This is a genomic window from Undibacterium sp. Di27W, from assembly GCF_049340345.1.
GTDB lineage: Bacteria > Pseudomonadota > Gammaproteobacteria > Burkholderiales > Burkholderiaceae_D > Undibacterium.
Genome location: NZ_JBMPOS010000003.1, coordinates 1 through 57671, shown reverse-complemented (window position 1 = coordinate 57671; position 57671 = coordinate 1). Strand labels below are relative to the sequence as shown.

The 57671-nt window shown below is 51.1% G+C and carries 59 protein-coding genes (1 of these 59 running past the window's edge); 22 read left to right on the top strand and 37 right to left on the bottom strand.

Going from position 1 to position 57671, the window contains the following annotated elements:
- From hslU to ACO0LF_RS07895, 4 genes are all read left to right on the top strand, one after another.
- On the top strand, positions 1-236 hold the 3' portion of the coding sequence (hslU, locus tag ACO0LF_RS07910) for an ATP-dependent protease ATPase subunit HslU (protein WP_423013579.1). Its footprint begins 1102 nt before the window's first position; only the last 236 of its 1338 coding nucleotides appear in the window; the start codon falls outside the window, past its left edge; it ends in the stop codon at positions 234-236.
- 21 nt (positions 237-257) lie between these two features.
- Positions 258-449, top strand: coding sequence for a hypothetical protein (locus tag ACO0LF_RS07905; RefSeq protein WP_423013578.1), 192 nt, complete (start codon positions 258-260; stop codon positions 447-449).
- A gap of 18 nt (positions 450-467) precedes the next feature.
- Positions 468-980 carry a GAF domain-containing protein gene (locus ACO0LF_RS07900; RefSeq protein ID WP_423004874.1) on the top strand — a complete coding sequence of 171 codons (513 nt, stop codon included), beginning with the start codon at positions 468-470 and terminating at the stop codon, positions 978-980.
- 192 nt (positions 981-1172) lie between these two features.
- Positions 1173-1352, top strand: a complete 180-nt coding sequence (locus ACO0LF_RS07895; protein WP_423013577.1) for a hypothetical protein — start codon at positions 1173-1175, stop codon at positions 1350-1352.
- Between the two features lie 6 nt (positions 1353-1358).
- On the opposite strand, the gene ACO0LF_RS07890 is transcribed toward ACO0LF_RS07895, so the two are convergent.
- The 5 genes from ACO0LF_RS07890 to ACO0LF_RS07870 all read right to left on the bottom strand — a co-directional run bounded on the left by ACO0LF_RS07890 (position 1359) and on the right by ACO0LF_RS07870 (position 4294).
- The gene (locus tag ACO0LF_RS07890; RefSeq protein WP_423013576.1) at positions 1359-2357 is read right to left on the bottom strand and encodes an NAD(P)H-dependent glycerol-3-phosphate dehydrogenase; all 999 of its coding nucleotides are present in this window, start codon (positions 2355-2357) and stop codon (positions 1359-1361) included.
- Positions 2358-2464: 107 nt separating this feature from the next.
- Entirely contained in the window at positions 2465-2914 is a 450-nt protein-coding gene (locus ACO0LF_RS07885; RefSeq protein ID WP_423013575.1) for an SH3 domain-containing protein, read from the bottom strand.
- 57 nt (positions 2915-2971) lie between these two features.
- Positions 2972-3448 (bottom strand): protein-export chaperone SecB, encoded by a 477-nt coding sequence (gene secB, locus ACO0LF_RS07880; protein WP_423004866.1) that lies wholly within the window; start codon positions 3446-3448, stop codon positions 2972-2974.
- A 163-nt stretch (positions 3449-3611) separates the two neighbouring features.
- Entirely contained in the window at positions 3612-3878 is a 267-nt protein-coding gene (gene grxC / locus ACO0LF_RS07875) for a glutaredoxin 3 (RefSeq protein ID WP_423013574.1), read from the bottom strand.
- A 14-nt stretch (positions 3879-3892) separates the two neighbouring features.
- The gene (locus tag ACO0LF_RS07870) at positions 3893-4294 is read right to left on the bottom strand and encodes a rhodanese-like domain-containing protein (RefSeq protein ID WP_423013573.1); all 402 of its coding nucleotides are present in this window, start codon (positions 4292-4294) and stop codon (positions 3893-3895) included.
- Positions 4295-4391: 97 nt separating this feature from the next.
- On the opposite strand from ACO0LF_RS07870, the gene gpmA reads away from it, so the two are divergent.
- The 7 genes from gpmA (at position 4392) to ACO0LF_RS07835 (ending at position 12679) form a co-directional block, all read left to right on the top strand.
- Entirely contained in the window at positions 4392-5138 is a 747-nt protein-coding gene (gene gpmA, locus ACO0LF_RS07865; RefSeq protein ID WP_423013572.1) for a 2,3-diphosphoglycerate-dependent phosphoglycerate mutase, read from the top strand.
- A 10-nt stretch (positions 5139-5148) separates the two neighbouring features.
- Complete coding sequence (locus tag ACO0LF_RS07860; RefSeq protein ID WP_423013571.1) at positions 5149-6495, top strand: murein hydrolase activator EnvC family protein; 1347 nt, start codon at positions 5149-5151, stop codon at positions 6493-6495.
- A 16-nt stretch (positions 6496-6511) separates the two neighbouring features.
- Positions 6512-8014 carry a S41 family peptidase gene (locus ACO0LF_RS07855; RefSeq protein WP_423004856.1) on the top strand — a complete coding sequence of 501 codons (1503 nt, stop codon included), beginning with the start codon at positions 6512-6514 and terminating at the stop codon, positions 8012-8014.
- A 44-nt stretch (positions 8015-8058) separates the two neighbouring features.
- Positions 8059-8817, top strand: a complete 759-nt coding sequence (locus ACO0LF_RS07850) for a HesA/MoeB/ThiF family protein (protein ID WP_423013570.1) — start codon at positions 8059-8061, stop codon at positions 8815-8817.
- Between the two features lie 36 nt (positions 8818-8853).
- Positions 8854-9498 (top strand): glutathione S-transferase family protein, encoded by a 645-nt coding sequence (locus ACO0LF_RS07845; RefSeq protein WP_423013569.1) that lies wholly within the window; start codon positions 8854-8856, stop codon positions 9496-9498.
- A gap of 13 nt (positions 9499-9511) precedes the next feature.
- On the top strand, positions 9512-10306 hold the full coding sequence (locus ACO0LF_RS07840) for a spermidine synthase (protein ID WP_423013568.1): 795 nt from the start codon (positions 9512-9514) through the stop codon (positions 10304-10306).
- An 87-nt stretch (positions 10307-10393) separates the two neighbouring features.
- Positions 10394-12679 carry a S41 family peptidase gene (locus ACO0LF_RS07835; protein WP_423013567.1) on the top strand — a complete coding sequence of 762 codons (2286 nt, stop codon included), beginning with the start codon at positions 10394-10396 and terminating at the stop codon, positions 12677-12679.
- Between the two features lie 3 nt (positions 12680-12682).
- On the opposite strand, the gene ACO0LF_RS07830 is transcribed toward ACO0LF_RS07835, so the two are convergent.
- The 7 genes from ACO0LF_RS07830 to pabB form a co-directional block, all read right to left on the bottom strand.
- On the bottom strand, positions 12683-13075 hold the full coding sequence (locus ACO0LF_RS07830) for a VOC family protein (protein ID WP_423013566.1): 393 nt from the start codon (positions 13073-13075) through the stop codon (positions 12683-12685).
- Between the two features lie 16 nt (positions 13076-13091).
- A complete protein-coding gene (locus ACO0LF_RS07825) occupies positions 13092-13457 on the bottom strand; it encodes an SLOG family protein (protein ID WP_423013565.1) in 366 nt (121 codons plus the stop codon).
- A 23-nt stretch (positions 13458-13480) separates the two neighbouring features.
- A complete protein-coding gene (locus ACO0LF_RS07820; RefSeq protein ID WP_423013564.1) occupies positions 13481-14284 on the bottom strand; it encodes an ABC transporter ATP-binding protein in 804 nt (267 codons plus the stop codon).
- Complete coding sequence (locus tag ACO0LF_RS07815; RefSeq protein ID WP_423013563.1) at positions 14284-16113, bottom strand: ABC transporter permease subunit; 1830 nt, start codon at positions 16111-16113, stop codon at positions 14284-14286. The genes ACO0LF_RS07820 and ACO0LF_RS07815 overlap by 1 nt, the downstream gene beginning before the upstream one ends.
- Entirely contained in the window at positions 16113-17162 is a 1050-nt protein-coding gene (locus ACO0LF_RS07810; RefSeq protein WP_423013561.1) for a branched-chain amino acid ABC transporter permease, read from the bottom strand. Before ACO0LF_RS07810 ends, ACO0LF_RS07815 begins: the two co-directional genes overlap by 1 nt.
- Positions 17163-17260: 98 nt before the next feature.
- Complete coding sequence (locus ACO0LF_RS07805; protein WP_423013559.1) at positions 17261-18424, bottom strand: ABC transporter substrate-binding protein; 1164 nt, start codon at positions 18422-18424, stop codon at positions 17261-17263.
- Between the two features lie 251 nt (positions 18425-18675).
- Positions 18676-20550: an aminodeoxychorismate synthase component I gene (pabB, locus tag ACO0LF_RS07800; protein WP_423013557.1), complete on the bottom strand. Its 1875-nt coding sequence runs from the start codon at positions 20548-20550 to the stop codon at positions 18676-18678.
- Between the two features lie 226 nt (positions 20551-20776).
- On the opposite strand from pabB, the gene ACO0LF_RS07795 reads away from it, so the two are divergent.
- Complete coding sequence (locus ACO0LF_RS07795; protein ID WP_423013555.1) at positions 20777-22060, top strand: diguanylate cyclase domain-containing protein; 1284 nt, start codon at positions 20777-20779, stop codon at positions 22058-22060.
- A 25-nt stretch (positions 22061-22085) separates the two neighbouring features.
- On the opposite strand, the gene ACO0LF_RS07790 is transcribed toward ACO0LF_RS07795, so the two are convergent.
- The 5 genes from ACO0LF_RS07790 to argB all read right to left on the bottom strand — a co-directional run bounded on the left by ACO0LF_RS07790 (position 22086) and on the right by argB (position 25785).
- Positions 22086-22529: a DUF962 domain-containing protein gene (locus tag ACO0LF_RS07790; protein WP_423004830.1), complete on the bottom strand. Its 444-nt coding sequence runs from the start codon at positions 22527-22529 to the stop codon at positions 22086-22088.
- A gap of 40 nt (positions 22530-22569) precedes the next feature.
- Positions 22570-23343, bottom strand: a complete 774-nt coding sequence (locus ACO0LF_RS07785; RefSeq protein ID WP_423013553.1) for a helix-turn-helix transcriptional regulator — start codon at positions 23341-23343, stop codon at positions 22570-22572.
- 82 nt (positions 23344-23425) lie between these two features.
- Complete coding sequence (slmA, locus tag ACO0LF_RS07780) at positions 23426-24001, bottom strand: nucleoid occlusion factor SlmA (RefSeq protein WP_423013551.1); 576 nt, start codon at positions 23999-24001, stop codon at positions 23426-23428.
- A 119-nt stretch (positions 24002-24120) separates the two neighbouring features.
- Positions 24121-24819: a pyrimidine 5'-nucleotidase gene (locus ACO0LF_RS07775; protein WP_423013549.1), complete on the bottom strand. Its 699-nt coding sequence runs from the start codon at positions 24817-24819 to the stop codon at positions 24121-24123.
- Between the two features lie 33 nt (positions 24820-24852).
- The gene (gene argB / locus ACO0LF_RS07770; RefSeq protein ID WP_423013547.1) at positions 24853-25785 is read right to left on the bottom strand and encodes an acetylglutamate kinase; all 933 of its coding nucleotides are present in this window, start codon (positions 25783-25785) and stop codon (positions 24853-24855) included.
- Positions 25786-25885: 100 nt separating this feature from the next.
- Between argB and ACO0LF_RS07765 the strand changes: the two genes are divergently transcribed.
- The 5 genes from ACO0LF_RS07765 to ACO0LF_RS07745 all read left to right on the top strand — a co-directional run bounded on the left by ACO0LF_RS07765 (position 25886) and on the right by ACO0LF_RS07745 (position 28153).
- The gene (locus tag ACO0LF_RS07765; protein ID WP_423004820.1) at positions 25886-26455 is read left to right on the top strand and encodes a sigma-70 family RNA polymerase sigma factor; all 570 of its coding nucleotides are present in this window, start codon (positions 25886-25888) and stop codon (positions 26453-26455) included.
- A gap of 15 nt (positions 26456-26470) precedes the next feature.
- On the top strand, positions 26471-26713 hold the full coding sequence (locus ACO0LF_RS07760) for a zf-HC2 domain-containing protein (RefSeq protein WP_423013545.1): 243 nt from the start codon (positions 26471-26473) through the stop codon (positions 26711-26713).
- Positions 26710-26922 carry a cysteine-rich CWC family protein gene (locus tag ACO0LF_RS07755; RefSeq protein ID WP_423013543.1) on the top strand — a complete coding sequence of 71 codons (213 nt, stop codon included), beginning with the start codon at positions 26710-26712 and terminating at the stop codon, positions 26920-26922. Before ACO0LF_RS07760 ends, ACO0LF_RS07755 begins: the two co-directional genes overlap by 4 nt.
- Positions 26923-27007: 85 nt before the next feature.
- Positions 27008-27715, top strand: a complete 708-nt coding sequence (gene folE, locus ACO0LF_RS07750; protein ID WP_423013541.1) for a GTP cyclohydrolase I — start codon at positions 27008-27010, stop codon at positions 27713-27715.
- A 12-nt stretch (positions 27716-27727) separates the two neighbouring features.
- A complete protein-coding gene (locus ACO0LF_RS07745) occupies positions 27728-28153 on the top strand; it encodes a BLUF domain-containing protein (protein ID WP_423013539.1) in 426 nt (141 codons plus the stop codon).
- A gap of 10 nt (positions 28154-28163) precedes the next feature.
- On the opposite strand, the gene ACO0LF_RS07740 is transcribed toward ACO0LF_RS07745, so the two are convergent.
- From ACO0LF_RS07740 to ACO0LF_RS07720, 5 genes are all read right to left on the bottom strand, one after another.
- Entirely contained in the window at positions 28164-28670 is a 507-nt protein-coding gene (locus ACO0LF_RS07740) for a DinB family protein (RefSeq protein ID WP_423013537.1), read from the bottom strand.
- Between the two features lie 107 nt (positions 28671-28777).
- Positions 28778-29368 carry a LemA family protein gene (locus ACO0LF_RS07735; RefSeq protein WP_423013535.1) on the bottom strand — a complete coding sequence of 197 codons (591 nt, stop codon included), beginning with the start codon at positions 29366-29368 and terminating at the stop codon, positions 28778-28780.
- A gap of 46 nt (positions 29369-29414) precedes the next feature.
- Positions 29415-30077: a BON domain-containing protein gene (locus tag ACO0LF_RS07730; RefSeq protein ID WP_423013533.1), complete on the bottom strand. Its 663-nt coding sequence runs from the start codon at positions 30075-30077 to the stop codon at positions 29415-29417.
- Positions 30064-30660, bottom strand: a complete 597-nt coding sequence (locus ACO0LF_RS07725; protein WP_423013531.1) for a phosphoheptose isomerase — start codon at positions 30658-30660, stop codon at positions 30064-30066. The genes ACO0LF_RS07730 and ACO0LF_RS07725 overlap by 14 nt, the downstream gene beginning before the upstream one ends.
- Before the next feature lie 137 nt (positions 30661-30797).
- Positions 30798-31199, bottom strand: coding sequence for a YraN family protein (locus ACO0LF_RS07720; RefSeq protein WP_423013529.1), 402 nt, complete (start codon positions 31197-31199; stop codon positions 30798-30800).
- A 59-nt stretch (positions 31200-31258) separates the two neighbouring features.
- On the opposite strand from ACO0LF_RS07720, the gene rsmI reads away from it, so the two are divergent.
- Positions 31259-32176 carry a 16S rRNA (cytidine(1402)-2'-O)-methyltransferase gene (gene rsmI / locus ACO0LF_RS07715; RefSeq protein ID WP_423013527.1) on the top strand — a complete coding sequence of 306 codons (918 nt, stop codon included), beginning with the start codon at positions 31259-31261 and terminating at the stop codon, positions 32174-32176.
- A 3-nt stretch (positions 32177-32179) separates the two neighbouring features.
- On the opposite strand, the gene ACO0LF_RS07710 is transcribed toward rsmI, so the two are convergent.
- The 6 genes from ACO0LF_RS07710 to ACO0LF_RS07685 form a co-directional block, all read right to left on the bottom strand.
- Complete coding sequence (locus ACO0LF_RS07710) at positions 32180-33319, bottom strand: septal ring lytic transglycosylase RlpA family protein (RefSeq protein ID WP_423013525.1); 1140 nt, start codon at positions 33317-33319, stop codon at positions 32180-32182.
- On the bottom strand, positions 33316-34425 hold the full coding sequence (rodA, locus tag ACO0LF_RS07705) for a rod shape-determining protein RodA (protein ID WP_423013523.1): 1110 nt from the start codon (positions 34423-34425) through the stop codon (positions 33316-33318). Before rodA ends, ACO0LF_RS07710 begins: the two co-directional genes overlap by 4 nt.
- Before the next feature lie 2 nt (positions 34426-34427).
- A complete protein-coding gene (mrdA, locus tag ACO0LF_RS07700) occupies positions 34428-36428 on the bottom strand; it encodes a penicillin-binding protein 2 (protein WP_423013521.1) in 2001 nt (666 codons plus the stop codon).
- Positions 36429-36470: 42 nt separating this feature from the next.
- Positions 36471-36989: a rod shape-determining protein MreD gene (gene mreD / locus ACO0LF_RS07695; protein WP_423013519.1), complete on the bottom strand. Its 519-nt coding sequence runs from the start codon at positions 36987-36989 to the stop codon at positions 36471-36473.
- Entirely contained in the window at positions 36986-38035 is a 1050-nt protein-coding gene (gene mreC, locus ACO0LF_RS07690) for a rod shape-determining protein MreC (protein ID WP_423013517.1), read from the bottom strand. Before mreC ends, mreD begins: the two co-directional genes overlap by 4 nt.
- 151 nt (positions 38036-38186) lie before the next feature.
- Positions 38187-39230, bottom strand: a complete 1044-nt coding sequence (locus tag ACO0LF_RS07685; protein WP_162061166.1) for a rod shape-determining protein — start codon at positions 39228-39230, stop codon at positions 38187-38189.
- Positions 39231-39514: 284 nt separating this feature from the next.
- Here ACO0LF_RS07685 and gatC point away from each other — a divergent pair, with 284 nt between their 5' ends.
- Genes gatC through gatB form a run of 4 tightly spaced genes read left to right on the top strand, consistent with a single transcriptional unit; the run spans position 39515 to position 43293 of the window.
- Complete coding sequence (gatC, locus tag ACO0LF_RS07680) at positions 39515-39817, top strand: Asp-tRNA(Asn)/Glu-tRNA(Gln) amidotransferase subunit GatC (protein WP_423013515.1); 303 nt, start codon at positions 39515-39517, stop codon at positions 39815-39817.
- A 14-nt stretch (positions 39818-39831) separates the two neighbouring features.
- The gene (gene gatA / locus ACO0LF_RS07675) at positions 39832-41286 is read left to right on the top strand and encodes an Asp-tRNA(Asn)/Glu-tRNA(Gln) amidotransferase subunit GatA (RefSeq protein ID WP_423013513.1); all 1455 of its coding nucleotides are present in this window, start codon (positions 39832-39834) and stop codon (positions 41284-41286) included.
- Positions 41283-41759 (top strand): hypothetical protein, encoded by a 477-nt coding sequence (locus ACO0LF_RS07670; RefSeq protein WP_423013511.1) that lies wholly within the window; start codon positions 41283-41285, stop codon positions 41757-41759. Before gatA ends, ACO0LF_RS07670 begins: the two co-directional genes overlap by 4 nt.
- A 55-nt stretch (positions 41760-41814) precedes the next feature.
- Positions 41815-43293 carry an Asp-tRNA(Asn)/Glu-tRNA(Gln) amidotransferase subunit GatB gene (gatB, locus tag ACO0LF_RS07665; protein WP_423013884.1) on the top strand — a complete coding sequence of 493 codons (1479 nt, stop codon included), beginning with the start codon at positions 41815-41817 and terminating at the stop codon, positions 43291-43293.
- A 92-nt stretch (positions 43294-43385) separates the two neighbouring features.
- Here the strand turns inward: gatB and ACO0LF_RS07660 are convergent, their stop codons facing one another.
- From ACO0LF_RS07660 to ACO0LF_RS07620, 9 genes are all read right to left on the bottom strand, one after another.
- Entirely contained in the window at positions 43386-44747 is a 1362-nt protein-coding gene (locus tag ACO0LF_RS07660) for a TolC family outer membrane protein (RefSeq protein ID WP_423013509.1), read from the bottom strand.
- A gap of 2 nt (positions 44748-44749) precedes the next feature.
- On the bottom strand, positions 44750-46105 hold the full coding sequence (locus tag ACO0LF_RS07655; RefSeq protein WP_423013507.1) for an HlyD family type I secretion periplasmic adaptor subunit: 1356 nt from the start codon (positions 46103-46105) through the stop codon (positions 44750-44752).
- 2 nt (positions 46106-46107) lie between these two features.
- Positions 46108-47967, bottom strand: a complete 1860-nt coding sequence (locus ACO0LF_RS07650; protein WP_423013505.1) for a type I secretion system permease/ATPase — start codon at positions 47965-47967, stop codon at positions 46108-46110.
- A 628-nt stretch (positions 47968-48595) separates the two neighbouring features.
- The gene (locus ACO0LF_RS07645; protein ID WP_423013503.1) at positions 48596-49903 is read right to left on the bottom strand and encodes a glycosyltransferase family 4 protein; all 1308 of its coding nucleotides are present in this window, start codon (positions 49901-49903) and stop codon (positions 48596-48598) included.
- A gap of 88 nt (positions 49904-49991) precedes the next feature.
- Complete coding sequence (locus ACO0LF_RS07640; RefSeq protein WP_423013501.1) at positions 49992-51419, bottom strand: tetratricopeptide repeat protein; 1428 nt, start codon at positions 51417-51419, stop codon at positions 49992-49994.
- Between the two features lie 212 nt (positions 51420-51631).
- Positions 51632-52240 carry a class I SAM-dependent methyltransferase gene (locus ACO0LF_RS07635; protein ID WP_423013499.1) on the bottom strand — a complete coding sequence of 203 codons (609 nt, stop codon included), beginning with the start codon at positions 52238-52240 and terminating at the stop codon, positions 51632-51634.
- Positions 52241-52317: 77 nt separating this feature from the next.
- Entirely contained in the window at positions 52318-53022 is a 705-nt protein-coding gene (locus ACO0LF_RS07630) for a SapC family protein (protein WP_423013497.1), read from the bottom strand.
- Between the two features lie 396 nt (positions 53023-53418).
- Entirely contained in the window at positions 53419-54864 is a 1446-nt protein-coding gene (locus ACO0LF_RS07625; RefSeq protein WP_423013495.1) for a tetratricopeptide repeat protein, read from the bottom strand.
- A 249-nt stretch (positions 54865-55113) separates the two neighbouring features.
- On the bottom strand, positions 55114-57671 hold a 2558-nt coding region (locus ACO0LF_RS07620; RefSeq protein ID WP_423013493.1), incomplete at its 5' end, for a beta strand repeat-containing protein.

Here is a 57671-nt window from a genome sequence, read left to right as displayed (position 1 = left end):
TAGACTTTACACCTGAAGGCGTTGAACGCTTGGCTGGCATCGCTTATTCAGTCAATGAAACGACAGAAAACATAGGCGCGCGCAGACTGTACACCGTCATGGAAAAGCTGCTGGAAGAGATTTCTTTCAATGCCCACCAAAATAGCGGCAAGACGGTTACCATCGATGCCGCCTACGTCAATGACCGTCTGGAAGCCTTGTCGGTGAATGAAGACCTCTCACGCTACGTGCTGTAACTTGTCAATCCGGGGCTAGACATGGCGAACAAGGCACTGGCAACACGACAACGCATGCAGTTTCGCGTTGAGCCTTCACAAGCCCCGACCAAAGGCAGGGGTAATCAGGCCAGGAAAGCCTTACCTGATTACCTGACTGCGAAAAGAAATAACCAGCCTTTACCTCTTCCTGCTACTGTCAGAAAAACCCCAGACAGCCAGGAAGAAACTTAAACCCTACAGGACCCCACCATGTTCAGCACTCCGGCTGCCAGCGACAAACCCGATTACTCCATGCTGGCGCGCCAGTTGGCCAGCGTGCTGGAAGGTGAGCGCAATCTGATTACCAATGCGGCGCAGTTTTCTGCCTTCATCTATAGCAGCATCACCGATTTGAACTGGGCAGGCTTTTACCTGTGCGCGCCAGCCAGCAAACCAGATGCAGAATTCCCGCATGATTTGCTGCTCGGTCCCTTCCAGGGCAAGGTTGCCTGTACCCGCATCCCTTTCAAACGCGGCGTGTGTGGCACGGCGGCGGCAGAAAGACGTACGGTACTGGTAGAAGACGTACACGCCTTCCCTGGTCATATCGCCTGTGACTCGGCATCGAATTCTGAAATCGTCATCCCGCTCATCAAGGATGGTGAAATTTATGGTGTATTTGATATAGACAGCCCGCGCCTGCAACGCTTCAGCGCAGAAGACCAGTCGGGCCTGGAAAACCTGCTTGCCATCTTTATTGCGGCGACAGATTTGCACAAGTAACAATACCAGTCCCTGCTGAGCTGCCAGAATGTGGCAAGCAGCAAACAAAGACCATGGCTCTCATGGTCTTTTTTGTTAAGCTATGTCAAAACTGGCTAAACTCGCGCTTTGTCGCTCTACACTGATTTGCAAGACTCAGCAAAATCAGGAGAGGGCATCATGGCAGGTTGCAGACGCCGGAAAATGCTATACATGCATAAGCAGCCTTTGCGCAGGCGCGATGTGCTGACTCGTTTCATGGTCGACCTGGGCATCCACTATCTTGAAGTCATGGGCCTGGTCAAGGCCATGCACTTTTTGCGCCGGCATCATGTGCCTGATACTGTTATTGCCCGTGTCTTGCATTCCCCCGCTTACCGGCGCCGCTACTAAAACCAATTAATGGGTTTCCTGCTTGGCATCCCTGGCCAGCAAGCGGCTGATCATTTCTTGCAGTGAAATCCCGTCAAACAAGACACCCGCCACGGCATCGGTGATCGGCATCTGTATGCCTAGACTTAGGGCCAGTGTACGCACCGCTTGCGCGCAACGCACCCCCTCCGCAACATGGCCCAGTTCCTGTACGATGACATCCAGTGATTTACCCTGGGCCAGTGCCAGACCTACCTTGCGGTTACGCGACAGATCACCGGTACAGGTCAAAATCAAATCCCCTACCCCAGTCAGGCCCATCAGGGTTTCCGAGCGGCCACCAAGGGCCACACCCAGGCGGCTGATTTCTGCCAGGCCACGGGTAATCAGGGCAGCACGTGCATTCAGGCCCAGGCCCAGACCGTCCGCCACGCCGGTGGCGATTGCCAGGATATTCTTGACTGCACCACCCACTTCGACGCCGACCACGTCATCACTGGAGTACACCCGCATGGCATTCACATGCAGGGCCTGTACCACCAGGCGGCTGAGTTCATGGGATTTGGAGGCGATTGTCAGCGCACAAGGCAGGCCTTTGGCCACTTCCTGTGCGAATGAAGGACCAGACAAGGCACCGAAAGCCACATTCTGGCCGAGCACTTGCTCTGCCACCTGATGCGGCAATAACTGCGTAGCTTCTTCAAAACCCTTGCAAAGCCAGATAATGTTCCTGGGCTGATAAGCGCGGCAAGCTTCCAGCGTGGGGCGCAAACCTGAAACCGAGGTGGCGATCACCAACAAATCCTCGGGGCCAGCCGCGTGGGCCATGGCGGCAGCAAAATCTGCCGTCACCTGCAAGCTGTCAGGAAAGTGAAAACCGCTCAAGTATTCATCATTTTGCCTGTCTGCCTGCATGGCAGACATGGCTGCTTGATTACGCCCCCACAACAAGACTTGATTTTTTGCGGCGAAGGCGATCGCCATGGCCGTGCCCCAGGCACCTGCGCCCAATACGCTGATATTCATGCTTATCCCTGACTATTGCTTATTTTAATAACCGGATAGATGTAAAAAAAGGACAGCAGGCTGTCCTTTTATATACTGTGCTGCCATTTATACATGCAGTCTGGGCACTATAGGCCCCAGACTTCATTGATTTTGACAAAACCTAGCTGGCCGTCACGGTGTTTCACTTTGACCCAACCACCAGCTGCAGGCTCTGCCATTTCCAGCAAGACGTGTTTGTCAGCGCTAAATACCAAAGGGGCGGAGTCATCTGCCGCTGCCCTGATCCTGGCATTCGCTGCCCGCACCACCAGACTGCGGCGAGTGATCAAGTCCTTGGACTCTACCCAGCTCATTTCACCACTGACATCTCTTACCTTACTCCATGCGCCGGAAGTAAACACCACTTCCACTGGCATGCCACGCGGCGCTACCGTTAATTTAGCGCCTTTGGCCGACGGCGCATCATACATGATGACAGCTGTCGCACCGATGGAACGAAATTCCAAAGCCTGTGCCGCACCACTCGCAAGCAGCGTGAACAATAGCAAAGGCAAGGGCTTCAGCAGGCGTCGCATGGATATCCTTCTTCATCAAGCCAGCCCGGTCACCAGACCGGGGCAGACTCAAATTGATTACTGAATAGTTGCTGGAGCTTCAGCAGTCGCGCCTGCTTGCTCAGCAGCAATTGCCAGACGTTGTGTGTAGAAAGCTTCGAAATTGATTTCCGACAAATGGATAGGAGGGAAACCAGCACGTGTGATCGCATCAGCCACGTTGGAACGCAGGTAAGGATAAACGATGTTAGGGCAGCCAATACCCAGCAGAGGATCGAGTTGATCTTCAGGGATATTGCGTGCTTCGAAAATACCAGCTTGTTTGCCTTCAACCAGGAAAGCCACTTTTTCGCCAACTTTTGCAGTAACAGTTACTGTTACTGTGGCTTCGTAGATGCCATCAGCCAGTTTTTCAGAGCCGACATCAACGGAAACTTCGATGCCAGGGGCTTCTTGTTCCAGGAAAATTGCTGGGGAATTAGGCTGTTCAAGCGACAAATCTTTCAGATAAACGCGTTGAATTTGGAATACGGGCTGCAGATTTTCGTCAGACATGTGAAACTTTCTAAAATTCTAAAAGATTAATAATGAACAGCGAGTCTGGCAGATAAGGCCGTTTCCAGCCATTTCAAGATCGCAGCGCGCTATTGTAGCAAGTAGTCTGCAAAAACAGCAATTTACCTCACAAAGCCGTAGAAAATCTGGCAAAGCCCGGTTTTTAATCAGCTGGATTCAGTAAAGGATCGAGTTTACCCGCTCTATCAAGGGCAGACAGGTCATCAAAGCCGCCTACATGGGTGTCATCTACATAGATTTGCGGGACGGTGCGCCGACCGGTTTTCTTCATCATCGCTTCGCGTACCCCGGGCTCAAGATCAACCCGGATTTTTTCTATATCGTCCACACCCTTGGACTTCAACAAGCGTTCAGCCATCGTGCAATATGGGCAAACGGCGGTGGTATACATGACTACATGGGCTTTCATGATGCTCTCCTGCTTTACTTTACTGTTGGCAAGCCTTGCGACTTCCAGGAATCTATACCACCGTCCAGGCTGAACACCTGGGTAAAGCCAGCTTTGCTAAGCAAACCAGCAGCACTGGAAGAACGCACGCCAGATGCACAGACAGTAATGACGACATTGCTTTTTGACTTTTCTATCTCTTTCAGGCGGTCATTGAGCTCAGCCAGCGGGATATGCTTGGCATTTTGCAAATGTCCAGCGGCAAATTCTTCGGCACTGCGCACATCCAATATCAGGGTCTTGGCCTGATTCATGTATTGTGTAGCTTGAAAATGCGAGACCTTGGCACCACGTCTTTGTAGAGCAGGCACCAGTAATGCGCCACCTGAAAGGATGGCGAGACCTATCCAGAATATATTGTCAAGAATGAATTTCACAGGATTCCAGTAGTAAAAATGGTTATCAGAAGCGCGCCATTATAAAATAGATGCCGCAATCGCATACTAAATCACTCATCTCATCTACTCGCACACTATGTATAAAATCGTTTTAATGCGCCACGGCGAATCTACCTGGAATCTGGACAACCGTTTTACCGGCTGGACTGATGTTGATCTGACAGCAAAAGGTGTGGCGGAAGCGACCCAGGCAGGCAAGCTCCTGAAAGATGCTGGTCTGACTTTTGACCTGGCCTATACCTCGGTGCTGAAACGTGCAGTGCGTACCCTGTGGGGCACACTCGATGAAATGGATTTGATGTGGTTGCCAGTGATTCATGACTGGCGTCTGAATGAGCGTCACTACGGCGCCCTGCAAGGCTTGAACAAGGCAGAGACAGCGGCAAAATATGGTGACGAGCAAGTGCTGGTGTGGCGTCGCAGCTACGATACACCGCCTCTGCCGCTGGCAGAAGAGGACGACCGCACCTCCTTCAATGACCCGCGTTATGCTGGCCTGGAGCGCAGCCAGATCCCGCTGACAGAATGCCTGAAAGACACGGTTGCCCGCGTCATGCCAGCCTGGGATGACAGCATTGCCCCGGCCATACGCGCTGGCAAACGCATCCTGATTTCTGCCCATGGCAACAGCCTGCGCGCCCTGATCAAGATGCTCGACGGTATCAGCGATGACGACATCGTCAACCTGAATATCCCGAATGGCCAGCCGCTGGTATATGAACTGGATGCCGACCTGAAACCGATCAAACACTATTATCTGGGTGACCAGGAGGCGATTGCTGCAGCCTTGCAAGCTGTTGCCAGCCAGGGTAAGTCCAAATAATAAGTATTGAATGCAATTTAATAAAACCAAGTCTTCAGGGTTTTTCATCGCGGCCTTGCTGAGCCTGTCCATGGCGGGTACAGCAACGCCCGCCGTGGCCGCCAGCAATGCCCGTTCCCAGCAAAAAACCAAGGCAGAAGCAGACCGGGCAGAGTTGCAAAACCGCCTGAAAGCACTCAAAACCGATATCAATAAAACCGAAACTGCCAAGGACAATGCCAGCGATGCCCTGGCTGATTCAGAAAAATCCATCTCTGAAGCCAACCGTTCTTTACGTGACTTGCAGACCGAGCAAACGCAGACAGAAACCAAAGTCAAGCAACTGACCGAGCAACAGCAGACACTGGCAGAGAAGGTGGAAAAACAAAAAAACCAGTTATCGAATTTTTTACGCCGCCAGTATATGCGCGGTGACAGCGACCGCATCAAATTGCTGTTGTCGGGTGACAATCCCAACCGCATCAACCGCGAATTGCAATACATGAGCTATGTATCGCAAACCCAGGCCAAGATGATCGATGGCTTGCGCATCAGCCTGCTGGCTGTGGAAAAAAATGCCGAAGAAGCCAAAGAAGCCAAAGCGGAACTGGATGAAATCGCTGACGAAGAAAAAAGTCACAAACTGGCGCTGGAAAAAGAGAAAAAACGACATGCCACATTGCTAAGCCAGTTGGCAGAAAAATTATATACACAAAAAAAACAGGCTGACAGCCTTGAAAAAGATGAACAAAGACTCGCAAATCTGGTCTCACAATTAAATAAACTAATTGAAGAACAGGCCAAGGCAGACGCAGCCAGGGCAGCACTGGAAGAAAAACAACGCCAGGAAAGAATTGCAGCAGCACAGAAAGAAAGAGCCAGACAGGCCGCACAGGGTAAAAAACCAGCAAAAATCACCAATCCAAATGCGATTGATGATGATGAACCACCTAAACAGGCTAAAGTGGAAACCCCACCTGCAGGTGAATTTGACAAGCTAAAAGGGCAATTGCGCTTGCCGGTAAAAGGAGAAATCCTGGCCAGATTTGGCAGCAAGCGTACTGACGGGCCCAGCTGGAAAGGCATGTTCATCAAGGCCAATGCCGGTGCCGAGATTAAAACCATCGCTCCTGGCAAAATTATTTTTGCCGACTGGTGGAAAGGTTATGGAAATATGATTATTGTGGATCATGGCGGCAGTTACTGGAGCCTGTATGGCAATAATCAGGCAGTATTAAAGCATGTAGGCGATGTGGTAAAAACGGGTGATGTGATTGCCAGTGCCGGAAACAGCGGCGGTAATGAAGAATCAGGTTTATACTTTGAAGTACGTCATCAGGGGCGTGTATTTGATCCCCTCAACTGGATCGTTAAATAGGTTTTAGGTGAATCACATGGGCAGCAAATTCAAGAATTTCGGCTTAATCGGCCTCGGCATGGTTGCAGGCGTGGCAGTTTCCATGCAATTTTCGGCAGTAGCGCAAAAAACTACCGGCAATTCCCTGCCAGTAGAAGAGTTGCGGCAACTCGCTGATGTCTTCGGCCTCATCAAGTCTGACTATGTAGAGCCAGTGGAAGACAATAAGCTGCTGACGGAAGCGATTTCCGGCATGGTGGCTTCGCTGGACCCGCACTCAGCCTATCTGGACAAGAAATCATTTAAAGAATTAAAAGAAGGCACGCAGGGCAAATTCGTCGGCCTGGGTATAGAAGTCGGCATGGAAGATGGCTATGTCAAGATCGTCTCCCCGATTGAAGATTCGCCAGCTTACCGTGCAGGTTTGAAACCGGGCGATCTGATCACCAAGCTTGATTCACAGCCAGTCAAAGGCTTGACGCTGGATGAAGCCGTCAAGCGCATGCGCGGTGAACCGAATACCAAGATCACCCTGACCATCTTCCGTAAAACCGAAGACAAGCCTATCGTCGTCACGATTACACGTGAATTGATCAAACAGCAAAGCGTCAAGGCCAAGATCGTTGAACCTGGTTATGCCTGGGTCAGGATTGCCCAGTTCCAGGAACCTACGGTCGAAGACATGGCCAAGAAAATCCAGACCCTGTATGCCCAGGACCCGTCCATCAAGGGCCTGGTGCTGGATTTGCGCAATGACCCGGGCGGTGTCCTGCCTGGTGCCATCGGTGTTTCAGCTGCTTTCCTGCCTAAAGACGTACCAGTGGTGTCCACCAATGGTCAGTTGCCAGATTCCAAGGCGACTTTCTATGCCCGCCGTGAATACTATTCTGGCCGTACCCTGAACGACCCGCTGGCTAAATTGCCGGAAGCGATCAAAAACGTGCCTATGGTGGTACTCATCAATACCGGCTCGGCATCTGCCTCTGAAATCGTGGCTGGTGCCTTGCAGGATTACAAACGCGCCACCATCCTGGGTACCCAGAGCTTTGGCAAGGGTTCAGTACAAACCATACGCCAGATTTCTGCTGATACCGCAGTCAAGCTGACGACGGCACGTTATTACACACCAAATGGCCGCTCCATCCAGGCCAAGGGCATCGTCCCTGACCTGAATGTTGAAGAAACCGCAGATGGTGATGGTTTCAATGGCTTGCGTGCCCGCGAAGCTGATTTGCAAAAGCATTTGACGAATGACAAGGAAAAAGAAGTCGCCCGTCCTAAAGTCGATGAAGTCGAAGAAGAGCAGCGTCTGATCGCCCTGGCGAAAAAGAGCAAGCCACTGGAATATGGTGGTGCAGAAGACTTCCAGTTGGCCCAGGCCCTGAATCATTTGAAAGGCTTGCCAGTCAAAGTCACGGAAGCCAAAATTGCTGACAAAGATGGCAAGGATAGCAAAGACGGCGGCAAGGAAGCTGACAAAGGCGACAAAGCCAGTAAAGCAGACAAAGCCGAGCACAAAACCGATAGCAAGAAAAAATAAACCCTGACAAAAAAAGGCCGCATGCAGCGGCCTTTTTTACAACCATGAACGATCAGCAACTCTTACGCTATTCCCGCCATATCCTGCTGGACCAGATCGGTATAGAGGGCCAGCAAAAAATCACTGAGGCACGCGCCCTCATCATCGGTGCTGGTGGCCTGGGCTCACCGGCTGCCCTGTACCTGGCCAGTGCCGGTGTAGGTCATATCACCCTGGTCGACAATGACAGTGTAGACCTGACCAATCTGCAAAGACAGATCATGCATACCACGGCAGCCGTGGGCATGGCCAAGGTCAGTTCAGGCAAGCACACGCTGGAAGCCATCAACCCTGAAATAAATATCATTGCCCTGCAAGAACGGGCTGCCGATGCACGCCTGGAAGAACTGGTCAGCCAGGCCAGCATCGTCCTCGATTGCTGCGACAATTTTGCTACCCGCCATGCCGTCAATGCCGCTTGCGTTAAATTTGGTATCCCGCTGGTATCGGGTGCGGCCATCAGCTTTGATGGCCAGATCAGCGTGTTTGACAGCCGCGATGACAATTCTCCCTGCTATGCCTGCCTGTTCCCACCCGACCAGCCATTTGAAGAAGTGCTGTGCTCGACCATGGGGGTGTTTTCACCCCTGGTAGGCATTATAGGCAGCATGCAGGCTGCCGAAGCCCTGAAAGTCATCATGGGCATAGGTCAGGCACTGAGCGGCCGCCTGCTGTTGCTGGATGCCTTGCGTATGGACTGGACCAGCATAGGCATCAGCAAGAATCTGCAGTGCACAGTGTGTGGACAAATTCATCAGCATTAAATCCCTGCCGTTCTAAAAATTTTATCAAGGATAAACATGTACACCCTGTATTACTGCCCCGGCACAGCCAGCATGGTCGTTCATCTGGCTTTATTGGAAATCGGTGCCGCGCATGAATTGAAACTGGTTGATGTAGAAAAGAAGCAGCAAAAAGATCCTGAGTACCTGCGCCTAAACCCGAATGGTGTCGTGCCTAACCTGGTCTTTGATGGCCGCCCTTACCTGGAATCAGCTGCGCTATTGATGTTGCTATCCGAACGTCATCCAGAAGCTGGTCTGGTGCCAGCCACAGGCACAGTGGAACGCGATCAATGGCGGCAATGGATTATCTTCATCAGCGGCAGCCTGCAATCGGCTTTTAGGGCCTGGTTTTATCCGGCAGAACTGGGCTTTGAAGAACATAGTGAAGCTACCCGTGCCGCTCTGCAAAAACGTATCGCCGCCATCTGGGATCAACTGGACCTGCACTTGAGCCAAAATGGTCCCTATCTGCTGGGCGAGACTTTTTCTGCGGTCGACCTGCAATTGACCATGCTGATGCGCTGGTCACGCAATATGCCGCGCCCGGCAACGCAATGGCCAGCACTGACCAAGCTGGCGCAGCTCATCATCGCTCGTCCCAGTTGGCAAAAAATGGTGGCAATCGAAGGCCTGGAAACCTGGCCTAAACTCAACAATTAATGCTTGAGATTTCATGCAAAAGATGGGCTTGAATTTATACAAGGCAAACCAGGCAGCCAGCACCGAGCTGCCTGAAGTCACCATCGCCGAGCATCTCGGTGTGCGCACCCTGCATCTATCCTCGGATGCGATACAGGGTGCCATGCGCATGGCCATGCCTGACCAGATAGAACTGGAATATGTACAGCAAATGATGATGTGGATGCTGTTCAAGACCGAACCGCAACACATTGTTCAACTGGGCCTGGGCGCAGCATCACTGACCAAGTTTTGCTACCGCAATTTTGCAGAAGCCAGAGTCACGGCAATAGAACTCAACCCCAAAGTCATCACCACCTGCCACCAGCATTTCAAGTTGCCAGACAATGACGGACGCCTGCAAGTGCTGTGCATGAATGCGCTGGATTATGTCAATGACAGCGCCAACCACGGTCAGGCCGATGTCTTGCAAATTGATTTATACGATGCCGCCGCCGAAGCCCCGGCACTGGGCAGCACCGCGTTTTACCAGGCCTGCGCCGACACCCTCAATGATGATGGCATGCTGACCGTGAACATGTTTGGCAATCCAAAAAATTACCGCGCCAACTGCAATGCCAATATCGCCGCACTGCAAGAGGCTTTTGATGCTGTCGTCTGGCTACCATTGGTGCACGATGCCAACACCGTTGCCATCGCCTTCAAGCAAGCCCCCGCAGTGGATTTTGAAGACTTGTATGAGCGTGCCAAGGCAATACGGCTGGCTTATAAATTACCCGCAGCGAAGTGGGTCAATGGTTTGAAAGAATGGATGATGGAGCATGCATAATATGCAATAATCCGGTGCACATTTGCGCCCGGTTTTATCGTCATTAATTTCATCTCACTTCCCGTCTTTTTTCAACACTATTTTTCTATGCGTTTAATTTTTACGGCGAAGGGTCACGCTCGTTTTTTCGCCTTCTTTGTATGTGCCCTGCAATTTTTTTGCCTGCCTGTGCATGCGCAAACCCTGGATCAGCAAGAAACACGCTTGCGTGATCTTGCGCAACTATGGCGCGACGTAAAATGGCGCCACCCTGCGCTGAGCAAAGGCAATGTAGACTGGGATAGAGCCTTGGTCACTGCCTTGCCCAAGGTGCAGGCTGCGCAATCCAAACAGGAATTGCGTGATGCTCTTGCCACTATGATGCTTGCCCTGCATGACCCAGCGGTAGAAATTTCCATAGTAGATGAGCATGATACGGCGGATCAAGCAAATCAACTGATGGTGCCAGCAAATCAGAATATGCTGGAATGGCTGCATGGGGATATCGCCCTGCTGCATCTGCATCAAGTGCAGATCATGAGCAGCGATCATCCTGAGCATGCAAAGCTATTGCAAGCCAGGGACGCTATCAAAAGCCGGGCCAGGGGTCTGATCATCGATTTGCGGCCAGCGGAGTCTGGCTGGTATGAGGCTGAAAATCTGAATGCCCTGCTGGCACACTGGATTGCTGCCCCACTGATACTGCCGACTGAAAGGATACGCGTGCACTCGGGCTTTGCTCCGCAAAAGGGCATGAACAGCGGCGGTTATTTTTCAGCTTTCCAAACCATGGAGGCTGAGATCATCCAGCCTCTGGCACAGCCTGCTAAAGCCCTGCCCATGGTATTCATGATTAATCAGGCCAGCCTGGTTCCACCTGCTGTACTGGCCCTGCAAAAAACCGGCAAAGCCTGGATACTGGCGCAAGGCAAGGCTAAACCGGGCTGGTTTATCCCTACCAAACGTCATATCATCGCTGGCGAAGTCAAAGTCATATACAGCAATGCAGAACTGGTTCATGCCGATGGCACTACCGGCTTTGCTGCCGATGCAGAGATAACGCCAGATACATCGACCGCCAAAACCAGTGCCAGTGTCCGCAAGGCCCTGGCCCTGCTACATAGCAAGCACAAACCCGGTGCGGCGTTACACTATCAGGCAAGTTCTGGCGTGGCTGTCAGAACCCTGGAATTACCCTATCGCGAGATGCGCTATCCTGACCTGGCCTGGCGGCAATTGGCGGTCATTAAATTATGGGCGATTGCCGAGACTTTCTTCCCTTATAAACATTTGATGGACCAGCCCTGGTCAGATCAGTTGCCCATCTACCTGAAGCGCATCGCTGAAGTCAAGAATGCCGTGGAATATGCCTTGACGATGGCTGAGATGGCCAGCCATCTGCAAGATAGTCATGTCTATGTCAGAAACCGTATCAGTACAGAATATTTTGGCAAAGCCTCGCTAGCGATGAATCTGCTCATGATAGATAAGCAGGTGGTCATCAGCAAGATTACAGATGCACGTCTGCAGCAAAACCCTGATTTGCATGAGGGTGACATCATCCTCAAGATAGATGGCGTGGCAGTTGCAGATAAAATTGAGCAACTCGCCAAGACCATCTCAGCATCCAACCCGGAAACCAGAATCAGGGATGCACTTTACGAGCTGTTGGCAGGGCAGGAAAAAAGCGTGGTAAGCTTGCTCATTGCAGATAGCGCAGGCAAGCAGCGCGAGCTACATCTGCCACGTTTTAATGATACGGTAGCTCCTGAAAATACCGCGCCAGTATTCAAAATGCTCAACAAGGATATCGCCTATGTAGACCTGGACCAGCTAGAAGGGGCCAACGTCAATGCCATGTTTGAGGCCATCAAAGATAGCAAGGCCTTGATACTTGACATGCGAGGCTATCCGCGTGGCTCAGTATGGAAAATAGCTCCCAGGCTGAATGTGAAGCAGGCACGGGTAGTGGCCCAGTTCCGCCGTCCTCTTGTCTCGGCAGTTGAAGGTGACCAGAGCGGTGGTTATTATAGTTTTGAACAAACCATCAATACAAAAGCACCAGACTTGTATCGTGGCAAACTGGTCATGCTGATCAATGAAGAAACTCAGAGCGCAGCCGAACATACGGGTTTGATCCTGGAGTCAGTCGCACCGCTGACCTATATAGGCACACATAGCGCTGGTGCCAATGGTGACATTACCGGTGCGTATTTGCCGGGTGCCTTATATTTTAATTTTTCTGGTCATGACGTACGTCATGCCGATGGCCGTCAGTTGCAACGCACAGGTATACAGCCCGATATCAAGGTCGCCCCTACACTGGCGGGCATCAGGTCAGGGAAAGATGAAGTGCTGGAAAGAGCAATGCGCTTTTTAGAGACGGGCGAGTAGGGGCTACTCGGCATGATGGCAGCACACACAAAGCTTGTTGCCATCAGGGTCACGAAAGTAGGCGCCATAGTAATTGGGATGATAGTGCGGGCGCAAACCCGGCGGGCCTTCGCAAGTGCCACCATTTGCCAGTGCCGCTTGATAAACATGCTGTACGATGGCGCGTGATGCTGCCAGCAAGGCCACCATCTGGCCATTGCCATGCTGGGCGGGTTCACCATCATAGGGTTTGCCAATGACAAATAGCGGACGCGGCTGCTCAGCAGACATCCAGCCAGCCCAGGGTTTATCGGCATCCTTGAATTTCAGGACCAGACCCAGCTCGCTCATCAGTGCAGCATAAAACGCATAGGATTTATCGAAATCCTGTATGCCTATGAACACATGGGAGATCATGCTCTTTCCTTTGGGCTTAACTTGTAAAAATCTTGACTGTTATCTGCTCCTGCTCAGCAAGTTCTACCACATGCTGAGTCCCACGGGCGCAACCAGGATTGCCGTAGTCAGCATGAAAAGCCAGCACCAGATCTATAGCGGTTGCCAGCATTCTGACATTCAAGCCCTTCCATCCTTCACCAGGAAAAGCCCGGTAATCGGCATTGGTCTTTTTCATGGCTTCAACCGCAAAACCAAATTCCAGCGCGACTACTTTGGCATGTGCATCGATGCCAGGAGTATCGCCGGTAACGATGGTGGTATCTGGTGAAAGATGAGCCAGTTCGCGGCGTATTGCGGCCGGGTTATCCCACTGGGTAGCACCTGTAATTAATACTCTCATGCCAAAAGTCTAGCACAGCCGCATCAATGAGTTTTCTTGGCCAGACCTAAGTATGTATCGATCACGCGCTGGTCATTGGCCAGTTCTGCGGCATCACCTTCGAGCGCAATCTGCCCGGTTTCCAGTACATAGGCATAGTCAGCCACTTGCAAGGCAGCGCGGGCATTTTGTTCTACCAGCAAAATCGCGACGCCGGTTTGCTTGAGGCGCTGGATGATGTGGAAAATTTCCTTGACGATCAGTGGTGCCAGGCCGAGGCTGGGTTCATCCAGCATCAGCAAGTGCGGCTTGGCCATGAGCGCGCGGCCCACGGCCAGCATCTGGCGTTCACCGCCGGACAGTGTCCCTGCTTCTTGCGTGCGTCTTTCTTTCAGACGTGGGAAGAGATCGAACACCACATCGAGCTGGTCGGCATAATTTTTCTCACCGGCCTGGTAACGGCGGTAACTGCCCAGCAGGAGATTATCTTCCACCTTCATGCTGGCGAATAGTTCGCGTTTTTCCGGCACCAGGGACATGCCTTGGGCGACACGGTTTTCTATACTGACGCTGGCGAGATTTTTGTCGGCCAATAATATCTGCCCACGCATACTGCCATTTGCAGGCAAGGCACCGGCGATGGCATTGAGCATGGTCGATTTTCCAGCACCATTCGGGCCGATGACAGTAACGATTTGTCCGACACCGACGCGGATATTGGCAGGCTGCAAAGCCTCGACCTTGCCGTAGAATACTTGCAGGTCCTTGGTTTGCAATAAGGCCGGTTCCGACAACGATGTCGTTGCCAGGATGACTGGCGTGGCTTCTGGAGTATTTGTGTTTGTCATCAATCTATCCCACCCAGATAAGCTTCCAGCACGGCCGGATTTTGTTGTACATCTTGCGGCAAGCCTTCGGCAATCTTGGTGCCAAATTCCATGACCACCAGTTGATCCGTCAGATTCATGACGAAATCCATGTCATGCTCGACCAGCAAGATACTCATGCCCTCTGCACGCAGCTTGCGCAAGAGCTCGGCCAGTTCCTGCTTTTCCTTATAACGCAAACCGGCGGCAGGTTCATCCAGCAACAACAGGCTGGGGTCACAACACAAAGCCCGCGCGATTTCCAGTATGCGTTGCTGGCCCAGGGCCAGGCTGCCTGCTTCTTCATTGATCAGATGCGCCAGGCCTACTCGTTCCAGCTGTTTTTTCGCCTCGGCTAGCAAAGAATTTTCTACCTTGCCATCACGCCGCAAGATGCTGGCGATGACTTCCATGACATCGCCACCCTTGGCACGCAGATGGGCACCTATCGCGACGTTTTCGAGTACCGTCATGCTGGCCAGCAAACGCACATGCTGGAAGCTGCGGCCTATGCCGAGTTTGACGATTTCACGCGAAGGCAGGTTGGCGATATCCTGCAATTTGCCATCCTTATAAAAACGCACAGCACCACTGGTCAAAGGCAAGACACCCGTGACCAGATTGAACATGGTCGATTTGCCAGCACCATTCGGGCCTATCAGGCCAACGATCTGGCCTGCGCTGACGGTGAATTGCATGTCATTGACAGCTACCAGGCCACCGAATTGCTTGCGCGCCTTGTCGATTTCAAGGATGACCGTACCGACAGCTGGTTTGGCACGCAAGGGCAAAACTGCCGCATCTGCGGCGACCTGTATACCCTGATCTTCGGGCAGCCATTTGGCCAGCAGACGCTTGCTCCAGCTGGCCAGATAAGGCCAGACGCCATCGCGCGCACGTTGCAGCAGCAAGACCAGCAAGACGCCAAACACGATGACTTCAAAATTGCCATTCGCCCCCAGCAATGCAGGCAGTATGCTTTGCAATTTGTCTTTGAGCAGCGTCAGCAAGGCTGAGCCCAGCAAAGCTCCCCAGACATGGCCAGCACCGCCAACCACGGCCATGAACAAATATTCGATACCTTGATTCAAGCCGAAAGGTGTGGGATTGACTGCACGCTGCATATGCGCATACAACCAGCCAGAAACACTCGCCAGTATGGCCGCGATAACGAAGATGATTACCTTCATGCGTGCCGTATTGACACCCATGGCTTCTGCCATGACGCCACCACCCTTTAGCGCACGTATGGCGCGGCCAGGGCGCGATTGCAGCAGGTTTTGTACCGCAACGATTGCCAATAGCAGAATCACCCAGATCAGGCCAAACATGCTGCGACCGCTGTCTAGCTTGAAGCCTGCGATTTGTATAGCCGGTATGCCATTCAGGCCATCGTATTTGCCAAGAAATTCCAGGTTACCGAACAGGAAATACAAGGAGAGGCCCCAGGCGATAGTCCCCAGCGGCAGATAGTGGCCAGACAGGCGCATGGTAATCAGGCCTATCGCCAGCGCTGCCACCATGGTCAGCACCAGGCCAGCCAGCAAACCCAGCCAGGGTGAATACCCTAGAGCCGTGCTCAGGTAGGCAGTGGAATAAGCACCCAGACCGACGAAAGCTGCCTGACCAAAAGAGGTCATGCCGCCTACCCCGGTCAGCAAGACCAGGCCGAGCGCGACGATGGCATACAGGCCTATGTAATTGGCCAGGGTGATCCAGAATTCAGGCACTGGCAATAACGGAAACAACAGGGCCAGCGCCAGCAATACCCATTTACCGTGTTTGATACCCTTGGTGAGGAGTGCTTTCATTATTCTTCCTCCTCATCAGTGTGTTTGCTGGAGAGCGAGCGCCACAGCAAGACCGGGATAATCAGGGTAAATACGATGACCTCCTTATAAGCACTGGCCCAGTAAGATGAATACGATTCCAGCAGACCCACCAGCAAGGCACCCGCTGCTGCCACAGGATAAGACACCAGGCCACCAACAATGGCACCGACGAAACCTTTGAGGCCGATCAAAAAGCCACCGTCGTAATACACCGTGGTCATCGGTGCGATCAACACGCCGCACAAGGCACCCATGGCTGCGGCCAGGGTAAACGCCAGACGGCCAGCCTGGGTAGTACCTATCCCCACCAGTTGCGCACCGAGGCGATTAACCGCAGTAGCACGCAAGGCCTTGCCAGACAGGCTGCGCTCAAAATAGAAATACAGTGCGCCTATCAACAAAGCCGAAACGGCGATCACCACCAGGCTTTGACCAGATATCTGCATGGCACCAAGTTCAAAGCGGGCATCACTGAAGGCGGTAGTGCGCGAGCCTTCGGCACCGAACATGACCAGGCCCATGCCAGTCAGGGCCAAGTGCACACCAACAGAAACGATGAGCAAGACCAGGGTACTGGCTTCTGCCAGGGGTTGATAAGCCAGGCGGTAAATCATGGGGCCCATGGGCACGACTATCACCAGCGCCAGTAAGACTTGCGCAAACAGCGGCCATTCCTGCGCGTTGACATTGCGTGCCAGCAGCCAGACTGCCACTGGAAACAGTAGCAGCTTGCCCGCGGACAAAGCCCATGCTTTGGCATTCACAGGCTGTTTGCTGCGCAGTTGTGTATAAACGTCCTTGCCCAGGCATAACAGGCCAAAAGCCAGTAACAGGCTGGCAGAATGCGGGAACTTGCCCGACTGTATCGCTGCCAGGCTGAGCGCACCAAAGGCGACAAATTCACCTTGCGGTATGAAAATAATCCGCGTGACGGAAAACACCAACACCAGCGCCAATGCCAGCAAGGCATAGATGGCACCACTGGTAATACCATCCTGGGCGAGGATGGCGGCAATTGAAAAATCCATGTAAACCTGACTTTCTTGCTTACTCGTTCTTGCATAGTCCCAAACTGTGGGTCGAACAAAAAGGGAGCCGCAGCTCCCTTGATCACTTCATCGATACATCAGTTAGCCTGACCGATCAATTTCCATTTGCCATTGACGATTTGCACCATGACGCGGGAACGCTGGTCGAAACCCAGATGGTCAGTATCCGTCATATTGACGATGCCATGCGAGACAGGCAGATTCACCGTGTTTTCCAGAGCGGTACGCAAGGCTGCACGGAATTCTTTAGTACCTGGCTGTGCCTTTTTCAAGGCTACGGTCGCTGCAGATTCCAGCAACAGGCTGGCATCCCAGGCATGGCCACCAAAGGTGGAAACAGAACCTGGGCCATATTCTTTTTCATAGGCCTTGGCATAGCGCATGGCAGATTTTTTGACTGGATTATCATTCGGTAATTGCTCCGCCACCAGCAAGGGGCCTGCTGGCAACCAGGTGCCTTCACAATCCTTGCCGCAAACGCGCAGGAAGTCATTATTGGCGACACCATGAGTTTGATAAATCTTGCCCTTGTAGCCGCGCTCTTTCAAAGTTTTTTGTGGCAGGGCTGCTGGCGTACCGGCGCCGGCAATCAAGACTGCGTCAGGATTGGTCGCCAGGATTTTAAGGATCTGGCCAGTGACAGAAGTGTCACTGCGGGCAAAGCGTTCATTGGCAACAACTTTGAGCTTGCGCAATTCAGCGATCTTGGAAAACTCCTTGAACCAGCCTTCGCCATAGGCATCAGCAAAACCGATAAAGGCCACTGTCTTGACGCCTGCATCATTCATATGACCGGTGATCGCGGTCGACATGTGCGAATCATTTTGCGGTGTCTTGAAAACCCAGTAGCGCTTGGAATCAATCGGTGAAACGATGGCCGCTGATGCTGCCATGGAGATCATCGGTGTTTCATTTTCTGCCGCCACGTCCACCATTGCCAGGGAATTGGGCGTGATGGTGGAACCAATGATGATATCGACCTTGTCTTCGGCGATCAGCTTGCGGGCATTTTTGACCGCCGTCGTGGTATCGGAAGCATCATCGAGAATGATGTATTCAACCTTCTTGCCAGCGATTTCTTTCGGCAGCAAAGCAAAGGTATTTTTTTCAGGGATGCCCAAAGAAGCGGCGGGGCCAGTAGCTGATACGTTGACGCCAACCTTGATCTGGGCTTGGGCATTGCCTGCAAGTATCAGCGATAACATGGCTGGCAAAGCCGCCAGTAAAAACCGTTTCTTCATGGGTAGTCTCCTGTTTTGCGTTTATTTGCTTATTTATATTTGCTTATTTATGTTTTACTTATTTGTCACATTAATCAATATGCAATTTGCCGACCGATCGGTCGGTTAATTTTTTCCAGTGTAACCTTTCCTTAGCGCAGGCACAATATTTAAGCAGACCCAAATTCCTGAGCCCATCACTTAAACGGAATCCATCTTTATACTTCAGATAGGCTAATCCTGGCAGCTTTGCTTGCATCTAATTGTTCAAATCAACAACACAAATCAACAACAAAAGCCCCACGCAAAGAATTGCACAACATGATTTGCTCTGCCGCCTGCAGATCTGCCAGCGTCAGGACTTGCTCCCTTAGCTGGTAACGCCTGTCCTCCAGCAAAATCGCCCGCATGATGCCGGGCAAGACGCCGTCTGCCAGGGGTGGCGTCAGCCATTTGCCGTGCAGTTTCAGCAAGACTGTGCTGCGGCCCCCTTCAGTTAAATGTCCGTGTTCATTAAAAAACAACATATCAAAGGCACCCTGCTGCTCTGCCGCCTGCCAGGCCTGGTCGTACTGCTGACGCAAACTGCTTTTGTGGTACAGAAACAAATTGCGGCTGTCGCTGGCAGTGGTGGCCAACATTACTTTGGGGCTCGCTGGCATGGGGCTCAGCACAGCGGTACGCACATCGATCTCGCCATCCGGCTTCAATGCCAGGCGTAATCTATGCGGTATGCCCGAGGGCAAGGCATCACAGACTTGTTGCAGTCTCAGCCTGATCTGCGCTTCATCCCAGGCAAAGCCAAAATACAAGGCCGATGCTTTCAGGCGCTGTAAATGCCTGGCTTGATGACGGCCACCTTCTTCCAGCGTTGCATGCATGGTTTCAAACAACTCAAACTGTGGCAGCAAACCCGTCAGGAAACGCGCTTTCAAATGGCATTCTGCATATTCTTCCTGCGCCACGCTGTCATAGACGATGCCTGCACCGACACCGAGCACACCGCGGCGCAAGCCAGGCGTGGCATCCACCAGGGGTGCTTGCAATTGCACAGTGCGTATGGGCACGGACAAGCAAAAATCACCTGGAGTACCCGTCTGGGCAGACGGATCAAACCAGCCTATGGCCCCGGTATACAGGCCACGCGGCTCGGCTTCCAGTTCACGGATGATTTGCATGGTGCGGTGCTTGGGCGCGCCTGTAATCGAACCACAGGGGAACAGAGCCGTCAGTATCTGCCCCAGATCCAGGCCATCCTGCAAGTCTGCCTCGACGGTCGAGGTCATTTGCAAGACACTGGAAAAGCGCTTGACGTCAAATAATGAGGGCACCCTGACCGTGCCGGTTTTGGCGATACGGCCCAGATCATTACGCAGCAAATCGACGATCATCAGGTTCTCGGCGCGGTTTTTGCTGTCGGCAGCGAGTTCGGCTGCCAGGCGCTGATCTTGCACTGCATCGCCGGTTGCTGCTGCTGTGCCCTTCATAGGGCGGGCGACGAGTTTCCCTTGCTGCTGACGCACGAATAATTCAGGTGATAAGGAGACTACTGCCTCGCCATCCGGCAGACAGATCAGAGCACCATAAGGCACGGGCTGACGCTGACGCAAGCGGCTGTACAGCGCCAGTGGCGTGCCATAACTGTCAAAGTGCAGGCGATAGGTGTAATTGACCTGATACGTGTCACCAGCGGTGATGTAGTCCCTGACCCTGGCTATACCCTCCTCGAACTGGCTGGCATCTACATTGGCCTTAATACCTGCTATACCGGCTACTCCAGCACTATCCTCACACGCGGTCTGGGCCTGTAAAAAAGCAGCGACTTGCTGGCTATCCAGAATATGACATTGCCTGAACAAGAGTATGCGCGAGACAGCAGGAGCAGCATATTCAGCAATACCCTGCAATTGCGCACCGCTCTCGTAAGACAGCAGCGCCACGGCAAAGCTACCCTGCTGCAAAGCCAGTTCGGCGTTACGCCATAAGGCTGGCCATTCTTGCGCTGTGCTGCAAACCAGCACGCTCTGCAAATCACAGTAAAAACGGGATTGCGCCTCTTGAGCATGGGCATCATCAAGCAAGGCAAAGCATTCCCCTGCCTGAGGCAGAGGAAATGGCAAAACAGGATTGTTGGAAAAATCTGACACGCGGATTCAAACTCACATAAAGATGTGCCGCAGTTTACTCGCAGATACCGGATTTTGCATAAAGCTGCGCGTAAAGTCGTCAAGAAGAGGAGAAGTGTAGTGTCGTGGCAATTTTTATGACATGATTCTGGCAGATAGGTATAGTCGCTGATATTCACTACAGCCAGCAATTTCCATAGGGCAATTCGCAATATTTCTTATGCAAAATACTTATTTCAGGCTGCCGATGGCAAAACGAATTTTTCGTCAGAATCTGCAAGGCATGGCGCTGGCCCTGCTGGCGGCTCTGTTGCTCGCCCTGAGCTTGTCTTGCTTACTGCTACAAAGGAATTTGCGTACTGAAGCCTTGTATAAGGCCGATATCCTGGCCAGCAATATGGCCGATGCCATGATCGCCAATGATATGCGGCAATTGCAAAGCCTCTTGCTCAATGCGACCAATACCCAGGACTTGCAAGCGGCCTATGTGTTTGACAAGAATGGCCAACCCTTGCTGGCCTGGACGGTACAGGGACAATTGATCAAGACCAGTGGCATAGAAGCCGCAACACTGTTCAGGCATCACGCTGTGGAACAACATCTCAGTCAATTCACGGCCATCAGCCCGGTACTGAGTGGCACCAGTATCATAGGCCAGGTACAAATGCAGTTGAGCGCCTGGCCACTGTACCAGCACTTTTTGTTGTTTTTGCTGATAGCTGGTTTTCTATCCGTCTTTATTGCCGCGCTGGCAGCGTATTGGCTGACCAATCGACAATTACGTTCCATGCAGCCCATCATGGAATTAAGCGTGATGGCTGAAAAAGTGGCGACGCTGGGGGATTACAGCCTGCGTGCACCACAAGACCCGGAACATGAACTGGGTAGCCTGAACATGCATTTCAATCTCATGCTGGCACGCATGGAAGCCTGGGAAAACGATATGCAAAGCGAGGCCAGGGAAAGGCGTGAAGCCGACAGCCGCCTGGCGATTTTGAATAATCACGACAGCCTGACCAAGCTGCCCAATCGACATTACTTCCACAGGCTACTCAGCAATTGCCTGGAAGATGCGGTGGCCAATAATGAAATAGCCGCCCTGATGTTCATCGATCTGGATCACTTCAAGGGTCTCAGCGAAAGTTTTGGCTATGATGCTGGTGACCTGATCCTGGCAACCATGGCTAACCGCCTGTGTGGTGTCTTGCGCAGTACTGATACCCTATGCCGTGTCGATGGTGATGAATTTGCCGCCATCATGCCCAATGTTGGCAGCCTGGAAGTGGTTGAGCACCTGGCTGACCGTCTGGTCAAGGCCATCAACCAGCCCATGACCCTGCGTGGCCAGCAAATCTTGCTGAGTGCAAGTATAGGGATAGCCTGCTGCCCTCTGCATGCCAAAGAACAGCGGCTATTCCTGCATCATGCAGATATTGCGCTGAAAGCTGCCAAGGCCAGTGGGCGCAATACCTGGCGGCTGTTTAGCAGCGACTTGCCCAAGACTTCGCAGGCAGTACAACTCAGCATCTGATGCTCATCTGATGCTGAGCTGATGGTCAATACGCGATATGCAGGCGGCGATATAAAAAGCTCAACACGAACAAGGGGCCTATCAATAAATAACGCAGGTCATCAAAGAAAGACGGTTTCTTGCCTTCTATCTTGTGACCGATGAACTGACCTATCCAGGCCACCACAAAAATACCCAGCGAAATCTGCCACATCAGGTGCTGCGGCAATTGTGAAAGTATCCACAACATCGTGCCTGACATCGCCAGCATACCAACAGCAAATGGCACGGACAATGTCATGTAATACGCCAGCGACAATAGCGTGGCTGCCAGCGCTGCCAGCGGATGCACGGCCCAGATCAGGCCGAGGAAGGACAGCACGATGACGGGTACGCAAACAAAGTGGATCAGTTCATTGGTGGGGTTCAGATGGCTTTCGCTGTACTTCGCCAGCAATTGCTCTATCTGTCTGGAATTGGTTTCTTGCATGAGAGTCTCCTGAGTATTGTTATACCTCCAGAGTAATCCATCAAAGGACATCCTGCTTGAACGCAATCGCCATCCTGTGTAATTCTGAGGGCGCTACCCCCATCATGCTGCGGAAGGTGCGGCTCATATGTGCCAGGTCGGCAAAGCCTGAGGCATGGGCAGCCGCGGTCATATTATTGCCCTGCGCAACTGCCGCTACGGCATCCACCATGCGTGACCATAGCAGGTAGCGCGACAAGGACATGCCAGTTTGCTGACGAAATAAGTGGGTGAAGCGACTTTCAGATAAATGCACCAGTCTGGCCAGGCTCTCACCATTGCAATCCAGCCCGTGGCTGGCGGCAATGGTATCCAGTGTGCTGAGGATGCGGCGATCGAACGATGTGCTGGTCTGGCTGTGTGGCAAGGCACAAGCTTGCCAGACTTGCCGTATCTGCAGGGCTGCAGCCATGTCCAGTGACTGATGACGATAGTCCGCGAGATTGGCCGCAAGTATCTGAAATTCTGGCTGAGATCCAAACCCTGCCTGCAAATCAGTTGCCTTCAGCTTCAATGCCTCTGGCATTTCCAGGAACAGATGCGCCAGCATGCCGCCATCGCTATCGATCTGATGGGCAGCATGCCGGGCGAAGCTGGCACTGCGGGTTTCTGTCCATTCATGATCTGCCTGCAGGCGGGCGCGGAATGGCCGCTCCAGGCCGTAAGTGAGTTGCAGCGCATAATGGGTATGCAGGGACGAATCTATACCCGGTGAAACCACCAGGGCAGCGCCACGCCATAGAAATAAACGTCCGGGTTGCTGGGGCGGCTTCATCAGTGGCTATAAAAATCCTGTGTGAATAAAACACGGACTATGATGCGTCAGCCAGCGATGAAGTGCAATCCTGCCTGATTGATTAGCGCAACAGCAAGGCTGTATGCATGGTTGCCTGTTCAGTCGGCAACAACTTGAAACCAGTCTTGGCAAAACGCAACCAGCGTCCCATGACAAAGCTGCATAAGAGGCTGGCACGCGCTTGCGCTTCGTCTTCGGCAAAATGCCCCTGGCTGGCAGCCAGGCGCAAGGATTGGCGGAAAGCCATTTCCATGCGTTCGGCCAATTGGTTCATGCGCAATTGCAGGCGTTCATCTTCATTCACCAGCGCATCGCCTATCAGTACGCGGGTCATGCCGGGATTGGTTTCGGCAAAATTGAGTAACATCATGATGATGGACTGGGCTTGCACCATGCCATCTTCCTGGTTTTCATTGATCTGGTTGATCAGGCCAAAGATAGAGGACTCGATGAACTCGATCAGGCCTTCAAACATTTGCGCCTTGCTGGCGAAATGGCGATACAGCGCCGCTTCAGACACCGCCACCTTGGCTGCCAGGGCAGCGGTCGTGACCTTTTCACCTTTGGGATGCTCTAGCATCGCCGCCAGCGTCTGGAGTATCTGTAATTTACGTTCGCCGGGTTTGGTGCTGGCCATATAGTGTCAAATAGTGGATTCAAAAAGGAGATGCAGGCAAGCTACACCCGGGGCGAGATTCTAAAGACCAGCCCGCCAGTGCGCAATCCCCCGTTCACATTTTGCTACACTAGCTGAAATCAGGAGCGCAGGCGGTGGATGTGGCGGGCGAGTTGCATGACGGATTTTACTTTGACGTCAGCACAGGCGGCAGCTCTTTTACGCTGATGGGCAGGAGTATAGCCTGTGATCCAGGCTGTGCGCAGACCTTCTTGCTTTGCTGCAAGTAAATTCTCTACACTATCTTCCACCAGTATGCAGTCTCTTGCCCGCTTGCCATAAGCCGCCAGCAACTTGCGCAAATAAGGGCGCGAAGGCTTGGGTTGCATTTGCCCATGCACCCGCATGGCCTCGACCGGGATATGCGCATCAAAATGCTTATGCAAACCCATATGCCTGAGTACCCGGCCAGAATAAATACGCGGCGCATTCGTCAGCAAAATCTTTTTGCCTGGCAGACGGCGCAGCAATTTTTTCAAGCCACGCTCATACCTGATCATCGCACTGAGGTCATCAAAATGATGCACCTCTTGCAAAAATTCATCTGCCCGAACGCCATGGTGCCTGACCATGCCCAGCATGGTGACACCATAGCGGGCATAGTATTGCTGGCGGATGGCGTTCACCCGCTCCGCATCTGCTGGCTTGCCATCTTCACCCAGCACACGTGCCAGGAAGGCATTCATGTTTTGACTGATGACAGGAAAAATCGCATGTGAAGCATTGTGCAGCGTATTGTCCAGATCAAACAGCCACAAGGGCGTGGAGCGTCTACGCATGACGAGAACGCTCTTCCTGCATCAATCTATTCATTAGTGGCTGCGTATCATGGTACCGAAGGCTTGCTCGGTCAACACTTCCAGCAATAGCGAATGTTCTATGCGACCATCAATGATATGCACAGTATTCACGCCAGACTTGGCCGCATCGAGTGCGGATGAAATCTTGGGCAGCATGCCACCAGAGATAGTACCGTCGGCAAACATTTCATCAATTTCACGGGCTGACAAATCGGTCACAAGATTGCCTTGTTTGTCGAGCACGCCAGGAATATTCGTCATCATGATGAGCTTTTCAGCTTTCAGGATTTCGGCAATCTTGCCAGCCACCAGGTCGGCATTGATGTTGTAAGCCTGGCCATCTTCACCAAAACCGATAGGCGAAATGATAGGAATAAAAGCATCATCCTGCAGGGCTTTGACAACCGCTGGGTTAATGGCATCGATTTCACCAACATAACCGATGTCGAGCATGGCACCCGGGTTTTCACGGTCTGGCATCATCATCTTGCGGGCACGGATCAGGCCACCGTCTTTACCGGTCAAGCCTACTGCCTGGCCACCGTAGTGATTAATCAACATGACGATATCTTGCTGGACTTCACCACCGAGTACCCATTCAACGACTTCCATGGTTTCTTCATCGGTGATACGCATACCCTGGATGAAAGTGCCCTGCTTGCCCATTTTCTTGAGGGCATTATCAATTTGCGGGCCGCCGCCGTGGACTACGACCGGGTTCATGCCTACCAGTTTGAGCAAAATGACATCACGGGCAAAGCCATGTTTCAGGCGCTCTTCTGTCATGGCATTGCCACCGTATTTAACGACGATGGTTTTGCCATGGAATTTGCGGATATAAGGCAGGGCTTCCGCCAGAATTTCAGCCTTGATGGCTGGTTCCACACCTGCTAACCGGTCTTCCGTTGCAAGTTCTTCTGTCTTGTTTGCGTTCAAATCGCTCATAATGACGGTATATCCTGAAGGTATGATAGTGGGTTATTTCATCAAGCCTGAATTTTACAGGATTTGCAGCGAAAGCTTTTCCAATTCAGTCACCAGACTTATGACATCGATCACAGACTTGCATCAACAACTAGAAAACCTGCGGCCTGGGCTATATCGCTTTGCACAATTGCAATTGCGTAATGAGAGCGCTGCAGAAGATGCTGTACAGGAAACTTTGCTGGCCGTGCTGGAAAAACCAGACAGTTTCGCCGGCAATTCCTCACTACGCACTTATGTGACTGGCATCCTGAAGTTCAAGATCATCGATCACCTGCGCTCTTTGAAAAGAGAAAAGCAATTGGAAACCCGGGATGATGAATCTGAAGATGATTTGATAGACAGTTTATTTAATGCCAATGGCCATGCGCTGAGCACGCCTTCCGACTGGGGAGCACCTGAAGCAACTTTGCAGCAAAAAGACTTTTTTCGCGTGCTTGAGCTTTGTCTGGAAAATTTGCCAGCCAAAACAGCAAGAGTTTTCATGATGCGTGAATGGCTGGAACTGGAAACCGAAGAAATTTGTAAGGAATTGGACTTGACCACGTCTAATCTATGGGTGGTCTTGTATCGCGCGCGCCTGCGTTTGCGTGAGTGCCTGGATCTGAACTGGTTCGGACTACATTCCTAAGAGTGAGGAACAAACATGGCATTATTTTTAGCTTGCAAACACGCACACCAGCTCATCTCGGAAGGGATGGACCGGCCTTTGAGCTTGCCCGAGCGCACCAAATTGAAAATGCATTTGGCAATTTGCCGTTATTGCACCGGTTTTAATGGCCAAATGTCTTTCTTGCGCCAGGCCATGCGGCAAACAGCGATCCAGGGTTTGCCAGAGCGGACGGCTGATGGAAAATCGTCTACACCAGGTAAAGAAGGTGGCGCATGAGTGTGTGCCCCCGTTGCCAGAGCGAGTTCACTTGTGCCATGGCGGACAATACGGGCCAGGCATGCTGGTGCACGGCCTTGCCACCGATCGCATTTAAAAAATTGCCAGGTGCTGAGTTAAAGCTTGATGCCCTTTGTTTTTGTTCGCATTGCCTGCCTTTGTGGAAGGCCGAGCGCGAAGCCGAATACCAGAAAAACCGCTTGCCATAGCCAATAAGAGCCAGAGACAACAAGCATAGCCTACGTCAATTTGACAATTCAGTTACCATAGACTCTTTACATCCCGGTTTTCAGCATGTCCAACGATACGCCCATTGCTTATAAAGCTGTCAATATCCCTGTCTCGCAGCGCATACGTGAACGTATCACGGCCAGCAAGACGCGTTTTCACGCGAATGACAATATCGCCCGTTTCATCGAAGCTGGCGAGATGGATGAATTGCAGGCAGAAGTCGAAGAAAAACTGCGGGCCGTGCTGGAAAGCTTGGTAATCGATACCGAGAGTGACCACAATACCCAGGATACTGGCCGCCGTGTCGCCAAGATGTTCATACAGGAAGTCTTCAAGGGCCGTTATGTGCCCATGCCTGCCGTCACCGAATTTCCGAATGCCTCGCATTTGAATGAACTGATGATCATAGGCCCGATCACGGTACGCAGCGCCTGCTCACATCACCTCTGCCCCATCATAGGCAAGGTGTGGATAGGTGTCATGCCGAATGAGCATTCGAATCTGATAGGTTTGTCAAAATACGCACGCATTGCAGAGTGGGTCATGAGCCGTCCGCAAATACAGGAAGAAGCGGTAGTGCAACTGGCGGATACCCTGCAAGAAAAAATGCAACCCGATGGCCTTGCCGTAGTCATGGAAGCCGATCACTTTTGCATGCATTGGCGTGGTGTGAAAGACATGGAGGCAGCCATGATTAATAGTGTGATGCACGGTTCTTTTTTGAAAGATGCGAACCTGCGCCGAGAATTTTTATCCCTGATCAAACGCTAACCAGGACTTGCCATGCTAGTACGCTTACTTTATGCCAGCCGTATCGTGGATGAAAAAATGTGCGACATCGTGCAATCCATCGTCAGCCAGTCACGCCAGCATAACCCGCAACACGGCATCACCGGCGTACTTTGCCATAGCGATCAGGTTTTCATGCAAGTGCTGGAAGGTGGTCGCGAAGCGGTGAATACCCTGTATAGCCACATCTTGCGTGACCCCCGCCATACCGATGTGATCTTGCTCGACTATGAAGAAATCCTGGAGCGACGCTATGCAGGATGGACCATGGGACAAGCGAATATGGGCAAGATCAACCCTTCGATATTGCTCAAATATTCTCCGCTGCCAGTACTGGACCCGCACCGCATGTCGGGCAAGATCTTGCTGGCGCTGATTGATGAACTGATGGCCACCGCCTCCATTGTCGGGCGTACCTGACAATCTGGCGTCATCCCCTGAGCCGCCGCTCGGGCTCATGCCGGTGCAAGAACTTCGTCAGTGAGTCTGGCGGCGAATCCATGCCCGTATCTTCCATCAACTGGCCTACACTACCACGGTGATAGCCTGCATGGGTAATCACATGTAGCAGCATCTCTTCACAAGACATGCTGCCATTGTCACCGTCAGTAAATGTGAACTGCACGCGCTGTTTCAGGCGTTCGGGACTGATGGCAGAAACGAAATCGAGATACCAGCTATCAGTAGCACTGACCCGCTCTCGCAATGCCGCCAGGCCCGGCCTTATTTCAGAATTCGTCGTCACAAAACTGTCGGTGTCTGCACCACTCAAATGTCCCATGAATATCCTGTCAACGACATTGGCATGATCGAGTATCTGCAACATGGCCAGAAACTTGTCGGGATATTGTTGAGTATCGAATTTTTCCAGGGCCGCATGCATTTCTGCATTCGCCCAGGCTTTGTATTTGAATAGCGACAGCAAAATACCATCCATATGCGACTCACTCCTTGATAGCAGTTTTGATTTACATGACAAAATAAAACCAGAACTCCCAGGCACATGTACTGACGCAAGGCGATTGAAGAAAATCGTTGTGAAGTTTATGCGGCAGTGACAGCCTGTAGCAAAGACAAGTCCAAAGTGCTGGCCTGCATTAATTCAGCTGCATGAAAACCAAACATATTGGCAATGGCAGGGCCGGGGAAATGCAGCATGTCCTGGTTATATTGCAGGACACTGTCGTTATAAGCCTGGCGGGCAAAGGCGATCTTGTTTTCTGCATCATTCAACTCTTCGGTCAGTCGCTGCATGCTGACATTGGCTTGCAGCTCCGGGCATGCGTCTGCGATGGCGAACATCCGGCCCAGGGTGATGGTCAATCTGTCTTCAGAAGCAGCCAGATGCTGTACTGCCATGCCTACCAGGGGGTGGGCTGCAGCCATGGCGTTTGCTGCAACCGCTTCATTGAGAGCAATGATGATGGTTTCCAGGACTTCGCGCTCATGCTTCATATAACCCTGGGCAATTTCTACCAGATTGGGAATAAGTGCATAGCGGCGTTTGAACTGCATATCAATTTGTGAAAATGCAGTTTTAATGCGCTTGCGGGCATTCAGCAGGCGCTTGTGCACACCCAGGACCCAGAATGCAAATGTCGTCACGATGACCGATAAAACGATCATTGCAATCATGTTTTCTCCAGAATAAACAAGACCGACAAAAGTCGGTCATGCTGGTTCAATTATCGCTGCTGGGAGGGTTCTTGCTTGGTGTGGACTGATAGGTTTTCAATTCTTCTTCAGTGATGTATTCAAATACTTTGACCACCTTGCGCACGCCGCTGATGCTACTGGCAATATCTGCCGCATGGTTGCCTTCGCGCTGGGTAACCCTGCCCATGAGGTAGACGATACCAGCTTCTGTGACAACCTTGATGGCATTCGCCGAGATGTCCTTGGTATCGACAAAAGTAGCCTTGACCTTGGTCGTGACCAGGGCGTCATTGGAACGTGAGGATAGGTCAGAATTAGGTGCAATGATCAATTCATTGGTGACCGAGACCACACCCTCGACTGCGCGCGCTTCACGCTCTGTAGCTGACTTGGCATTTTCATCGACCACTTCACCAGTCAGCAAGACATGGCGATTAAAGGAGTTGACGTCAACATGACCATTTTTACCCAACAGGCGGGAAATGCGGGTTTCGCCTTTGATGACGATGGCCTTGTCATCCGTTTGCGCACCAAAGGTACGACGGTCAGTTGCGGCAAAAGTACCTATGACGGCACTACCAACGACCATCTCTACACAGCCTTGCAGGCTCAGGGTAGCAAGGCAACACAGGCTCACTGCAGCCACAGGCCTGGCCAGCTTGCCCCAGGTTTTTTTAATCATCAGCATCACCTCCAAATAATGCGGCATCAATGCCGTCACACAAACAATGTATGGTCAATAAATGTACTTCCTGTATGCGCGCTGTCCTGTCATGCGGCACGCAGATATGGACATCGGCTTCGGTCAGGATATTCGTAATTTCTCCGCCGCCCTTGCCAGTCAAGGCAACGACACGCATGTCCCTCTCCAGCGCCGCATTAATGGCATTCACCACACTCAGCGAATTACCGGACGTGGACAAGGCCAGCAAGATATCGCCTGATTGCCCAAACGCCTGCACTTGCTTGGAAAATACTTCATTGAAACTGTAGTCATTGGCGACTGCTGTCAAAATGGAAGTATCGGTCGTTAATGCCATTGCTGGTAAAGGCAGGCGTTCACGCTCGAAGCGCCCTACCAGCTCGGCGGCAAAATGCTGGCAGTCGGCCGCCGAGCCGCCATTCCCGCAGGCGAGTATCTTGTTACCATTAGACAGCGCCGAGAACATGAGTTCCACCGCGTCTGAAATAGGCTGGGCCAGCTCGGCGCCAGCCCGCAACTTTAATTCTGCACTTTCCTGGAAGTGCGCCAATATGCGTTGATTTGTCATAATGCTTACTTAGTCTGATTGCGTCAGATTATACGGCAGACCAAGCTTAAGTGGACTGTAACAGTGAAAGCAGACTACCTGTCAGGTGCACGCCCTTCACATCAGCTTTCACTATTCCAGTCCCCTATCCTGTCATTTCATCCCGCGACGATGACATTCTTTAGCCAGTTGATCTGTTCACCATCTATGGCCACCAGGTCAAAACGACAAGCTGGCTGGGTCTTTTTTGTTAACAGATAGACTTGGGCAGCATGCACCATGCGTCTTTGCTTGGCGGGTGTGACACTGGCAATGGCACCGCCAAATTGCATGGAACTGCGCTTTCTGACTTCGACAAAGACCAGCACCGCCCCATCTTGCATGATGAGGTCGATTTCTCCGCCTTTGCACAGAAAATTCTGTTGCAGCAATTTTAAGCCTGCTTTTTGTAAATACTGCAACGCCAGGCTTTCTGCCTCGTCACCACTACGGCGGCGGCTGGTGCGCTGGTCAGTCGCTGATTGGTTATCTGGGGATGCGGAAGTCTTTGCAAGTCTCATTGGCGTACAATCTCGGCTAATTCATTTGCTTACTATGCATACTACATAAAGGAACAGGCATGAGCACCACCGATAACGTACTGTTCACGAGTGCCACTGTGATCGAGGCAGTCACCAGACAAAATTACCCAGCCGCTACTTTATATGTAGTTGCCACCCCGATAGGCAATGTTGCCGATATCTCTCTGCGCGCCCTGCATCTGCTGTCACTGGCAGATGCCATCGCCTGCGAAGATACCCGCAATACTGCCCAGTTGCTATCGCGCTATGGTATCAGCAAACCCCTGATCGCCGCTCACCAGCATAATGAGCGCGAAGTGGCTGAAAAAATACTGGCACGCCTGCAGGCTGGCGAGCGCATTGCCCTGGTGTCTGATGCTGGCACGCCTGGCGTATCTGATCCTGGCGCCAAGATCGTTGATGCAGTCAAGCTGGCAGGCATGTCTGTCACGCCCTTGCCGGGTGCGTCGGCTGCAATCAGTGCCTTGTCAGCCAGTGGGCTGATACATGACCGCTTTTATTTTGTCGGTTTCCTGCCTGCCAAGGCCGGGCAGCGCGATAGCATATTGCGGGAAGTGCAAGCCATACCGGCCAGCCTGATTTTCTATGAAGCGCCGCACCGCATCATCGACGCCGTAGCAGCCATGCGCGCGATATTTGGTGATGCCCGCCGTATCGTGCTGGCGCGCGAAGTCAGCAAACTGTTTGAAGAAATCCATCGCTGTACCCTGGCCGAAGCTGAGGGCTGGCTGGCAGCCGACAGCCACAGGGAAAAGGGGGAATATGTGATCCTCATCGAAGCTGCCACCGCAGCCGCCGATGACCAGGAACTGGAAGCGCGCCGGGTCTTGCAAATTTTGCTGGAAGAATGCTCAGTCAAGCAGGCAGCCGGGCTGGCTGCGCAGCTGACAGGGCAAAAGAAGAATGCCCTGTATCAAATGGCGCTGGAGATGAAGCAGGCAGCAGAAGAGGATTAGCCTCTAACGCTGCACTACCATGGGCCGCCCTACACCCAGATCACCGGCCTGGGCAATTGCGGCAGTGGCTTCTGTACGATTGGCAAAAGGGCCGCTGATGAGGCGGTACAGGCTGCCTTGCTGCACGATATCAAAGCTGGGCAACTGGCTGGTGGCCCTGCCCTTCAAATGATTCATGATGGCTTCAGCATTGGCGCGTATCGCATAGGCACCAAATTGTATGTAATAGCCAGGTGTTGCCGGGCTTGCTGATGAGACGGCATTCGCCGTAACCGTGCTGCTGACAGTATTGCTGGCCGTCGTACTGACAGGCTGGGTGAATTTTTCTACCGGTTTGTTTTCCTGCGCCGCCAGCAATTCTTCCATGCTCATGGTGGGCGCTGGGTTATTGCGTACGCTGGGCGTTTCTTTTGCTGCTACCGGGCTGCTGAGCGCTGCTGTAGTTACCTGACGCACAGGCAGGACAGGCTGGTTTTTGCGGTTCTCTGCCATTCTTTCTATATCGGCAGGCAATAGCCGCTCAACCTCAATCTGGCTACTCCCCTTGCCTATGACATCAAGTTTGAGTGCCGCGGTATAAGACAAATCGATGATGCGGCTGGCATGAAAAGGCCCGCGGTCATTGATGCGCACGATGATTTGCTTGCCATTATTGAGATTCGTCACCCGTGCATAAGAAGGGATAGGCAGGGTAGGATGGGCCGCCGTGATTTTGTACATATCATACAACTCACCGGATGAAGTTTTCTGTCCATGGAATTTCTTGCCATACCAGCTACCAACACCACGCTGGACGAAAGGGGTACTGTTATCAGCGATTGGTGTATACGTCTTGCCGAATACCACATAGGGTCTGTTGCCCGAGCGTGAATAATCCTCGACCATGGGGATAGGATCGACGGTATTTTCCAGGCCTTCGGGTATGCTGTCACCTGGTCCGTCATCCTTGTAATAAGCGCCGCGACCAGAATTTGCCTTCGGCAGTGCTGTCGCCTGGCTGCCACTGGATTTGCTGGTAGAAGCAGGACGCGGGCTATCTGCAATGATGATATTTTGCTTGGGCGCACTGCCACAGGCTGTCAGCAAGACAGCACTCGCTGCCAGGATGGCAAGCTTGCAGTGATGACCAGGCATGCGCTTCATGTCTGCACCAGTTTGCGGTTACGCTGTACACTCATCATTATCCCTAATCCCATACCCAGCGTCACCAGTGCAGTGCCGCCATAACTCATGAAAGGCAGAGGCACGCCGACTACCGGTACTATGCCTATCACCATGCCCATATTCACAAAGGCATAGGTAAAGAATATCATAGTCACGGCACCGGCCATCAAACGGGCAAACAGGGTGGGGGCATTGGCAGCGATCATCAGGCAGCGCAAGATCAGTAAAAAGTACAGGCTGACCAGGATGAGATTGCCGACAAAACCGAATTCTTCTGAGAATACGGCGAAGATAAAATCTGTCGTATGCTCGGGGATGAATTCCAGATGGGCCTGGGTGCCCTTCATATACCCCTTGCCATGCAAACCACCAGAGCCGACCGCGATAGTCGATTGTATGATGTGAAAACCCTTACCCAGGGGATCGCGGTTTGGGTCCAGCATGGTCAACACGCGGTCACGCTGGTAATCATGCAACATGGGCCAGACTACCGTAGGAATCAGCACGGCTGCTGCCGTCGTCAGGAAGATCAAAAACTTCCAGGACAACCCAGCCAGAAACACCACAGTAAAACCGGCAGCAACCACCAGCATGGCAGTGCCCAGATCCGGCTGTTTGGCAATCAGGGCCAGTGGTATGCCCAGTATTACTGCGCCAATGACGAAATCGCGCCAGCGCAAAGCACCTTCGCGCTTTTGAAAGTACCAGGCCAGCATGAGTGGCGTGGCAATCTTCATCATTTCCGAAGGCTGCATGTCTATGCCTACATGTAACCAGCGGCGTGAGCCTTTTTTGACCAGGCCAAACAAGGCAACCGCAATCAGCAAGGCCACCCCAAAGCTGTATATCGGTATGGCGAAACGCATCAAGGTCTGCGGCGGGATATTCGCCATGACCCACATGATGAAGAAAGACACCAGGATGTTTCTGATCTGCCCCTCGACACGCCCAGGGAAATCCATGCCCGCGGAATACAGGGTCATGATACCAATGGACATGATGAGAAACACCAGGATCGCCAGGGTCGCATCAAACACGAAAATGTGGGAGCGTATGAAACGCCAGTTAATGCCATTTTTTTGCATGATCAATCCTTGTTACCCGTGGTTTCACCACCTGGCTTGGGACCTGGATCAGGTTCGGCAGGTGCCTTGACCTCGGCATCAGAGCGATACAAGGCCATGTCACTTTGCGGTTTAGGCTGCGGCGGTACATTGTCCTTGCTGTCTTTGTCCTTGGGGCGTTTGCCCAGCAGATAATAGTCGAGCGCCTTGCGCACGATGGGAGCAGCCGCTTCGGACCCAAAACCACCGTTTTCTACAATGATGGCTATCGCTATCTTGGGTTTGTCTGCTGGCGCAAAGGCGGTATACAGGGAGTGATCTACATGTCGTGCAGCTATTTTCTTGGCATTATATTTCTCGCCCGTCTTGATGCCCACCACTTGTGCCGTACCTGTCTTGCCGCCGGAAATATATTCAGCACCGAGGAAGACTTTGGCGGAAGTACCTTCCTTGGTCACCCCCACCATGGCATTTTTGATGAAGTCTATATTTTCCTGTTTAAGAGGAATACGGGCAGTTTCCTTGGGAACGGTCAGCACTCTTTGCCGGGTTTGCGGATCTTCCGTCATCTTGACCAGATGCGGCTTCATGATGACACCGTTATTCGCCAGCGTCGCCATGGCATGCGCCATTTGCAAAGGAGTAAAGGTATTTTGCCCCTGGCCTATGCCCAGGGATATCGTATCACCCAGGACCCAGCGTTTTTGCTCAGGCTTCTTGAAGGCAGCCCGCTTCCATGCTGTCGATGGCAACAAGCCGCTACGCTCGTGCTCCAGGTCTATGCCGGTCTTCTGACCAAAACCAAACGGTGCCATGAAGTCATGCATGACATCCACAGTCAGCTCATTGGCCAGCATGTAATAATAGGTATCACAGGATTGCACGATGGACCTGTACATATCCACCATACCATGTCCACCGACTTTATCGTCCTTGAAGGTATGGTTACCAAAAGTAAAATAGCCTGGATCAGCAATCGCCTGCGAGGTAGTGCGCTTGCCCAGCTCCAGTGCTGCCAGTGCCATGAAGGGCTTGTAAGTCGACCCTGGTGGATAAGCACCTGTCAGTGGCCGGTTCAATAGAGGTTTGTCTTCCGAGGTATTGAGTTCAGTCCAGCTTTGCTGGTCTATGCCCTCGACAAACAGATTGGGATCATAAGTCGGCTTGGAAACAAAGGCCAGCACGTCACCGGTCTCAGGTTCTATAGCCACCAGCGCGCCACGCCTGTCACCAAAGGCTTCTTCTATGACTTTTTGCAATTCTATATCGACAGACAAGATCAGATTCTTGCCTGAGGTCGGCGCAGAACGCGACAGTACGCGCACCGCCCGGCCCCCGGCAGCGACTTCCACCTCTTCAAAACCGGTATTGCCGTGCAAGATTTTTTCGTAGCTTTTTTCCAGGCCTTCTTTGCCTATGTAATCCGTGCCATTGTAGTTGGCAGCATCTTCCATTTCATCGATGATTTCGGCATCCTTGGGGCTGATACGACCTATGTAGCCGATGACATGGGAAGCAGAGTCACCCTGGGGATATTGGCGGAACAAGCGGGCCTGGATATCGACGCCAGGAAAGCGGAAGCGCTGCGCCGTAAACCTGGCGACCTCATCATCGGTCAGGCGGGTGCGGATGGGCAGGCTCTCAAAGCTTTTTGAATCTTCCAGCAATTTGCGAAAGCGTTTGCGGTGCTTGGCTTGTATATCCACCAGCATGGCCAGCTCATCAATCAGGACATCCATGTCCTTGCTGATTTTCGAAGGGGTGATTTCCAGCGTATAGGCAGAATAATTACGCGCCAGCACCACGCCATTCCTGTCAGTGATCAGACCACGGTTAGGCACCACCGGGACGATGTCGATCCGGTTCTCATCTGCCAGCAAGGCATAGTCATTGTGCTTGATGATTTGCAGCCAGACAAAGCGAGAAATCAATGCGCCAAAACACAGGACCACGAAGATACCGATGAAAATCAGGCGCATGCGGAAGTGATGCAGTTCGCGTTCCGTGTTCTTAAGTTCTGTCATAGTGAAAAAGGTGAAACAGGCAGCAATCGGATAGCAGCAAAACTAGATAGGACGGGTATCGTCTTTATCTATCGCCCGCCTTTGTGGTGCCAGCAATAACAGGGTAGCAATCGGCCACAGTACCGTGGTGACCAGACTGACCGTAAAGTAAGCCCAGCCGGGAAAATTGGCATCCGGTGCCACCAGCATGCGCACGGCCAGTTGCACCAGTTGCGCGAACAGGAACAAGGGAAAGACATGCAGGGTTTGTGTCAGCGGATGAAACCATAGCACGCGCCTGTGTATCATGATGGCAAAATAGGATAACAGGGTATAGGCCAGGGCATTCTCACCCATATAGATGGAGTCATGCACATCCATCAGCAAGCCCATGGCAAATGCCACACCGATACCGACTTTACGCGGCTGATGGATGGTCCAGAATACCAGCACCAGGGCCACCACATCTGGCACACCTATCCAGCCACCCCAGGGCAAGAAATTGAGGAAAAAAGCCACCGCAAAACTGAGGGCGATGAATACCGGATTGACCGGCAAGAGTATGTAATGCGGGCTATTCATGGTGCAGGCTCCTTGGCAGGCTTCGCTGGCACATCTTTGGCCGCTGCGTCATTGGGCGGAGTGTCTTTCGCTGTGTTTTCCTTACCCGGTAAATCCTTCATGGGCTGGTCCACAGGTTTGGTATCAGATGCTGGTGCGGCTGCATCACGGGTTACCTTGCGATTGAGTTTTTCTTTCTTGGCACGCACGTCTTCGGTATCAGGACGCGACAAATTATCGGTAGAGACCAGTAAGACCAGCAGTTGCTTATTGCGGTCTATGCCTGCAGTCGGCACGCAGAGTATGCTTTCAAATGTGGTATTGGCCTTGTTTTCCACTTGCATGACCTTGGCGACTGCCAGGCCCGGAGGATAGACACCATCTATGCCAGAAGTCACCAGTTGATCGCCATTTTGTATATCGGCATTGGTGGTCAGGCGCATGTCCAGATAACTCGATTGGCCACGCCCATATGCCACGCTGCGCAAGCCATTACGCAGGATTTGTACAGGTATCGCCTGGTTCTTATCTGTCAGCAAAGTCACTTCAGCCGTCAGTGGAAATACCCTGGTCACCTGGCCAACCACCCCTTTATCATCAATCACGGGCTGGGACAAGGCGATGCCATGTTTGATACCGCGATCTATGATGACTTTGCGGGTGGCAGGGTCACGGGCATCGTAAATAATCTCTGCCATGACAGATTTGACTTGCAGACGCTCACGCGCATCCAGCAATTTGCGCAAATGGGTATTTTCTGCCATCAAATGCCCGCTTTGCTGCAGGCTATCGGCATTCTGGGTTTGCTGCCGCTTTAACTGGGTATTTTCTTTTTCCAGCGCGGTGACCGAGACAAAATAATCTGACGCGCGCTTGATGGTATCGCGTGGCATGACAGCAACCATCTGCACCGGATACAGCACACTACCCAAGACCTGCCTGACCAGGGTCAGTGATTTCAGGCGGGCATCAACAATCAATAGAAAAATTGCCAGGACGGCAAAGAAAACCACTCTGACGCGCGCAGAGGCGCCTTGCTTGAAGAGTGGTGGTGGGCTGTAATCCATACTTTACCGGTGTTTCTCAATGAACAGCGCAACAAGCATTTAAATAGGCAATCAATTCAACCTGGATTCAGCACTCAAGACTGAAAACAGGCTGCATCAAATACGGAGCTGCAGCCAGTCGCTGGCTGCCACGCTCCCGGATAGCACAGGCTTACTCGTAAGAGAAGATAGAGCCCAGCTTATCCATACGCTCCAGCGCCATACCAGAACCACGAACCACGCAAGTCAATGGATCTTCAGCAACGATAACAGGCAGGCCGGTTTCTTCCATCAGCAAGCGGTCGAGATCACGCAAAAGCGCGCCACCACCGGTCAGCATCATGCCTTTTTCAGCAATGTCGGCACCCAGTTCTGGCGGCGTTTGTTCCAGCGCGTTTTTAACGGCAGAAACGATGTTGTTCAGCGGATCAGTCAGGGCTTCCAGGATTTCATTACTTGAAATCGTGAAGGAACGCGGGATGCCTTCGGACAGATTACGTCCTTTGACTTCCATTTCCTTGACTTCGGAGCCCGGGAAAGCCGAACCAATCGCCTTTTTGATGGCTTCAGCAGTTTGCTCACCAATCAACATGCCGTAATTGCGGCGTATGTAATTGACGATGGCTTCGTCAAACTTGTCACCGCCGACGCGGACGGAGCCCTTGTAGACCATGCCACCCAGGGAAATGATACCAACTTCAGTCGTACCGCCACCGATATCGACCACCATGGAACCCGTTGCCTCAGACACTGGCAAACCAGCCCCTATCGCTGCAGCCATAGGCTCTTCAATCAAATACACCTGGGAAGCGCCGGCCCCCAATGCAGATTCACGAATTGCACGACGTTCTACCTGGGTAGAACCGCAAGGTACACAAATAATGATGCGTGGAGATGGTTTGAAGAACTTGGTGTCATGCACCATGCGGATGAATTGCTTGAGCATTTGCTCGGTGACGGTAAAGTCGGCAATCACACCATCTTTCATGGGGCGGATGGCTTCAATATTACCCGGTACCTTGCCCAGCATCTGCTTGGCTTCTTTACCTACTGCCTGAATTGTTTTCTTGCCGTTAGGGCCGCCTTCTTGACGGATCGCGACTACGGATGGTTCATCAAGTACGATACCCTGTCCACGTACATAAATCAGCGTATTGGCTGTTCCCAGATCGATCGCCAGATCATTTGAAAAATAACTACGTAAAAAACCAAACATGTATTGTCCTGTGTTTAACTGATTGTGGGCTGAGCCCGCTTTATTGGGCTGCGCTACCGAATTTTTAACCCTACCGTTTTCACCGGGAAGCAGCCAAGCACCTCATATCCAAGCACAAAAAGCATGTTAGGGGATTTAGCAAGCCATTTAGGGCATTAACCCGCCATTCTACCTTATAATCTGTTTAAATTTATTTGATACCAACACCTAAATTACGCTTTTGGTGGCATATCAGATTATGTATTTATTGACACTCTTTTCGCGCAAAAATGCGCTCCTGAACTATGTCACTGACACTTGAAGATGTTAAAAGAATTGCCAATTTGGCAAAATTAGAAACTTCGGCAGCGGAAGAAGTTTCCACACTGGAAAAACTCAATAGTATTTTCTCCATGGTTGAGCAATTGAAGGCGGTAGATACCACGGGGGTAGCACCTTTAAGCCATCCCATCGCTGCCCTGCTGCCAGAAATGGCTTTGCGCCTGCGTGAAGACGTGGTCAGCGAAAGCAATCATCGCGAAGATTATCAAAAGCCAGCGCCAGCAACACAAGACGGCTTGTATCTCGTACCCCAGGTTATTGAATAAGCAATAGAGTCCTCATGCATACCAAAACAATTTCGCAATTATCCGCCCTGCTGCAAAGCAAGCAGGTATCCGCCACCGAACTTGCCCAGCATTATCTGAATCGTATTGCTGCCAGTGACTTGAATGCTTTTCTGCATGTCAATCCTGAATGGACCTTGCAACAGGCTGCAGCAGCCGATGCCCGTCTGGCCAATGGTGATGCGGGCGTCTTGACGGGCGTGCCTATCGCCCACAAAGATATTTTCGTGACACGCGACTGGCGCTCAACTGCCGGTTCACGCATGCTGGAAAATTATGTCAGCCCCTTTGACGCAACTGTCGTCGAGCTGTTCAATAAAGCTGGCACGGTCACACTGGGCAAATTGAATTGCGATGAATTCGCCATGGGTTCGTCGAATGAAAATTCTTATTTTGGTGCGGTGAAAAACCCCTGGGATAAAACTGCCGTACCTGGCGGTTCTTCCGGCGGTTCGGCAGCGGCGATTGCGGCGCGTCTGGCACCGGCGGTGACTGCGACAGATACTGGTGGCTCCATCCGCCAGCCCGCATCGTTTTGCGGCGTTACCGGTATCAAGCCTACTTATGGCAGCGTATCGCGTTATGGCATGATTGCTTTTGCTTCTTCACTGGATCAGGGCGGCCCTATCGCCCAGACAGCCGAAGACTGCGGCATCTTGCTGAATGCGATGACAGGTTTTGATGAGAGAGATTCGACTTCGCTGGAACGCAAGAAAGAAGATTTCAACCGTGACCTGAACAAGTCTTTGCAAGGACTGCGTATCGGCATACCAAAAGAATTTTTCTCTGAAGGCCTGTCAGCAGATGTAGAACAGGCAGTCCGTGCTGCGCTGGCTGAATATGAAAAACTGGGCGCGACTCTGGTAGAAATCTCCTTGCCAAAAACCGAGTTGTCCATCCCTGTGTATTATGTGATTGCACCGGCAGAAGCGTCTTCTAATCTGAGCCGTTTTGACGGTGTGCGTTATGGCCATCGCGCGGCAGATTACAAAGATTTGAATGAGATGTACAAGAAGTCGCGCGCCGAAGGTTTTGGTGCTGAAGTCAAGCGCCGTATTCTGGTCGGTGCCTATGTACTGTCGCACGGTTACTATGATGCCTATTATTTGCAGGCACAGAGAATCCGTCGCCTGATCGCGCAAGATTTTGCTGCAGCGTTTGAGAAATGTGATGTCATCATGGGTCCGGTAGCACCGACTGTGGCCTGGGACCTGGGTTCCAAGGCGGATGATCCAGTGGCCAATTATCTGGCCGATATTTTCACTTTATCGACCAGCCTGGCTGGCTTGCCTGGCATGTCCATCCCTTGCGGTTTTGGTCAGGGTGAAAAGAATGCCAGGCGCCCGGTAGGCTTGCAAATCATCGGCAATTATTATGATGAAGCGAAATTGCTGAATGTGGCCCATCAATTCCAGCAAGCCACCGACTGGCATACGCGCAACCCCGTATGAGCTTGAAAATCTTCCTGGGCGCAGCCATGTGGCTGATATGTGGAACTTTGTCGGCACAGACACTGGACACACGTATTGCCTGCACACAAACGCTGCAGGAAGATGCTGATGGTGAGCGCCTGCTTTACAGTGACCAGGCACGTATGCAATTGAACGGTACACAGATCACTGAGTTCCAATGGGAATCCTCAGTCTTTCGCAGCAATCGCGGACATGAATGCAGCATAGATACTGAAGATGACCTGGCAGCAGAATTGACAGAAAAAGGCTGGCGCATACGTCTTAAGAATGCCCAGTCAGCAAGGCAGAAGCGTGGCTATGATGTAGACCGCGGCTCGCAATGCAGCATACGCCTGGAACGTGAAGGCGACACCCTGCATATCAAGCCTACCTGCCCGGCACTATGTGGCTCACGCAGGAATTTTTCAGAGCTGACGGTGAATACCAAAACCGGGCTTTGTACTTACGAGTAATGAAATGAATTGATGTGCTGCCTGCTTGCAAACGAACAGGCGCAATAAGTTAAAGATAAGACGAGGAAATATTATGCAATGGGAAGTCGTTATCGGTTTTGAGACGCATGCGCAACTCAAGACCAACTCAAAAATTTTCAGCGGCTCTTCAATACAATTTGGTGCAGAACCAAATACCCAGGCCAGCCCGGTTGATCTGGCACTGCCTGGCGTGTTGCCGGTCATGAATAAAGGCGCGGTGGAAAAAGCCATACAGTTTGGCCTGGCCGTTGGTGCATTGGTCGCACCGGAATCCATCTTTGCCCGTAAAAATTATTTCTACCCTGACCTGCCTAAAGGCTATCAGATCAGCCAGTTTGAAATCCCGGTAGTCCAAGGCGGTTTCGTCCCTTGCGTGTTTGAAAAAGATGGCAAGACCGAATTCAGGAATATAGAACTGACACGCGCCCACCTGGAAGAAGATGCTGGCAAATCCATGCATGGCATCACCGAAGGCATGACAGGAGTAGATCTGAACCGCGCCGGTACGCCTTTGCTGGAAATCGTTACCGAGCCTGTCATGCGCAGCGCTGCCGAAGCAGTCGCTTATGCCAAGGCCTTGCATTCGCTGGTGACCTGGCTGGATATCTGTGACGGCAATATGCAGGAAGGTTCTTTCCGTTGCGATGCCAACGTTTCTGTACGCCCGGTTGGTCAAAAAGAATTTGGTACTCGTTGTGAAATCAAGAACCTGAACTCTTTCCGTTTTTTGGAAGAAGCGATCAATATCGAAGTGCGTCGCCAGATAGATTTGATAGAAGACGGCGGCAAAGTCATTCAGGAAACCCGTCTGTATGACCCGGATAAAAAAGAAACCCGCTCCATGCGTAGCAAGGAAGATTCGATGGATTATCGTTACTTCCCTGATCCTGATTTGCCACCGCTGAAAATCAGCCGTGAATGGGTAGAGCAAGTACGCGCCACCATGCCCGAACTGCCATCGGCCATGCGCCAGCGCTTTATTGAGCAGTTTGGTTTACCTGAATACGATGCGACTATCCTGACGCAATCCAAGGGCATGGCCACTTATTTTGAAGCCGTGGTGACTGCTGTTGGTGCAGTGCAAGCCAAGCCTGCCGCCAACTGGATAATGGGCGATGTGGCAGCGACCCTGAACCGTGAAGGCCTGGACATCAGCGCTATTCCCGTGACGTCTGCACAGTTGGCGGTGTTGTTGCAGCGTATTGCTGACGGCACGATTTCCAACAAGATAGCCAAGGAAGTGTTTGCTGCCATCTGGCAAGCGCCATCGGAAGATGCAGGTGCTGTCGACAAGATGATCGAGTCCAAAGGTGGTGCGCAAATTTCTGATGTGAATGTTCTCGGGAAAATCATCGACGAAGTCATGGCTGCGAACCAGCAATCTGTCGATGAATACCGCGCGGGCAAAGAGAAGGCGTTCAACTCTCTGGTAGGTCAGGCGATGAAAGCGACCAAGGGCAAGGGCAACCCTGCACAGGTCAATGAATTGCTGAAGAAAAAACTGGCGGGCTGATTCCTACCAGAAAATAAAAACGGCACATCTTTCAGGATGTGCCGTTTTTTTTAGTCTTTGCCATCAATAACTGATCACAATTCCAGGCCCATTCAGGTCATGGGTGAAAAGTAAGCGCCAACTGCCTGAACATCATCGACAGTGATATTGCCAGCAGTCACACGCAGCCTCAGGAAACTAATCAGGTAATTGTATTTAGCCTGGGCCAGGTCACGCTTGGAGGCAACCAATTGCTGTTCTGCACTCAGCACATCAAGATTGATACGCACACCACCCTTGACGCTTTGCTTGGTTGCTTCAACCAGCAAAGTGGATGAATTGACCGATTTTTGCAAGGCAGCGATCTTGGTCAGGCTGGTTTGTACTGCGTTATATTGCTTGCGCAATTCTATCGAAATACGATTGCGTGTGCCATCCAGGTCAGCCTTGGCTTTGTCGCGGTTGGCGACAGACTGATTACTGACCGCGCTGACATAACCACCAGAATAAATCGGTATCACCAATTGCACGCCTATACTCTTGACGGTTTGATCCTGAGTACGATTCGCTAAACTATCTGACAGGCCGCGATTGTAACCAACGTTAAGGTCCAGTCGTGGTGTGTGCCCGGCTTTACTCTTGTCAATTTCCAACTCTGCAGCTTCGAGGGAAAACTTGGCTGCGGCAATCTCAGGATTGTTTTCCGTGGCGATCGTCATCCAGTCATCGAAACTTGACAGTGACCCTGGCATGACATTGAACTCGGGGCGCAAGCCATCGAGTTGTTGCACTTCACTACCGATGATGGCAGAAAAAGTATTTCTTGCATTCAGCAAAGTGTCTTGCGCTTCTATGACCTGGGCTTCAGCGACATCAAGCTTGGCCTGAGTTTCCAGCATGTCGGTCCTGGTACCCTCACCTTTTTCAAACATGCGTTCATTGATACGCTTTTGCTCCGCATAGGCATCTCTTTGAGCACGGAACAAATCCAGCTGATCCTCTGAAAATTTAACATCCGCATACGAAGTCACCAGACGAACGATCAAATCCTTGCTGCGTGCAGAAAAGATGGCATCGCTATAATTGGTCTGTGCTATACCTTGTCTGTAACGCGCCGTCGCATCCAGACTGAACAATACCTGGCGTAACGAAAGAGAGCTGCTAATACTGGTGTAGTCGTAATCATTGGTGACTTGATATATTTGCCCTCCAAGCGCTATAGGAGCAGTAATTTCAGCCTTGTTTTTGCTGGTGCCATAAACGTATTGCACTGTCGGCAGCAAGCCCGAACGACCAATATTCTTGTACTCTTTGCCCGCAGTATTTTCTGACACGGCAGCACGGTAAGATGGATCATTGATCAATGCCGCCTCATAGGCTTGCAACAAGCCCATGGCTTGTGCCTGGCCTGCTGACATCACAAGGACGCTGCAGGCGGCGGCAATCAGATTGAGACGCTTCCATGATTTTTTCATGATTACTCCTCAGTCAAGGCAGAATGAGCACGGTCAAGCACAGGTTTGAGCAAGTAGTTCATCATGGTGCGACCACCAGTGCTGACAAACAATTCAACTGGCATACCTGGGCGAACTTGCAGATTGGCGAGCAGCTTTTTGCCTTCAGGTGTGACTTCTGCACGCACTTTATAGAAGGCCTGGCCGGTTCTTTCATCCACAGTACGGTCGGCAGACACCTGGGTAATGACGCCAGGGATATGCGGTGTCGTATTGCTGTTGAATGCAGAGAAAATCAACTCTGTCTTCAAGCCCGCATGTACTTTGTCAACCAGGTTGACTGGCAAACTGGCTTCAACAATCAGGGCATCATCCAGAGGAACCAGTTCCATCAGTTTGAAACCGCTAGGCACCACTGCGCCTTTGGTAAATACATTCAGAGCCACGACAGTACCTGCAACAGGTGCTTTTACGGCTACATTGTTGAGATCGAAATCCAACGCTGTCAGGCGGTTTTGCAGAGCTTCGGCTTCTTTTTGAACATCCGACAATTGTGTGCGGATTTCTTTTTGATAGTCTTGCTGACGCTGAGCTTTACGCAAGCCCATTTCCATGATCTGGCGCGAGACACGGCCCATATTGCCCAAGTCTTCAGAAATACTGCCATTCACTTGCGCATAAGTGCGTTCCAGGTCCAGCAGACGATTGCGGGCGATATAGCCTTCCTTGGCCAGATCGCGCATACCGTCGAGCTGTTCCTTGAGGAATTGTTGCTGTTGCTTCTTGCTGACCATGGATTCTTCCAGGCCTTTTTGTTGCGATTTCATACCGGCAATATTTTCATCCACTGCACCCAGCTCACTTTGTATGGAAATCTGACGTGTAGTGAACAATTGCTGTTGCAGCAAAATGACGCTGGCAACGCGGGGATCACTTTTCGCTTCATCCAATTCCTTGGGGAAACTGATGGACTTTGCACCTGCACGTTCGGCCAGCAGTCTTGCTTCTACCGCCTGGGCCGTGAACAATTGCACCCTGGTGATTTCTGCATTTGACTTGGCGCTGACATTGTTCATCTTCAACAAGACTTGACCCGCCTTGACGACATCGCCATCCTTGACCAGGATTTCATCTACAGTACCACCAGTTTGATGCTGTATCACTTTACGGCTGGAAGCGACTGCGACGTTGCCACTCATAGGCACGCCCTTGTCCAGCTTTGCCGTAAATGCCCACAGCAAGAAACCAACCACGCCCACCAGAATGATGATCCAGCCCATACGGGAATAGCTACGCGCATCCGTGTTGACTTCCAGTATCTCTACATTATGGGTTGCCACATCTGTGACATCACTTTTCTTAACCAATGCATTTTTCATGATTACTCCTGTTCTGCAGCTGTAGCATTTGCTTGCTCTTGCGCACTGGCATTAATTCTTGCCTGTGTATCTGCTGGCGGCTCAGATGCCGCAGCTTGCAAGCCATTTTGCTGTTGTGCTTGCTGGGCAGCCTGTTGTGCTGCTGCGGCTTGCTGAGCTTGTTGCATTTGTTGTTGATTGGCCTGATTCAAAGCAGCCAGGACCTGGTCACGCGGACCGAAGGCTTGTGCTACACCGTCGCGTAACAACAAGAGCTTGGTCGTAGCACCCAGGATTGTTGTGCGGTGAGTGATCAGAACAATGGTCTTACCACGTTGACGCAGATCATTGACCGCCAGGACCAAGGCCTGCTCTCCGGCATCATCCAGGTTGGAATTTGGTTCATCGAGGACCAGCAGGGATGGATCGTCGTACATGGCACGCGCCAGGCCCAGACGTTGTTTTTGGCCGCCAGACAAACCAGCACCACCATCACCCAGACGGGTATCGTAACCTTGCGGGAAATGCAGGATCAATTCATGCACACCGGCGCGCTTGGCAGCCAGTATCACTTTTTCAGAATCGACTTCGCCAAAACGAGCGATATTTTCTGCCACTGTACCAGCAAACAATTCTATGTCTTGCGGCAGATAACCGATGTTAGGACCGAGCTGGTCTTTATTCCATTGATAGATATCAGCACCATCCAGACGCACTTTACCTACTGCGGCCGGCCAGACACCCACCAACAAACGAGCCAGGGTCGATTTACCTGAACCTGAAGGGCCAATCACACCGAGTACATCACCAGGTTGCAATGCCATCGTCAAGCCTTTGACAACGACAACGGTAGAACCAGGAGGCGCAGCAGTCACGCCCTCTACCGACAAGGCACCCAGTGGCTTGGGCAAATTCATGCCAGCCTGACGTGGCGGGTTGGCACCCAGCAATTCATTCAAACGGCCATAAGCACCTTTGACTGTGCTCCATTGTTTCCATACACCGATCAGTTGGTCGATAGGACCAGTTGCCTTACCCAGCAAAATCGAACCGGCAATCATCATGCCTGGGGACATCTTGCCTTCGATAACCAGCAAGGCACCAAAACCCAATACCAGAGACTGTACCGAGACGCGGACAAATTTACTCAAGGCCGTGATAATGCCTGACTTTTCGCTCGCTTCTGCTTGCAATTGCAGGAAACGGCCATGCAACTTGAACCAACGCGACATCAGGTTAGGCAGCATACCCATGGCTTCAATAACTTCGGCATTGCGCAAGTTATTGGTTGCCAGAGTGCTGGAAATGATGGCCATGGTATTGGCTTCGGTCAACGGCTTCTTGGAGACGACTTCATTGGCATAGGCCAGTATCACCATGATGATCACTGCCGCCAGGGCAAACAAGCCAAGGTAAGCGTCAAACATGAAGATCACTGCCAGGTAGAAAGGGAACCAGGGTGCATCAAAGAAGGCAAACAAACCTGCGCCGGTCAGGAACTGGCGAATTTGCGTCAAATCCTGCAAAGCCTGACCTGCATTGCCGCCACCACGCTTCAAATTTTGTTCAAATGCAGCGGTATAGATACGCTTATTCATTTGCATATCGAGCTTGGCGCCAAGACGTATCAGCACAAAACTACGGATGTATTCGAGTGCACTCATCAATGCATAAGCACCCAGCATCAGCAATGTCAACATCAACAAGGTGATTTCGTTGCGACTTTGCAAAACGCGATCATAAACCTGTAACATGTACAGGGAAGGTGCTAACATCAAAAGATTGATGATAGCGCTGAAAATGCCAACGGTCCTGAAAGCACTTTTAAAAGTCATCAAGACTTGTGCGATTTCCGTTTGTGGAAGTTTTAATTTCGAGATCATTTGTATTCTTTGCACATTGAAGTACTAAAAACAACGCAATTTAAAAGGTGACCGCCGGATGAATACGCTCTGAAATAGCGAAACTCATCTGCATATTCTGCATTTGTAAGGCAAGGCGGCATTATCCTCGTTCACAACTCAATTAAATGTGACGTACATCACATTTTTCGAAAGCGTAACATAAGTTTTACGCTTTTAAAACGTGTTTCGTGTATCAAAGTCAGTTAATTTCATATACTCCCCTCGGTATATAAAAATTTAAGTGTTTTCTACTCTGACGCCCTTGTTATTTCTCACATACTCCCTCATTTAGTCATTTCATAAGAATTTCTGCGCGAGTGAAATTTATTCATTTGGCAAGCTTACTCTTCGTGAAATCGCTTTCCTTACGAACAGATATTAAAGATAAATACTGGAGCGCCTTAGGTTACTGCCTGAAATACGGGGATTTACCAATTTTTACGATGAAGATCGGTATCTAAAATCAAGCACAATCTTTGACATTGGGAGTTATTGGGACCTTGTGCGCGCAGGCACACTGATCATTGCCGGATATGGACGAAAAAAAACGCCCCGCAATATCCGTTGCGGGGCGCCGAGTTCTTTAATGGTCTTGCTGGCTACAGTGTCATTTTAACTCAATTACGATCGTGTTTACAAGCGGCTGTGCAGATATCTCATTTTGAATGTTAACTTTTGTGTCTTCAGCCAAGGTGTTCACCCATTCCAGTTGAGCGGGCAAGCACACTTTTTGCAAATCATAGAATTCACAGGCAAAACGGCGAGCATTCTCCCCCAGGCGCAGCCTCTCTTCGGGCTGTTCCAGCAAATCACACACCTCTTGCGCCAGCGCTGCCACATCAAAGAAATCTACCAGTCTGCCAGTCTCATTATGGCGTATGGCCTCCCGCAAAGGCTGTGTATCTGACGCCACAATGGCACATCCAGCGCTCATGGCTTCCAGCAAACTCCAGGACAGCACGAAGGGATAGGTCAGATACACATGGACGCGTGACAACTGCAACAGAGGAATAAAATGCTGATAAGGAATGTTGCCGAGGAAGTGGATACGCTTGCGCGCCTCTTCCGGCAATAGTGGACTAACCTCTTTAAGGAAAATTTCTTTCCATGACTGGCCGCTGGCTGACTTGGCGCCATAACTGACATCGTCACCGCCCACCAGCAATACTTGCGCATGCGGGCGCTGTGCCAAGATCTGTGGCAAGGCGCGCATGAATATGTGGTAACCGCGATACGGCTCCAGGTTGCGATTGACGAAAGTGATGACTTCATCATCGCGCGTCAAGGTCAAGCCACCACCCAGGGTCAATGCAACGGCAGGATTGGGGGCAACCAGGTCGGTATTGATGCCGTCATGGATAACACTGATGTGTTCACGAAATGCGGCAGGAAATGTACTGGCTTGCCAGTGTGTAGGAGAAATGGCGGCATCTGCTATTTCTATATGCAAGAGATTATTGATATTCTTGAGTTGTATTTTGCAGGCTTGCTCTATGCTGCCGGAAGAAAACTCGGGATCGAAGCCTACGTCTGCCCCATGCGCATGGTAAAAGAATTCAGCATAGATCCCCAACTTGGCCCTGGGCCACACTTTCTTCAGGAATAGGCTTTCACCCCAACCTGGATGAGCAATAATGACATCAGGCGAAAAACCTTGTTCACGTAACTGCAGGGCGGCCCGCATGGCGGCCTCAGCACGGATAACTTTGGGTTCGCAATCTGCCAGCCAGGGATGGGTTTCGGCCGCTGTGCCACGTGCCACTTGATAAGAATGAACCTTGATACCATTCCATAAGGGCGGAGCGCCTTTTTGCATGGTCAAAGCCACAACTTCATTGCCAGCATCTACCGCCAAGGCCGGCGCCAGGTGCACAAACTGACCCGGGAAATTTTGGTGAACGAACAGGATTTTCATAAAGCAAACTGGATAGGAATACGAGCCAAAGGAATTGCCACAGTATAAACGCTATTATCTCTGGAAGCTGAAGCAAATCGTGCAGCTTTCAGCAAGTTTCTGCCATCAGCAAATGATGAGCAAACGCCTGTTGTATCCCATCAGGGCGCAAGTGGTGGGCATCAATATGCCATTGTTGATTTGCCTTGCCATTCCCACTATCGGTGAGGGCAAACAAATCGAGAAAATCCATGCCCTTTTGTAATGCCAGTTGCTTCAAAGTCAGATTAAACAGGATCAGAAACTGACCAAAATCATGCAAGTCTTGCTGACTTAATCCATTTTCATCGATATGGTAAGCCGGTACGCCACTGATGATCAGTTTTAATCTGCGTGGCTGGGCATGGGCCAGCAGCATGTGCAAAAAAGCCTCAATGGTTTTTTGCACGCGCTGTAGCAGGTCTGTTTCCTTATTTTTTTTACTCGCCTTGTAGATTCCACCATCAATACGACAATCAATTTCACCTACCATGATCAAGACGCTGGATGCTTCTGGCACCGCTTGCAAATAAGTCTTCATGAGCTGTTGGTAATGATTAGCCTCGACATGGCCGAGACGCCATTGTGTACAAGCTTCTATCCACAAACCTTTGCATTGCAAGCTGTGTCCACGATAACTGACCACCAGATTATGAGCAGACAGCATATGGCTCTCACCTATGACATGTAGCACACCATTTGCCTGTGGAATTTGTGTCTGCTGCCTGAACAATTGCCACCATAAATATATCTTCGACATGAAGACACAATAAATCAAGGAGCCTTTATCCTTGACCTGTACATTGTCCAGCATGGCTTTTGCCACCTGCAGCAAAGGCTCCACATTTGCTGTGTTCCCATATACATGGTGGAGTATTGCCAATTGCAGTGCCGCATTTTGACGAACAAAACCGGCTGCACTCAACTCCAGTACTTTTGAGTAATGCTGGACAGCTTCATTCAAGTGCCCGGTAATTTTATAGGCATTCGCCAAACAGGCATGCAACTCAGCATTGCCTGGCGCGATACTCAAACCCTGCTGATAACTGTGCATGGCTTCTGGCAGACGCTCTAGTTTCAGCAAGGCATTGCCACGATTATTCCAGCTTTGAAAATGACTCGCATTACCCGCTAGCACTTGCTCATAATCATACAGCGCACGCGCGTAGTCACGCATGTCCATGTAGAGATTGCCGCGATTAAAATAGGCATCTGGAAAATCAGTTTGTTTGCTCAATGCCTGGTTATAGCAAAGCATGGCCTCTGCTTCACGCCCCAGAGCACTGAGTGCATTAGCCTTGTTGTTGAGAACTTCAGCGAATTCTGGCGTGGAGGATAAAAACCGGTCATAGCTGACGATGGCATCAGCAGGACGTTGCAAGTCAAGCAAAACATTGCCCAGTGAAGCATGTATGGTGACATGGTCAGGCTTCATCGAAGCCGCCAGGCTCAGTAAATCGAAGGCTTGTTGAAACTGACCATTATTGCGTCTTATCATTCCTAGAAATTGCAAAGCGTCGAAATGCCTGGCGTCAATTGCCAATATCTGTTGATACATTGCTTCAGCCCCGAATAGCTGTCCACTTTGGTGTAAAGCTAAGGCTTGTTGCAACAATTGTGCTGTTTGTAGACGGGTATTTGCATTGTTAAGTGCTGACTTTGCCTGTCCTTGCCCGACGAGTGATTTCTTTTTTTGCATTCTGCAAACAATTATTTTGGCCCGAATTGGGCTAATAACAGCTCTTGAACTTCGGCAACAGGTCTGGCATTTTTACTACCAACTGCCCACAGGTCAAAGGCAGATGGTCGCGATGCCGCTACGACAGCTTTGAACCCAAATTCTGCCAACAGGTTCATCAGTACTTTTTGCGTGAAACCGCAACGATGTGCCATAAAAAGATTGCCTCTTTCCATGGCTGCACGATGCCCGTACAGTATATCCAGTGGAGAAATCGGACCAGCTGGAGAGACATAGGCTGGCTCCAGCAATTTGTCTTCAGCAACCAATTTACAGACAGAAACCAGATCCGGGCAAGTAACGACGAAAATCCCATCATCCTTGAGCACACGCAAAATTTCTTTGAGCGCTACAGGTACTTCATGGGGATACAAGTGCTCAATATTATGGGATGAAAACACGGCATCAATGGAAGCCGTTTCTACCGCACTCATGTCGGTCAAGGTTCCCTGTATGTCTGGATTGACTGTGGGATCGATATCAAATCGTATTTCCTGCCAGTCATTCGACTGAAAATAGGGTGTCGTTCCTGACTTGTTTTGTGGGCCGCAGCCTACGTGCAGTAATTTCAAAGTAGTCACCTTGTTATATATGATCAAAAAAAATGGGGCATAACAGCCCCATTTTCTACTTTCAGTCTGGTCTCGTCAAACGCAGATTACTGAACCTGGTCTGGGCGTGAGGATGCCAATGCAACCTTAGGCAAATGACGGAAAGATGCCCAATGCAATTCCAGAAGAGACATCAAGCCATTACGCACCCAGCGTGCCAGTATGGCATCGTCGAGCGCCATGACTTTTTCACGGTCCACAATACGGAAACCACCGATCAGGTGCACTTCATGGCCTTCACGGAAGTTGAGGTCTTTTGCTACCAGTACACCAGTAGTTTCCAGCTCATTCAAGACAACACGGCCTTCGCGCAGGTTCTTTTCATAGCTGTTCAGCAACTCCAGGACTGGGCCAAAGTGCGGATTGAATTCTGCCTTGTCTGTAAATACCAATTCACCTTCTTTGGCGTTGAACTGGGGAGCATCCATATCCGCTGCCAACACATATTCGTCAGTATCACCGATGCGACCCAGGATAAATGGGTAGCGGCGCACATGCACTGGCACATAGGCTTCAGTCCATTGGTTTTTTTCATTCAGGAATACATTGCGCTCTCTCAAGCCCAGCACAGCGATTGCATTCAATACACCGGATTGTGAAAACAGGACAGGATAGTATTCTGCTGCTTCAGGGATTTCTGTAGGTGCCAAAGGGGCAGTGGTCAGGCCACGGGCAAAGGCAAAGTCTGCGGCTGGTTGAAAGCGCAAAGCGCCATGCAGGTTCTTGTCCAGGGTTTGAGCATTTTGAAACATAGTAAAACTCCAATAACTAGAAAAAGCCCATTTCCATTGATGGCATGGGTTAAGCGCCAGACATAAATGGCATTAAATCGCAAATCACTATTTGATCACAACACGATTACTCACATTGAAATGTAGGCGTTTTGGTCAAAATCAAGTCCAGTATTGTATCAGCAGGATACGCAGATAGCGCTTTTTTCGGAACGACTATCCTGTCGCAGGCAAATCATGCTGCCGTCACATTACACGTCTGGAGCGCTACTTGATAAAACTTGCGCTAAAGCAGGTTACCCCTATGTAAATAGACAAAATATTAATCTCGCTTCTGCTTATATGGTCGGCATATTGCTATCGGCGACTGACATGCCCTCAAGTCAAACTGCAATGCATGCAGCTACTATGCACCAGTCATATCAGCTTGCGCCAGATCAGCAAGTAGCCTGGTATAGCCTGCAAGTTTTCCATCCTGATGGTTTGCGGCAGACACTGCAATATCGTAAAACCATGCTGAGCTGCCAAGCTTTGCAAATAAGTTAATTGATGTGCGTAACGGCCACTATTGCGCAGCTGATAGCCAATATGTTCCACTCCAGGCAGCTGGTTTGCGTCTCCTGCTTCAATTGAAAAAGCAAATAAACCATCAGGCACCAACAAACGACTTATTTCTGCAACAATGGCGTCGAGCTGTCCCAGATAAACAAATACATCCGCCGCGGTCACCAGTTCATAACTGGCGGCCAGCTCTTGCCTGGTCATGCTCAACAAATCAGCTTGAATCAATCTGCGATATAACTTTCTCTCTTGTGCCTTCAGCAACATTTTTTCAGATAAATCAACGCCAACAAAGTACTCTGCCATACTGGCAAGTTCCTGTGCCACCAGGCCGGTACCGCAACCCAGATCCAGGATGCGCCATGTTGCCTTGCCAGCCACTTTCATTTGCCTTAGCTGCTGGCCGATGACCGTTGGAATCTTATATTCGAGCACTTCTTGCAAATGCTGGTCAAAACGCTCGGCATAGTCATCAAACACCTTGCTGACATAGTTGACTGGCGCTTGGGCACTGGCCTGGCCACTGAGTACGTTAATAAAATGTGCGGCATTGCCTTGTTGCGGGTCTAGTGCAAGTGCTTGCTGATAGCTAGCCAGCGCCCGAGCAAGCTGACCGGCATCTTTATAAATATTACCCAGGGTATTATGAATTTCAGCCATGTCTGGTTGCAAGGCAGCAGCACGCTCAGCGCACTGTATGGCACTCTGCAAGTCTTTGTTTTTTTGATAGATCAGGGCAAGATTATTCCAGGGTTCTGCCATGGCCGGACTCAAACTGATGGCATGCCTGTAGGCCAGTATGGCCTTATCCAGATTGCCAGTATCTTTATACACATTGCCAATATTACTATGCGCCTCGGCGTAGTCGGGCTTGAGTTTGCAGGCTTGCTGAAAACACTGCAATGCCTGCTCAGCCTGGTTATTTTCACGCAAGGCTGCGCCCAAATTATTCAGCGCATAGAAGTTCCCGGGATTGCTTTGCAAGGATAATTGCATGAATTGTATAGCCTGCCCGTAATTTCGCATTTGGTGAGCTGTCACGCCATAAAGATGCAAGGCATCTGGATGGCTGGGATTGAGCTGCAAGATCGCTTGATAGGTTTTCCTGGCGTCCTCTATCTGAGCATTACGATGCATGAGCATGCCTTGTTCCAGCAAATGAGCAATCTGCCCAGATATTTGTTGTTTTTGTTTTTCAGCTTCAGAGTGCTTAAGTTCATCTGCAAGCATGCAACATTGCTTGTATTTTTTTCCGCTGCCACAAACACAGGGATCATTCCGGTTAAGTTTCTTGATAGTCATGACAAGGCAGCAGTAAAGCGCTCTGAGTTCTGAATAATTATTGAGTAAGACTGATTTTCAAAGCCAGCCTATGAAAACCTGATGCAAGGATGCATTAGCTAGCTATCATTATTAACAACACATACTAGCAAATTATAAAAAAACCCACCGCTTTGCAGAGGTGGGTTTCTTATTTTCAACAACAGGGAGGATGCTCTCTCCCTGCTGCATGGGTAGCAAGCTACCCATTTTCTTGCTTTGCTTACTGAATTAAGCGATGAAGTCGCCAGCGACGATGGAACCTGCGCCAGTGATTTTAACGATAAAGTCAGTTGCATCAACAGTACCTACAGTGCCACCGATGTTTTGGAAAGCATAAGTACCAGCTGCTGTACCTGCGGCTACAGTGATAACGTAAGCCTGGGTGTTAGCTGCCAGAGCTGCACCAGCTGCAGTTGCTGCTGTAGCGATAGCTGCTGCCAGAGTTGATGTATCAGCAGTAGCGATAGACAACAAGTTCAATGTTGTTGCTGCTGTGCCAGTTTTGAACACGTCAGCGCCAGCAACTTTGAAGTTTGCTACTGTATCGATTGCACTGATAACAGAACCAGTAGTGATAGTTTCAGCACCAGTTGCAGTTGTAGACAGATTGATCGTATCAGCACCAGTGCCGCCAGTTACTGTAACTGCTGTAGCAGCTGTACCCAACAGATTAACTGTTTGGCCGCCTGTACCCAGAACAACTACGTCGCCTGTTGCGCCTTTAGCGTAGTTCAGAGTTACACCAGCACCGTTTTCGTTAGTGAAGGTCCAGCCAGTTGCTGCAGAACCAGTAACTTGCACTGTTTCAACACCAGTTACCAGAGCAGAGATATTCAAGTTAGCACCGATAGTACCGATGTTCAGTGTATCTGCACCCAAGCCGCCGTCCAGCGTTGTTGCGCCGGCGATTTGTGTAGCTGTGTAGTTGAATGTATCGTTACCTGTGCCACCAACAACGCTCACTGTGTTAGTACCAGCAGTGAAAGTGTTAGTACCATTAGCCAGTGTGAAGCGTTCGATCGCAGCGTTAGCAACGATAGTACCAGCTGTAGTGAATGTCAGTGTTTCTGTATTGCCTGCAGTGATAGTACCTGTGAATGCATTGTATTGCGCTGCAGTCAGAGTGTAGTTACCAGTTGCTGCCAATGTCAGGTTTTCGAAGCCAGAGATGTTCGCACCAGAGATGTTTGCACCAGCGGCCAATGCCAGAGTATCTGTAACACCAGCACCTGCACTGAATGTGCCACTGTAAGCCAATGCGCCCAGTGTCAATGTCTGACCAGCACCAGCACCCAGATTGACGTTACCAGCAACGAAGGAAGTACCAGCACCTGTCAGATCAACGTTATCAACACCTGTACCGCCAGTAACTGTAGTGATACCAGAAGTAGCGTTAAAGAAGCTGATGCTGCCACCAGTGTTATCAGTGATCAAAGACTTGATGTTGCTGATAATACCGCCAGTTGTACCGTTATTAATAACAACAGTAGAGTTACCTGTCAGGCTGATAGTGTCTTGATCGCCAACATTACCACTGATAGTAGTACCGCTCAGGTTAGCAACTGTACCTGTGAAGTTATCATTCACACCTACTGCGCTAGTGAATGTACCACCAGCAGTGAATGCTGTTGGGCTCAAAGCTGAACCACCACCATTGATTGGGGATGTACCAACTACGCCTGTTGTTACAGTTGCGCCGCCAGACAGATTCACTGCATTGCTGACAGTAGTGTTGTTCACGCCACCACCAGTTGCATTGGAAGAAGACGTAGTGTCAATCACCAAAGTGCCGCTAGTAACAGAGATCAAAGACAGATCGATGTTGTTTGCGCCAGCGATGTCATCAACGATAGTCAGTTGATGTGGAACATTGCCTGTGAATGTCAATGCTGGACCTGTCAGGGACAAAGCAGCACGGGCAGCAACGATTGCAGCGTATTGGGAAGCAGTGATCACAACAGCAGAGTTCGCTGTGATGTTTTCCACGCCAGAGATTTGCGCACCAGCCAGGTTGATCGCACCGTAAGTCACCAGTGTATCGTTACCAGCACCCAGATTGATGGTGTCTGTGACTACACGTGCCGCTGCTGTTGCAGTGGATTGTGCATTCAGGTTCACACCGTTTTCTGTCACGTTGTATGTACCAGCAACATAGTTACCCAACAATACAACGCGGTCTGCACCAGCGCCGAGTTGCAGGAAGTTGGCGCCACGGCCCAGTGTCACGTCCAGTGCAGATTGTGCTGTCAATGCGCCTGCATCGATAGATACGCCGACTGTTGCGTTAGCAACGTTGGTGTTGTCGATAGCACGGATCGTCAGACGTTCTACGTGAGTTGTTGTGTTGGCAGCCTGGAAGCTGTCAACCAATGCATCAACGATGGTGTCATTCAACTGGATTTGGGACACTTGCGTAATCGCTGTGTCGTTCGTCAGTTCGATGTTACCGATGTTTTTGATGCCGTTGAAGTCACCGATGGAAGCGTTTGTTGCATTACGCAGTTCGATGATGTCGTCGTTCTTTTGGCTGTTGTTGGTCGTGATTGTGTCAACTGCACCACCGTCAATCGCGTGGGAGCCATTGAAGTTTGCATCTGTGAAGATGATACGGTCGGCTGTGCGGCTTGCACCTTCTTCGCCTTTGTAGCTGAAGCGGCTAGTTGCGCTCAGTGTACGTGCGTCGATGACGACTGCGCTTTCAATGCCTGTACCAGCTGTCAGGTCAGCAGAGTTAGCACCGTTGTTGCCTGTGTCGTTGTCGTTGACAATCGCCAGTACGCCGCCGT

Bases quoted from the DNA above. Each gene is read 5' to 3' on its own strand.
- ACO0LF_RS07905 (WP_423013578.1), top strand. From the start codon at position 258: ATGGCGAACAAGGCACTGGCAACACGACAACGCATGCAGTTTCGCGTT.
- ACO0LF_RS07900 (WP_423004874.1), top strand. From the start codon at position 468: ATGTTCAGCACTCCGGCTGCCAGCGACAAACCCGATTACTCCATGCTG.
- ACO0LF_RS07895 (WP_423013577.1), top strand. From the start codon at position 1,173: ATGCATAAGCAGCCTTTGCGCAGGCGCGATGTGCTGACTCGTTTCATG.
- ACO0LF_RS07890 (WP_423013576.1), bottom strand. From the start codon at position 2,357: ATGAATATCAGCGTATTGGGCGCAGGTGCCTGGGGCACGGCCATGGCG.
- ACO0LF_RS07885 (WP_423013575.1), bottom strand. From the start codon at position 2,914: ATGCGACGCCTGCTGAAGCCCTTGCCTTTGCTATTGTTCACGCTGCTT.
- secB (WP_423004866.1), bottom strand. From the start codon at position 3,448: ATGTCTGACGAAAATCTGCAGCCCGTATTCCAAATTCAACGCGTTTAT.
- grxC (WP_423013574.1), bottom strand. From the start codon at position 3,878: ATGAAAGCCCATGTAGTCATGTATACCACCGCCGTTTGCCCATATTGC.
- gpmA (WP_423013572.1), top strand. From the start codon at position 4,392: ATGTATAAAATCGTTTTAATGCGCCACGGCGAATCTACCTGGAATCTG.
- ACO0LF_RS07860 (WP_423013571.1), top strand. From the start codon at position 5,149: ATGCAATTTAATAAAACCAAGTCTTCAGGGTTTTTCATCGCGGCCTTG.
- ACO0LF_RS07855 (WP_423004856.1), top strand. From the start codon at position 6,512: ATGGGCAGCAAATTCAAGAATTTCGGCTTAATCGGCCTCGGCATGGTT.
- ACO0LF_RS07850 (WP_423013570.1), top strand. From the start codon at position 8,059: ATGAACGATCAGCAACTCTTACGCTATTCCCGCCATATCCTGCTGGAC.
- ACO0LF_RS07845 (WP_423013569.1), top strand. From the start codon at position 8,854: ATGTACACCCTGTATTACTGCCCCGGCACAGCCAGCATGGTCGTTCAT.
- ACO0LF_RS07840 (WP_423013568.1), top strand. From the start codon at position 9,512: ATGCAAAAGATGGGCTTGAATTTATACAAGGCAAACCAGGCAGCCAGC.
- ACO0LF_RS07835 (WP_423013567.1), top strand. From the start codon at position 10,394: ATGCGTTTAATTTTTACGGCGAAGGGTCACGCTCGTTTTTTCGCCTTC.
- ACO0LF_RS07830 (WP_423013566.1), bottom strand. From the start codon at position 13,075: ATGATCTCCCATGTGTTCATAGGCATACAGGATTTCGATAAATCCTAT.
- ACO0LF_RS07825 (WP_423013565.1), bottom strand. From the start codon at position 13,457: ATGAGAGTATTAATTACAGGTGCTACCCAGTGGGATAACCCGGCCGCA.
- ACO0LF_RS07820 (WP_423013564.1), bottom strand. From the start codon at position 14,284: ATGACAAACACAAATACTCCAGAAGCCACGCCAGTCATCCTGGCAACG.
- ACO0LF_RS07815 (WP_423013563.1), bottom strand. From the start codon at position 16,113: ATGAAAGCACTCCTCACCAAGGGTATCAAACACGGTAAATGGGTATTG.
- ACO0LF_RS07810 (WP_423013561.1), bottom strand. From the start codon at position 17,162: ATGGATTTTTCAATTGCCGCCATCCTCGCCCAGGATGGTATTACCAGT.
- ACO0LF_RS07805 (WP_423013559.1), bottom strand. From the start codon at position 18,424: ATGAAGAAACGGTTTTTACTGGCGGCTTTGCCAGCCATGTTATCGCTG.
- ACO0LF_RS07795 (WP_423013555.1), top strand. From the start codon at position 20,777: ATGGCAAAACGAATTTTTCGTCAGAATCTGCAAGGCATGGCGCTGGCC.
- ACO0LF_RS07790 (WP_423004830.1), bottom strand. From the start codon at position 22,529: ATGCAAGAAACCAATTCCAGACAGATAGAGCAATTGCTGGCGAAGTAC.
- ACO0LF_RS07785 (WP_423013553.1), bottom strand. From the start codon at position 23,343: ATGAAGCCGCCCCAGCAACCCGGACGTTTATTTCTATGGCGTGGCGCT.
- slmA (WP_423013551.1), bottom strand. From the start codon at position 24,001: ATGGCCAGCACCAAACCCGGCGAACGTAAATTACAGATACTCCAGACG.
- ACO0LF_RS07775 (WP_423013549.1), bottom strand. From the start codon at position 24,819: ATGCGTAGACGCTCCACGCCCTTGTGGCTGTTTGATCTGGACAATACG.
- argB (WP_423013547.1), bottom strand. From the start codon at position 25,785: ATGAGCGATTTGAACGCAAACAAGACAGAAGAACTTGCAACGGAAGAC.
- ACO0LF_RS07765 (WP_423004820.1), top strand. From the start codon at position 25,886: ATGACATCGATCACAGACTTGCATCAACAACTAGAAAACCTGCGGCCT.
- ACO0LF_RS07760 (WP_423013545.1), top strand. From the start codon at position 26,471: ATGGCATTATTTTTAGCTTGCAAACACGCACACCAGCTCATCTCGGAA.
- ACO0LF_RS07755 (WP_423013543.1), top strand. From the start codon at position 26,710: ATGAGTGTGTGCCCCCGTTGCCAGAGCGAGTTCACTTGTGCCATGGCG.
- folE (WP_423013541.1), top strand. From the start codon at position 27,008: ATGTCCAACGATACGCCCATTGCTTATAAAGCTGTCAATATCCCTGTC.
- ACO0LF_RS07745 (WP_423013539.1), top strand. From the start codon at position 27,728: ATGCTAGTACGCTTACTTTATGCCAGCCGTATCGTGGATGAAAAAATG.
- ACO0LF_RS07740 (WP_423013537.1), bottom strand. From the start codon at position 28,670: ATGGATGGTATTTTGCTGTCGCTATTCAAATACAAAGCCTGGGCGAAT.
- ACO0LF_RS07735 (WP_423013535.1), bottom strand. From the start codon at position 29,368: ATGATTGCAATGATCGTTTTATCGGTCATCGTGACGACATTTGCATTC.
- ACO0LF_RS07730 (WP_423013533.1), bottom strand. From the start codon at position 30,077: ATGCTGATGATTAAAAAAACCTGGGGCAAGCTGGCCAGGCCTGTGGCT.
- ACO0LF_RS07725 (WP_423013531.1), bottom strand. From the start codon at position 30,660: ATGACAAATCAACGCATATTGGCGCACTTCCAGGAAAGTGCAGAATTA.
- ACO0LF_RS07720 (WP_423013529.1), bottom strand. From the start codon at position 31,199: ATGAGACTTGCAAAGACTTCCGCATCCCCAGATAACCAATCAGCGACT.
- rsmI (WP_423013527.1), top strand. From the start codon at position 31,259: ATGAGCACCACCGATAACGTACTGTTCACGAGTGCCACTGTGATCGAG.
- ACO0LF_RS07710 (WP_423013525.1), bottom strand. From the start codon at position 33,319: ATGAAGCGCATGCCTGGTCATCACTGCAAGCTTGCCATCCTGGCAGCG.
- rodA (WP_423013523.1), bottom strand. From the start codon at position 34,425: ATGCAAAAAAATGGCATTAACTGGCGTTTCATACGCTCCCACATTTTC.
- mrdA (WP_423013521.1), bottom strand. From the start codon at position 36,428: ATGACAGAACTTAAGAACACGGAACGCGAACTGCATCACTTCCGCATG.
- mreD (WP_423013519.1), bottom strand. From the start codon at position 36,989: ATGAATAGCCCGCATTACATACTCTTGCCGGTCAATCCGGTATTCATC.
- mreC (WP_423013517.1), bottom strand. From the start codon at position 38,035: ATGGATTACAGCCCACCACCACTCTTCAAGCAAGGCGCCTCTGCGCGC.
- ACO0LF_RS07685 (WP_162061166.1), bottom strand. From the start codon at position 39,230: ATGTTTGGTTTTTTACGTAGTTATTTTTCAAATGATCTGGCGATCGAT.
- gatC (WP_423013515.1), top strand. From the start codon at position 39,515: ATGTCACTGACACTTGAAGATGTTAAAAGAATTGCCAATTTGGCAAAA.
- gatA (WP_423013513.1), top strand. From the start codon at position 39,832: ATGCATACCAAAACAATTTCGCAATTATCCGCCCTGCTGCAAAGCAAG.
- ACO0LF_RS07670 (WP_423013511.1), top strand. From the start codon at position 41,283: ATGAGCTTGAAAATCTTCCTGGGCGCAGCCATGTGGCTGATATGTGGA.
- ACO0LF_RS07660 (WP_423013509.1), bottom strand. From the start codon at position 44,747: ATGAAAAAATCATGGAAGCGTCTCAATCTGATTGCCGCCGCCTGCAGC.
- ACO0LF_RS07655 (WP_423013507.1), bottom strand. From the start codon at position 46,105: ATGAAAAATGCATTGGTTAAGAAAAGTGATGTCACAGATGTGGCAACC.
- ACO0LF_RS07650 (WP_423013505.1), bottom strand. From the start codon at position 47,967: ATGATCTCGAAATTAAAACTTCCACAAACGGAAATCGCACAAGTCTTG.
- ACO0LF_RS07645 (WP_423013503.1), bottom strand. From the start codon at position 49,903: ATGAAAATCCTGTTCGTTCACCAAAATTTCCCGGGTCAGTTTGTGCAC.
- ACO0LF_RS07640 (WP_423013501.1), bottom strand. From the start codon at position 51,419: ATGATAAGACGCAATAATGGTCAGTTTCAACAAGCCTTCGATTTACTG.
- ACO0LF_RS07630 (WP_423013497.1), bottom strand. From the start codon at position 53,022: ATGTTTCAAAATGCTCAAACCCTGGACAAGAACCTGCATGGCGCTTTG.
- ACO0LF_RS07625 (WP_423013495.1), bottom strand. From the start codon at position 54,864: ATGACTATCAAGAAACTTAACCGGAATGATCCCTGTGTTTGTGGCAGC.